Consider the following 54725-nt stretch of genomic DNA (forward strand, 5'->3'; position numbering starts at 1 on the left):
GCAACATCCTCACCAGAGAACTGCGCTCAAGGCTCCAGGTCGGACGCCTGCCTGAAGCGTCGCGCAGCGAGCTGCTGGACGCATAGCCTTGCGGCAGGCCCGCCCGTGGGTGGGGAGGCCTTCCAGGCCCTCAGCCCCTTCGCACCAGGAAAGGCCGCAGCCGGCTGGCAAGCGGCATGGCCAGGCCCACCCAGCGGATCAGGCGGCGCGGCCCGGCCACCAGGGCGACCCCCGCCAGGGCCGCCACCGCGGCCGGGTGCTCCTTGGCAAAGGCCGCGGCCCGCAGCGCAAACGGCTCGTCCGAGGAGGCCTGTTGCGCCGACTGGGCCAGCGCCACCGACTGGGCGCGCGCGATGCGGCGCGCGCGGATGCGCTCACGTTGCTTGGCAATGCGGTCGAGCACCCGTTGCTGCTCGGCCGTGGGTTCGGGAACAAAGGCTTGTTGGTTGTCGGCAGCCATCACAGGCGCTCCTTGATGTCGCGCCAGTCCTGGGCGAGTTCCTTGCGGGTCAGCGCAAAGCCGTTGCTGGCCCGCTTGGCCACGGACACCAGGCCAAACAGCGTGCCGCCCCAGCCGAGCAACCAGGCCCCCGCCACCAGCCAGCCCACCAGCACGCGGTGTTCGGTGTCCCAGAATTGCACCAGCACCGCCATGGACAGCATGATGAGGGCCACCACCGTGAGCCCGCCGACCAGGATGGTCAGCACCAGCAGCTGCTGCAGGCGCTGTTTCTGGTCCTGCCATTCCAGGCGGGCCAGGTCCATCCGGTCTTCGGCTGCAATCGCCCCTTCTATGACATTTGCGCGCCAGCGCGCCACCAGCGCATCCAGGCCCAGAAGAGCAAGCCAGTTCATCAGTGTCCTTGGGTTCTACGGGTCAAAGCAGGCCGTGCGGCCTGCGGGTCAACACACAGCCGTTTCAGCGGCGTGCAAGCACGAAGCCGACCAGGGCGCCCACGGCCAGCGCGGCACCAGCCACGCGCCAGGGTTCGTCATGGGCATAGCGGTCCGCGGCCAGCGCGGCATCCTTGGCTTGGCGGGCGGCATCCTGGGCAGCACGCACGGTCGCTTCGCGCGCGCTGTGCAAGCCATCGTCGAGCTTCTGGCGCAAGACCTTGATGTCGGGAATGGAATCGAGGTCCTTGCTGGCCAGCAGGCCGCGCAGGTCGGACACGAGTTTTTCCAGATCGGCCTGGGTCGTGGAGATGGAGTCGGAAACGCTCATAAAGCAAACCTTTCTGATTAGACATTGAAGAAATCACACCCCATGGGTTGCCTGTGGCTCCCCCTCATGCAGCGCTCACTGTCATCTTAGCGGACACATTGCCAAACGCCTTGTAGGACTTGGACTCAATGGCTTACGCATGACAGGGTGTTGACACGCATCATGAGAACAAGGCCGCCACATGCGCGCCGATGGCCAGCGCACTGGTCAGGCCTGGGGACTCGATACCGAACAGGTTCACCAGGCCCGGCACGCCATGCACCGCTGGCCCCTGGATCAGGAAATCGGCCGCCGGTTCATCCGGCGCCGTGATCTTGGGGCGCATGCCAGCATAGCCCGGCAGCAGCGCGCCGTCCGCCAGGCCGGGCCAGTACTTGCGCACCTCGGCGTAGAAGGCATCGCCGCGCGCCGGGTCCACCTGCAGGTCCGCAGGGTCGCCCACCCACTGCACGTCGGGGCCGAAGCGGGCCTGGCCACCCAGGTCCAGCGTGAGGTGCACACCCAGGCCCGCCGCCTCGGGGGCGGGATAGATGAGGCGGGTGAACGGCGCGCGCCCGGCCAGTGTGAAGTAGTTGCCCTTGGCGTAGTACGGCACGGGCACATGGCGTGGGTCCAGCCCTTCGAAGCGCCGTGCCAGGTCAGGCGCGGCAAGCCCTGCGGCATTGACCACCGTGCGCGCCAGCAGTTCGGTTCCATCGGCCGCCTGCAGGAGGATGCCCTCGGCCGTGCAGCGCGCCTGTGCCAGTGGAGAGTTGAGCGCCACCAGGCCCCCCGCATGCTCCAGGTCGCCCTGCAAGGCCAGCATCAGCCCATGGCTGTCGATGATGCCGGTGCTCGGCGAATGCAGCGCGGCCACGCACTGCAGCGCAGGCTCCAGCGCCTGGGCGGCTACAGCATCCAACCACACGAGATCGTGAACGCCGTTGGCTTTTGCGCGCGCCTCGATGCCCTGTAGTGAGGGTATCTGCTCCAGGGAGGTGGCCACGATCAGCTTGCCGCAGCGCCGGTGCGGCACGCCGCGCGCGGCGCAGTAGGCATAGAGCATCTCGCGCCCCTGCACGCACAGCCGGGCCTTGAGCGACCCGGCCGGGGCGGACAGCCCGGCGTGGAGGACCTCGCTGTGGCGCGAGCGGGTGCCGGTGCCGATGGCATCGGCGGCTTCCAACACCATCACCTCGCGCCCCTGCAGCGCCAGCGCGCGGGCCACGGCCAGCCCGACCACGCCGGCGCCCGCCACCACGCAATCGACGGCTTCGCTCACCGCGTTGCCGCCTGCTCGAATCCGTCGAGCACATTCACGGCGTTGTGGCCCAGCTCCGCCGCTGCGTAGCCGCCTTCCAGCACAAACACCGTGGGCAGGCCGAGCGCGGCCAGGCGTTCGCCCAGGCGCGTGAAGTCCGTCGTCTTGAGGGCGAACTTGGAGATCGGATCATCCTCGAAGGCATCGAGCCCGAGCGAGACCACCAGCGTATCGGCCTGGTACTGGGCAATGCGCGCACAGGCCTGCTCCAGTGCGGCGAACCACTGCTCGGCGCTGGTGCCTGCGGGCAGCGGCAGGTTCAGGTTGAAACCCGCGCCCTGCCCTTCGCCGGTTTCGTCGGCATGGCCCAGGTAGAACGGGTACTCGGTGCACGGGTCGCCGTGCATGCTGATGAAGAGCACGTCGTCGCGGCCGTAGAAGATGCTCTGGGTGCCATTGCCGTGGTGGTAGTCCACGTCCAGCAGGGCCACGCGCTGCGAGCCATGGTTGCGCAGCCACTGCGCGGCCACGGCGGCATTGTTGAGGAAGCAGTAGCCGCCCATGAAATCCGGGCCTGCATGGTGGCCGGGCGGGCGCGTGCAGCAGAACGCCGCGCGCGCGCCCTGGGCCACGCGGTTCGCTGCGCTGGCTGCTGCATCGGCGCCGGCCTTGGCGGCCTCCCAGGTGCCTTCGGCCATGGGCGTGCCGTTGTCCATGGAATACAGGCCCAGTTTGGCCACGAAGTTGTCCGGCTCCACGTCGCTGCGCAGGCTGCGCACCGGCCACACCGAGGGAAAGGGCTGGACCGAGGCATTGGCCGCATCCAGCGCCAGCCATTGCGGCCAGGCCGTCTGCAGAAAGGCCAGGTAGCGCGGCGCGTGGATCTGGGCCAGTACGGGGCTGCTGTCCACGTCGGGCACCAGCAGGCCGTGGCCGCGTTCGCGCAGGGCGTCTTCGACGTACTGGGCGCGCACCGGCTTCTCGAAGCAGGGCACGCGCTCGCCGCGGTAGAACTCGTGGACCGGCGCATGCCGGTGGTGCAGCGGGTTGTGGAAGGAAATCATGCAGGCAGAGTCAAAAAGAGGGAGGCCAGCCCCGGCAGGACAGGGGCGGCAGGGCTCACCACTTTAGCGCGTCCCGCACCGCTTTCGGTGCACCAGAACTCAGCACCACCGTGCTGCGATCTCCAAGGCTGGAACGCCCGGCGCCGTCTCGCACAGGGCGATTCAGACCGCCTTACGAGGTGGCTTCCTCTGGCGGGATAAGGCACGCCACCGCCTGCGATGATGGCCGGACGACATCCGCCCAAGCTGGCACAGCGCTTGCATCTCATCTTGTATCCAAGATTGAATTCTTCAAAATGGTGCAAGCAACAAGCTCCCTGGTGGCCGAACTTCCTTCTGCAGCGGCGGACCTGCCCGCGCTGGCGCCGCAGGCCTGGATCCTGCGCTGCGAGCCCCCCATCGCCGGCACGGCCGGCGGGCCTCTCAGCGGCCTGACTTTCGCGGTCAAGGACAACATCGACGTGGCGGGCCACCCCACCTCGGCCGCCTGCCCGGCCTTCGCCCATGCGCCTGCGGCCCATGCCGCGGTGGTGCAGCGCCTGCTCGATGCCGGCGCCACCCTGGTGGGCAAGACCAACCTGGACCAGTTTGCCTGCGGGCTCAATGGCACTCGCTCGCCGCACGGCGCCGTGCCCAATGCGCTGGACCCGGCCTATGTCTCGGGCGGCTCCAGCTCGGGCTCGGCCTATGTGGTGGCCACCGGGCAAGTCGACTTCGCGCTGGGCACCGACACCGCCGGTTCGGGCCGCGTGCCGGCCGGGCTGAACAACATCGTGGGCATCAAGCCGACCAAGGGCCTCATCAGCGCCCGCGGCGTGGTGCCGGCGGCGCAAAGCGCCGACTGCGTCTCGATCTTCGCGCGCACGGTGGACCTCGCAGCCCGCGTGCTGCAGGTGGCCCAGGGCTATGACGCCGAGGACCCCTATGGCCGCCAGCTCAGGCTGGCCAGCGAGCCGCTGCCAGCAAGCTTCCGCTTCGGTGTGCCCGACGTGCTGGAGTTCTTTGGCGACGCAGCGGCCGAGTCCGCATTCGCCGAGGCCGTGGCCCGGCTGAAGGCCCTGGGCGGCACGCCGGTCTCCATCCACTACGCACCCCTGGCCCAGGCCGCCGCCCTGCTCTACGAAAGTGCCCTGGTGGCCGAGCGCTACGCCGCCGTGCGCAGCTTCTTCGATGCGCATGCCGACCAGGTGGTGGAGCCGGTGCGCAGCATCCTGGCCAGCGGGCGCGGCTACAGCGCGGCCGACCTGTGCGATGCCCAGACCCGTCTGCGCGCGCTGGGCCAGCAGGTCGCACCCATGTGGCAAGGGGCCGAGGCCATCGATGTGCTGCTGGTGCCCACGGCGCCAACGCACTACACCATTGCGGCCATGCAGGCCGACCCGGTGGTGCTCAACCGCAACCTCGGGGCCTATACCAACTTCGTCAACCTGCTGGACTATGCCGCCATCGCGGTGCCCAGCAGCCTGCGTGCCGATGGCCTGCCCTTCGGCATCACCCTGATCGGCCCCTGCGGCAGCGACCTGCAACTGGCCGAGCTGGGCCAGCGCTACCACCATGCCACCGGCCTGCCCCAGGCCGCCGGCAGAACGCCCCTGCCCGCGCCCCAACCCATCGCCGGCCTGCTGGCGCCCGCCACGGTACAGGTCGCCGTGGTCGGCGCGCACCTGAGCGGCATGCCGCTCAATGGCCAGCTCGCCGAGCGCGGCGCCACGCTCGAGCGCGCCACCGAGACCGCACCCGACTACCAGCTCTACGCCTTGCCCGGCACCGTGCCGCCCAAGCCCGGCCTGCTGCGCGTGGCGCCGGGCCAGGGCACGCGCATCGCCGTCGAGGTCTGGCGCATGCCGGCCGCGCACTACGGCAGCTTTGTCGCGCTGATTCCCCAGCCGCTGGGCATAGGCACCCTGTCCCTGGCCGACGGCAGCAGCGTGCAGGGCTTCATCTGCGAGCCGCTGGCTCTGGCCGGGGCGCGCGACATCAGCCACTTTGGCGGCTGGCGGGCGTACATCGCGTCGCTCAAGGCCGGCAACTGATTCCATCCACTCCATCCCTTCCAACCCTGCTGCAGGAGCCTGCCATGACATCCCACAGTTCCACCCCTTCCACCGGCACCTCGCGCCGCCGCGTCCTGCAGGCCTCGGCCGCCACCCTGGGCGCACTGGCCGCGCCCGCGCTGGTGCGCGCCCAGGCTGCGCCCAAGATCCGCATCGGCTTCTGGCCCGTGGCGGCCGGCCTGCCCTTCTTCGCTGCGGTGGAAAAGGGCTATTTCAAGGAGGCCGGGCTGGACGTGGAGCCGCTCAAGTTCGCGGGCGCCCAGCAGGTGATGGAGGCCATGCTCTCGGGCCGGTCCGATGGCAGCTCCAACGGCACGGGCTCGGCCAACCTGGCCATCGGCGAGATCGCCCAGCCCGGTCTGTTCAAGATCTTCGCGACCAACCCGAGCAACGCCAAGTTCGTGCTCGATCAGTTCATCACCGGCAAGGACAGTGCCATCAAGACCATGGCCGACCTCAAGGGCAAGAAGATCGCCTCGGGCCCCGGCATCCAGAACATGACCCTGTGCAAGACCATGCTGGAGCGTGCCGGTGCCAGCGGCGTCACGGTGACCGAGCTGCCCATCGGCCAGCACATCGCCGCCATCGTGGCCGGGCAGGTCGATGCCTGCTACACGCTGGAGCCCACGGGCACCATCGGCCGCATGAACGGGACCACGCGCGTCATTGAATCGGGCGTGGTGGCCAAATACATCCTGGGCGACGCCATGGCCCCCTGGCACGGCGGCGCGGCCAGCCTGACCAGCGAATTCATCAAGAAGAACCCCGAAGCCGCCAAGAAATTCATCGCCGCCTATGCCCGGGGCATCGAGCTGGTGCGCACCAAGCCCGAAGAAGCGCGCCAGTTCATGAAGGGCTACACCGCCATCGAAGGCCCGCTCACGGCCGAGGTGCCGCTGGCCTCGTACATGCTCTACAACGAGTTCAAGCCCAGCGACCTGGCGCACTTCCAGAAGTTCTACGACCTGTTCACCGAGAAGGGCATCTTCGAGAAGAAGGTCGTGGTCGACAGCCTGATCTACAAGGCCTGAGGGCAAGGCGCACCATGGCCGACACGACCTCCACCACCGCCGGCGCCTGGTCGCCACCCGCGGGCAAGGCGGCCTCCGCCGTACCGAAGAAGCCCGCCTGGGACCGGTTCCTGCCCTTCGCCGGCCCCCTGGCCCTGTTCATCGTCTGGGACCTGGTGGTGCGCCTGGGCTTCATCAAGCCCATCCTGCTGCCACCGCCCGGCACTACCGTGCTCACCCTGGTCACCGGCCTGGCCGGCGGGCCGCTGCTGCTGGACTTTGCCGTGACCGTCTGGCGCACGGTGCAGGCCTTTTTGATCGCCGCCGTGGTCGGTGTGCCCCTGGGCGTGCTGCTGGGCAGCAACGAGCGCGCCTACCGCAGCGTGGAGTTCCTGATCGACTTCTTCCGCTCCACGCCCTCCTCGGCCCTGATCCCGCTGTTCCTCTTGATCTTCGGCGTGTCGGACGTGAACAAGGTCGCCATCGCCGCATTCGGCGCCTTTTTGATCGTCATCTTCAACAGCGCCTACGGCGTCATCAATGCCCGCAAGCAGCGCGTGATGGCGGCGCGCGTCATGGGCGCCTCGCGCTGGCAGATCTTCAAGGACGTGCTGGTCTGGGAAAGCCTGCAACCTACCTTCGTCGGCCTGCGCTCGGCCGTGTCGATGGCGCTGGTCATCGTCATCGTGGCCGAGATGTTCATCGGCTCCGACAACGGCCTGGGCCACCGCATCATCGACGCGCAGCAGGTGCTCAACGTCAAGAGCATGTACGCCGCCATCCTGGCTGCCGGCGCGCTGGGCTATGCCCTGAACATCCTGTTCCTCGTCGCCGAGCGCAAGATCGTGCACTGGAGCGGCCGATGAACGCCGTCGTCAACGGCGCCGTGTACGCCGACCTGCCCCGCCGCGCCTTCACCCCCGGCCCGGCCGGCACCCACATCACCATCCGCGGTCTGACCAAATACTTCGCGGGCTGGCCGCTGTACGAGGACTTCGACCTCGACATCCCCAAGCACAAGATCGTCTCGGTCTTCGGCCCCAATGGCTGCGGCAAGAGCACGCTGATCAACATGATCGCCGGCCTCGTGCCCATCGACAGCGGCGAGATCCTGTTCGACGGCAAGAGCCTCAAGGACACCAAGATCGGCTACGTCTTCCAGAACTACCGCGAGGCGATGTTCCCGTGGATGCGCACCATCGACAACATCGCCTACCCGCTCAAGCTCGAAGGCAGGAGCAAGGCCGAGGTGGACCGCCGCATGGCCGAGCTGGTGGCCTCGTTCGACGTGAAGTTCGACCTCAACCGCTACCCCTACGAGCTCTCGGGCGGGCAGCAGCAGACGGCCTCCATCATGCGCGCGCTGGCGCCCAACCCCGAGGTGCTGTTCCTCGACGAGCCCTTCTCGGCGCTGGACTTCGAGATGACGCTGTTCATCCGCGAGAAGCTGCAGGAGGTGTTCATGCAGACCGGCACGACCATGCTGCTGGTCTCGCACGACCTCGAAGAAGCCGTCTACCTGGCCGACGAGGTGCTGCTGCTGACCAAGCGCCCGACCAAGGTGGCCGAGATCCTGCACTACGTGGACGCGCGCCCGCGCACCCTGGCCACGCTGAGCGAACCCGGTTTCGTGGCGATGAAGAAGCTCAGCCTGGAGATCTTCCAGCGCGAGGTGCGCCGATGAACGCCGCCGAACTCGAACGCTACCTGGACGCGGCCTCGGCCGCCATCGGCCTGCCCATCGCGCCCGAGCACCGCGCGGCCGTGCTCGGCTACCTGGCCCTGGCCAGCGGCTTTGCCGACACCGTCAACGCCGTGCCCCTGGACGCCACGGACGAACCCGCCATGGCCTTCGTGCCCGTGTCACCGCAGGAGGGCAGCGCATGACAGGCCCGGGGTGGCAACGGGACGCCGCCGGCATGGCGCAGGCCGTGGCGGCGCGCGACGTGACGGCCACAGCGCTGGTAACGGCCTGCCTGGCGCGCATCGGGCAGACCGACGCCCGTGTGAACGCCTTCCCCGAAGTGCTGGGCACCCGTGCCCTGGCACGCGCCGCGCGCATCGATTCCGGCCTGGCCGATGGCACGCAGGCGGCCCTGCCGCTGCTCGGCGTGCCCTTTGCGGTGAAGAACCTGTTCGACGTGGCGGGCATCGCCACCCTGGCGGGCTCGAAGATCGAGCGCGACGCAGCACCCGCCAAGGCCGATGGCCTGCTGGTGCAGCGGCTGGAGGCTGCGGGCGCCATCCTGGTCGGTGCCCTCAACATGGACGAGTACGCTTACGGCTTCACCACCGAGAACAGCCACGCGGGCGCCTGCCACAACCCGCACGACCTGGCACGCATCGCGGGCGGCTCCTCGGGTGGTTCAGGCGCAGCGGTGGCGGCCGGCCAGGCGCCCATCACCCTTGGCTCGGACACCAATGGCTCGATCCGCGTGCCGTCCTCGCTGTGCGGGGTGTTCGGCCTCAAGCCCACCTTCGGGCGCCTGCCGCGCACGGGCAGCTTTCCCTTCATCTCCAGCCTGGACCACCTGGGCCCCATGGCGCGCAGCGTGCGCGACCTGGCACTGGCCTACGACGCCCTGCAGGGGCCCGAGGCACCCGGCGCGCACACGGATGCCGGCTGCGCGCAGCGGCCTGTGGAACCGGTTTTCCACACACTGGGACACGGCACGGCGGGCCTGCGCATCGGCGTGCTCGGCGGCTACTTTGCAAACAACGCCCTGCCCGAGGCGCGTGCCGGCGTGGCCCGGGTGGCGCAGGCGCTGGGCGCCGAGGCCGAACCGGTGGAACTGCCGCTGGTGGAGGCCGGCCGTGCGGCAGCCTTCCTCATCACCAATGCCGAGGCCGGTGCGCTGCACCTCGACAACCTGCGCACGCGGGCGGCCGACTTCGAACCGCTGTCGCGCGACCGCTTCCTGGCCGGTGCACTGATCCCAGCGGCCTGGGTGGCGCGGGCCCAGCGCGTGCGCGGCCGCTATGCCCGCGCTGCTGCCGCCGTGCTGGCGCGCTACGATCTGCTGCTGGCCCCTGCCACACCCTGCGCGGCCACACCCATCGGCACCGAGCGCTTGGACCTCAACGGCCGCGACCTGCCGCTGCGCCCCAACATGGGCCTGCTGACCCAGCCCATCTCGTGCATCGGCCTGCCCGTGTGCTCCGTGCCGGTATGGGGCGCGCATCCCACCCTGCCCATCGGCGTGCAGCTCATCGCCGCGCCCTGGCGCGAAGACCTGGTGCTGCGCGCCGCCGCCGCGCTGGAGGCCGCCGGCATCTGCCACGCCCCCATAGCCACTCTGTGAACGCCATGCACTACCCCATCAACCAGCCGGAGGTGCTTGCCGAAGTGCAGGCCGTGTTCGCCCGCTACGAAGACGCGCTGGTGAACAACAAGGTCGATGTGCTCGACGAGCTGTTCTGGGACAGCCCCCACACCCTGCGCTATGGCGCCACCGAAAACCTGTACGGCTACGCGCAGATCCAGGCGTTTCGCGCCGCGCGCCCGTCCCAGGGCCTGCAGCGGCGCCTGCTGCGCACCGAGATCACGACCTATGGGCGCGACTTCGCCACCGCCAACGTGGAGTTCCAGCGCGAGGGCAGCGCCCGCACCGGCCGCCAGAGCCAGACCTGGCTGCGCACGCCAGCCGGCTGGCGCGTGGTGGCCGCCCACGTCAGCCTGCTCGATTGACCCCTGCCCTTTTTTCCCCTGAAACCCACCTGCCGAAAGGACTGCCATGCAACACGAGAAACCCATGCCCCGCCTTGCCCACCCGAACCGCCGCGAATCCCTCCAATCCCTCGCGGCGCTCGGCGTTGCAGGCACCCTGGGCGGCTGGGCGCTGCAGGCGAACGCACAGGCCCCGCTCACCGTGGGCGTGATCTATGTGGGCCCGCGCGACGACTACGGCTACAACCAGGCCCATGCCCAGGCGGCGGCCGAGCTCAAGAAGATGCCCGGCGTGAAGGTGGTCGAAGAAGAGAACGTGCCTGAAACCGCCGCCGTGCAGAAGACCATGACCGGCATGATCGCGCAGGACGGCGCCAAGCTGCTGTTCCCCACCTCGTTCGGCTACTTCGACCCGCACCTGCTGGCCCTGGCCGCCAAGTACCCGGACGTGCGCTTTTCGCACTGCGGCGGCATGTGGACCGAGGGCAAGCACCCCAAGAACGCGGGCAGCTTCTTCGGCTACATCGACGAGTGCCAGTACCTCAACGGCGTGGTGGCCGGCCACATGAGCAAGAGCGGCAAGATCGCCTTCATCGCGGCCAAACCCATCCCGCAGGTGCTGCGCAACATCAACGCCTTCACGCTGGGTGCGCGCTCGGTCAAGCCGGGCATCACCTGCAGCGTGATCTTCACGGGCGAATGGTCCATGGCCGTCAAGGAGGCCGAGGCCACCAACAGCCTGGCCGACCAGGGCTGCGACGTGTTCACCATGCACGTGGACGGGCCCAAGGTCATCGTCGAGACCGCGGCCAAGCGCGGCAAGATGGTCTGCGGCTACCACGCCAGCCAGGCCAAGCTGGCGCCCCAGGCCTACCTGACGGGGGCCGAGTGGAACTGGCTCACGGCCTACACCACCATCATCGAGGCGGCGCGCACCGGCAAGCCGCACCCCAACTTCCTGCGCGGGGGCCTGAAGGAAGGCTTCGTGAAGATGTCGGCCTACGGCCCGGCCGTGAGCGATGCGGCGAAGAAGCAGGCCGACGAGACCAAGGCGAAGATGGTCGCGGGCGGCTTCGACATCTTCAAGGGCCCGCTCAAGACCAACAAGGGCAAGGAGGTCGTCGCCAGCGGCAAGTCGTTCAAGCAGACCGACCTGGAGCTGGAAAAGATGGACTACCTGGTCGAAGGCGTCCTGGGTTCTTTCTGAGCGAAGGACTGCCATGCACCCGGCAGCCAAGGAGATCCTCCTGCCTGTTGCCGCCATTGCCCTGTCTCTGCTGCTGTTCGGCTGATTCGTCGGCGTTGCCTGCGTGCACCCGCGCGTCGTGTGGGCGACGCTGTTCAAGGGCGCCTTCGGCGACTGGTTCTCGTGGCAGAACACCTTGCAGCGCGCCGCGCCGCTGATGCTCACCGCCCTGTGCGTGGCGCTGCCCGCGCGCGCTGGCCTCACGGTGATCGGGGGCGAAGGCGCGCTGGTGCTCGGCGGCCTGGCCGCCGCGGCCCTGCCCATGGCCGTGGCCCTGCCCACCAACGCGGCAGGCACGGTGCTGGCCTGTGCCGCTGGCGCGGTGGCCGGCGCGCTGTGGATCATGCTGGCGGGCTGGCTGCGCCAGTACCGCGGCATCAACGAGACCATCAGCAGCCTGCTGCTGTCGTACGTGGCGATCGGGCTGTTCAAGCACTTCGTGGAAGGTGCGCTGCGCGACCCGGCCAGCCTGAACAAGCCGGCCACGCCCAGCCTCGATCCCGGACTGCTGATCGGCGGTATCGCCGGGTCCGACGTGCACTGGGGCCTGGTGCTGGGTGTGCTGGCCTGCGTGGCGCTGGGCCTGTGGCTGCACTTCACGGCCTCGGGCTTCTCGGTGCGCGTGGTGGGCGGCAACCCGCGCGCGGCACAACTCGTGGGCCTTCCGGCCACGCGCCTGGTGCTGCTGGCCTGCGCACTGGGCGGTGCGGCGGCCGGCCTGGCCGGCGCGGTGGAAGTGGCGGCCGTGCACACCAATGCCAACGGGGCGCTGATCGCGGGCTATGGCTATGCAGGCATCCTCGTGGCGTTCATCGCACGGCACAACCCGGTGGCCATCATCCCGGTGGCCATCGTGTTCGGCGGCTTCGGCGCAGCGGGCAGCCTGCTGCAGCGGCGCCTGGGCCTGCCCGATGCCTCGGTGATGGTGCTGCAGGGCATTGCCTTCGTGCTGATCCTGGCCAGCGAGGCGCTGCGCGACGTGGATTGGCGGACCTGGTGGGCCCAGCGCCGCAAGCGGTCCGAGGAGACCGGAACCACCCCGGCACCGACTGCCCACGTGGAGGCGATATGAGCACAGACCAATGGATTGCCCTCGTCGCCGCCATCGTGGGCGGGGCCCTGCGCGTGGGCGTGCCCTTCCTGTTCGTGAGCCTGGGCGAATGCCTCACCGAAAAATCGGGCCGCATCAACCTGGGGCTGGAGGGCGTGCTGGTGCTCTCGGCCATGGCGGCCTTCGGCGGCGCCTACCTCACGGGCTCGCCCTGGCTGGGCGTGCTGGCCGGTGCTGCTGCTGGTGCCCTGCTGGCCACGCTGCACGGCGTGCTGTGCTCGCTGCCGCGCGTGAACGACGTGGCCACCGGCATCGCGCTGATGCTGCTGGGCACGGGCCTGGCCTTCTACCTTGGCAAGCCGCTGATCCAGCCGCAGGCCCCGCAGATCCCCGCCCTGCCGCTGGGTAGCTGGAGCGACTCACCGGTGGTGCAGTCGGCCCTGCAGGTCAATGCCCTGCTGCCACTGGGTATCGTGCTGGCCGTGGTCCTCTGGTGGGCCTTTGCGCGCACGCGCTGGGGCCTGCTGGTGCGGCTGGCGGGCGACTCGGCCAACGCCACGCGGGCCCTGGGCTATTCGGTGCCGGGCATCCGCATCGCGGCCACGGCGGCGGGCGGCTTCATCGCCGGGCTGGGCGGCGCCTCGCTGACCCTGTTCTACCCCGGCAGCTGGAACGAGGGCATCTCCAGCGGCCAGGGCCTGATCGCCGTGGCGCTGGTGATCTTCGCGCGCTGGAGCCCCCTGCGCTGCCTGGTGGCGGCCCTGCTGTTCGGCGGCGCCGGCGCCATCGGCCCGGCCCTGCAGTCGGTCGGTGTGGGCTGGGGCTACCACCTTTTCAACACCGTGCCCTATGTGCTGACCCTGCTCATCCTGGTGGTGACCTGCAAGCCCGGCAGTGTCGCGGCCGGCAGCCCCGGTGAGCTGTCTTCAACCAAATAAGCGCTAAGGAGCGACCCTCGTGACCAGCCCCACTACCCGCCATGTCCAGGCCAACCCCTATGCCTGGCCCTACAACGGCGACCTGCGCCCGGACAACACGGCGCTGCTCGTGATCGACATGCAGACCGACTTCTGCGGCATCGGCGGCTATGTGGACGTGATGGGCTACGACATCGCCCTCACGCGGGCGCCCATCGCGCCGCTGCAGCGCCTTCTGCCGGCGATGCGCGCGCAGGGATTTCGCATCATCCACACCCGCGAGGGGCACCGGCCCGACCTGGCCGACCTGCCGGCCAACAAGCGCTGGCGCTCGCGCCAGATCGGCAAGGACGGCCTGGGCATCGGCGATGCCGGGCCCTGCGGGCGCATCCTGGTGCGCGGCGAGCCGGGCTGGGAGCTGATCCCCGAACTCGCGCCGCTGCCCGGCGAGGTGGTGATCGACAAGCCCGGCAAGGGCTCGTTCTACGCCACCGACCTGGACATGGTGCTCCACCTGGCGGGCGTGCAGAACCTCGTCCTCGCCGGCATCACCACCTATGTCTGCTTGCACACCACAATGCGCGAGGCCAACGACCGGGGCTATGAATGCCTGCTGCTCTCGGACTGCACGGCCGCCACCGATCCGGCCAACCACCAGGCCGCATTGAACATGGTGACCATGCAGGGCGGCGTGTTTGGGGCGCATGCCACTTCGGCCGATCTGTTGATGGCCTTGGAATAGCCCTCAAGGAACCACGCCATGTCCGACCACCTGCCCGACCACCCCATTGGCGCCCTTCCCTCCGGCACCGGCGCGCTGGCGCTGGAGACCTGGAACCTGACCAAGCGCTTTGGCAGCTTCACTGCCATGGACCGCGTGAGCATGCGCGTGGAACCCGGCAGCGTGCATGCCCTGCTGGGCGAGAACGGCGCGGGCAAGAGCACGCTGGTGAAATGCGTGGCCGGCTTCCAGCGCGCCGAGGAAGGCGCCATCCTGATCGACGGGCGCGAGCAGGCCATCGCCAACCCCATCGTCGCACGCAGCCTGGGCATCGGCATGGTCTACCAGCACTTCACGCTGGCGCCGGGCATGACGGTGGCCGAGAATCTGCTGCTGGCCAGCGGCCAGACCCCGGCGGTGATCGACTGGCGCGCCAAGCGGGCCGAGCTGCAGGCCTTTCTGGCCACCACGCCCTTCCGGCTGGACCTGGATGCCCGACCTTCGGAACTGGCGGCCGGCGAAAAGCAGAAACTCGAACTGCTCAAGCAGCTGTACCTGCGCCCACGGCTGTTGATACTGGACGAGCCCACCTCGGTGCTGACCCCACAGGAGGCCGACGAGGTGCTGGGACATGTGCGCGCCTTTGCGCAGAGCGGGCAGTGCAGCGTCGTCATCATCACGCACAAGTTCCGCGAAGTCATGGCCTATGCCGACGCCGTGACCGTGCTGCGCCGCGGCCAGGCCGTGCACCATGGCCGCGTGGCCGATACCGGGCCACAGGCCCTGGCCCAGGCCATGATGGGGGAGACCGCCAACGCCCCGTCCATCACCGTCCGCCCGGCGCCGGCTGCCGACACCGGTGCCACGCCGGGCGAGGTCGCACTGCAGGTGCAGGGCCTGCAGGCCCCGGGCGACCGCGGTACGCTGGCCTTGCCGGGCCTGGACCTCGTGGTGCGCCGGGGCGAGGTGCTGGGTGTGGCCGGCGTATCGGGCAATGGCCAGCGCGAACTGGTCGAGGCCCTGGTGGGCCAGCGCCCGCGCCTGGCCGGCCGGGTGCAGGTGCTGGGCCGGGACTACACCGCCACGCGCACGCAGAACCGCGAACTCAAGGTACGCAGCCTGCCGGAGGAGCCGCTGCGCAACGCCTGCGTGGGCGACCTGTCGGTGGCCGAGAACATGGCCCTGCGCGACTTCGACCAGCCACCGCTGCGCCGCGGCGGCGTGCTGCGCTTTGCCGCCTGGCGCAGCCGCGCGCGCGAGTGGATCGCGGGCTATGGCGTCAAGACCCAGGGCGAGGGCGCGCCCATCCGCAGCCTGTCGGGTGGCAACGTGCAGCGCGCGGTGCTGGCGCGCGAACTGGCAGGCGACATCAATGTGCTGATCGCGGCCAACCCGGTGTTCGGGCTGGACTTCGCGGCCGTGGCCGAGATCCATGCCCGCATCCTCGGCGTACGCGAGCGCGGCGGGGCCGTGCTGCTGATCAGCGAAGACCTGGACGAACTGCTGGAGCTGGCCGACCGCATCGTGGTCATGAGCGAGGGCCGCATCGTCCATGAAACCCCGGCCTCCATTGCCGAGCGCCATGTGCTGGGCGCCTACATGGGCGGCGGGCACGAGCACACACCCCACCAGGAAGCGGCATGAGCCCGACGACCACCCTCCACGCCAACCCTTTCGACTACCGCTTCGCGCTGGCGCACACTGCGCTGGTCATCATCGACATGCAGCGCGATTTCATCGAGCCCGGTGGCTTTGGCGAGACCCTGGGCAACGATGTGTCGCTGCTCGAAGCCATCGTGCCCGCCTGCCAGGCCGTACAGGCCGCCTGGCGCGCCGCAGGCGGCCTGGTGGTGCACACGCGCGAATCGCACCGGCCCGACCTGTCGGACTGCCCGCCCGCCAAGCGGCTGCGCGGCAACCCGCAGCTGCGCATCGGCGACGAAGGGCCCATGGGCCGCATCCTGGTCGCGGGCGAGCCGGGCAACCAGATCATCCCGGCCCTGGCCCCGTTGGAGGGCGAGATCGTGGTCGACAAGCCCGGCAAGGGCATGTTCTACGCCACCGGCCTGCACGAAACCCTGCAGGCACGCGGCATCACCCACCTCGTCTTCATGGGCGTGACCACCGAAGTCTGCGTGCAGACCAGCATGCGCGAGGCCAACGACCGGGGCTACGATGGCCTGCTGCTGGAAGACTGCACCGAGAGCTACTTCCCGCATTTCAAGGCGGCCGCCATCGAGATGCTGCGCGCCCAGGGCGCCATCGTCGGGTGGACAGCCCCATCAGCGGCCTTGCTGTCGGCATTGGCTGACCTTCCCTCCGCTTCGTAGTTGCTAAAGTCGCCTTGTGCAGACACCCGCCCTCCCCCTGTCCAAGACCAAACCGGCCCGCAGCTCGCGCGCCGACGATGTGTACGCCCAGCTCAAGCGCGACGTGGGCGAGTTCAAGCTGGTGCCCGGCGACCGCTTCACCGAAAACGAGATCTGCGAGCGCCTGGGCGTCTCGCGCACCCCCGTGCGCCAGGCACTGGTACGCCTGCAGCAGGAGGGCTATGTGGAGGTGCTGTTTCGCAGCGGCTGGCGCGTGCTGCCCTTTGACTTCGACCAGTTCGAGCAGCTCTACGACCTGCGCATGGTGCTGGAGACCACGGCCGTGCACCGCCTGTGCGACGAGGGGGCCGGCGCGCTCAAGTCCATGCCGGTGGACCACCGGCTGCTCGACGAACTCAACCGCATCTGGCTGGTGCCGGTGGCCGAGCGCAGCACCGACACCCTGCAGGTGGCCGCGTGGGACGAGGCCTTCCACTGCGCGCTGGTGCGCGCGGCCGGCAATGCCGAGATGACGCGCGTGCACCGCGACGTGACCGAGCGCATCCGCATCATCCGCCGGCTCGACTTCACGCAGCAGGCGCGCATCGAGGCGACCTACGACGAGCACGCCACCATCCTCAAGGCCATCCGCGCCCACCGCGGCGACCAGGCCGCCATGCTGCTGCGCGCCCACATCCAGACCAGCCAGGCCGAGGTGCGCAAGATCACGCTGCACCAGGTGCACATGGCGCGCCTGGGGCCCAATGCCGGGTAAGTGACACAATCTGCGGGTTGCGGGGCTATGGCAGCAGTCGCAGCCCCGCCCACCTACCGAACGAGGAGATGCCATGCGCTTGAAGTTCTCTGCCGCCGCCCTCTTCCTGGCCACCGCCCTGTCGGCCCAGGCCCAGAACGTGAAGGTGACGCCGCTGGGCGGCATCGAGGGCGAACTGTGCCCTCAGGACCGGGCCCTGGTCTTCGAAGACCCCAATGGCACGCGCATCCTGTACGACCCTGGCCGCACGGTGGCGGGGGCCGGCGACCCGCGGCTGGGCAAGATCGACATCATCCTCGTGAGCCACATGCATGGCGACCATGTGGGCAATGCGCACAACAAGGCACCGAATTCCGGAACCTGTGCCAGCCCCGACATGTCCGTCTCGGCCCTGCCCAACTCCAGCGTGGTGAACATCGCGCTGGCCAAGAAATCGAAGATCGTGACCGGCAGCGAGATGCCGCCCTTCTTCGCGGCCAAGCTCAAGGCCAATGGCGGCGACCCGGCCAGTTCCATGCTGGCGCGCTTCGGCGGCAGCGTCACCGTCAGTGGGGTGCGCATCGCAACGGTGACGGCCGTACACAGCAACGGCGTGGACCCGGACTACATCGGCGGCCAACTGGGCGACGCGATGAAGGCGGCCGGCATCGCCGGCGACGTGGGCCTGGCCACGGGCTATGTGCTGACCTTCAGCAACGGCCTCGTGGCCTACCTGTCGGGGGATACGGGCATCACCGCCGACCAGGAGCGCGTGGTGCGCGACTACTACAAGGCCAGGCTGGCGGTGATGAACATCGGCGACGGCTTCAGCACCGGCCCTGCCGAAGCCGCGTACGTGATCAACGACCTGGTCAAGCCCGCCACCGTGATCGCATCCCACGTCAACGAGGTCGGCACGGTGGACGGCGTGGTGCGCCCGGGCAGCAAGACCGAGGCCTTCATCAAGGCCTCGCGCGTGCCGGTGGTGGTGCCGCTGTCAGGGCGAACCATGGAGTTCACGGCGGCCGGCACCTGCTCAGCCGGTTGCGGCAAGGCCCACAATTGAGCGCGTCGCAATGAAAAAACCCTTGCAGGCCATAAGCCTGCAAGGGTTTCGAATTGGTGGGAGATGCAAGTTTCGAACTTGCGACCCCTGCAGTGTGAATGCAGTGCTCTACCCCTGAGCTAATCTCCCGCAGCGCCATCCTTCGTGCGAAGGACTTTGCCGTGGTTTGCTTGTCTGCGAGCGAGATGGTGGGAGATGCAAGTTTCGAACTTGCGACCCCTGCAGTGTGAATGCAGTGCTCTACCCCTGAGCTAATCTCCCGTTGTCGCTGCGACAAGCCTTAGATTATAGAACAGTTTTTCAGGCCGTTTGGAATTTTCGCCAGATTGTTTTGCCATTGCTCGCCTTGTCGATCTGCGTGAGCACCTCGGCGTGCGAGGCCACTTCCTGTTCGCTGGCAGGCAAGACAGGCAACACCAGGCTGCGCAGATCGATGGCAGCCACGCTGATGCCGCCAGCGCTGTCGTCGGTCTCGTCGATGACCAGCAATGCATCCTGCCCGCGCGTCATGTTGATGTAGACGTCGGCCAGCAGCTCGGCATCGAGCAAGGCGCCGTGCAGCGTACGGCCCGAGTTGTCCACTTCCAGCCGGTCGCACAGCGCATCGAGCGAGTTGCGCTTGCCGGGGAACATCTCCTTGGCCATGGCCAGGGTGTCGGTCACGCTGGCGACATAGGTCTTGAGTGGCGGGCGGCCCGTGAGTTCGAGCTCCTTGTTCAGGAAGCCCACGTCGAAGGCCGCGTTGTGGATGATGATCTCGGCGCCCTGCAGGTACGCGAGGATGTCCGGGGCCAGTTCGGCGAACTTGGGCTTGTCGCGCAGGAACTCGTTGCTGATGCCGTGCACCTTGAGCGCATCCTCGTGGCTGTCGCGCCCCGGGTTGAAGTAGAAGTGCAGGTTGTTGCCCGTGAGCTTGCGGTTGAGCAGCTCCACGCAACCGAGTTCGATGATGCGGTCGCCGCCCTCGGCCGAGAGGCCGGTGGTTTCGGTGTCGAGAACGATCTGCCGGGTCATTTCAATGGTTTTCCTTGGCGTGGTTGACCGTGTACTTGGGGATTTCCACGGTCACATCGGTTTGCGCCAGGATGGCCTGGCACGACAGGCGCGATTGTGGCTCCAGGCCCCAGGCGAGGTCCAGCAGGTCTTCCTCTTCTTCCTCGGCATCGTTGAGCGAGGACAGGCCCTGGCGCACGATGACGTGGCAGGTGGTGCAGGCGCAGCTCATGTCGCAGGCATGCTCGATGTCGATGTGGTTGTCCAGCATGGCCTCGCAGATCGAGGTGCCGGCGGACGCGGTGATCTCGGCGCCGGCGGGGCAGTATTCCGGGTGGGGCAGGATTCTGATGACGGGCATGGTGGGCGTCTTGTTCTTGTGGGGTGTGTGAAGGGCTCAGAAGGACTGCACGTTGCGGCCTGCCAGCGCCTGCTGGATGCCGCGGTTCATGCGCTGCGCCGCAAAGGCCTCGGTGCCCTTGGCCAGGGCCTCGGTGGCGGCCTCGATCACGGCGGCGTCGTCGGACTCGCGCTGCTGGCGCAGGGCCTGCATCAGGGCGTCAATGTCGGCGCGCTCGGTGGCCGACAGCACGTCGCCATCGGCGTCGAGCGCGCTCTGTGTGGCCAGCAGCATGCGGTCGGCATCCACGCGGGCCTCGACCACGGCGCGGGCGCGCATGTCCTGCGCGGCGGTGGCAAAGCCGTCCTGCAGCATGCGGGCGATCTCGTCGTCCGACAGGCCATAGGAGGGCTTCACGTCGATGCGCGCCTCCACACCGCTGCCCTGCTCCTTGGCGCTCACGCTCAAGAGGCCGTCGGCATCGACGGTGAAGGTCACGCGGATGCGCGCGGCGCCGGCCGCCATGGGTGGAATGCCGCGCAGCTCGAAGCGCGCCAGGCTGCGGCAGTCCTGCACCAGGTCACGCTCGCCCTGCAGCACGTGGATGGCCAGGGCCGTCTGGCCGTCCTTGTAGGTGGTGAAATCCTGCGCCTTGGCGGTGGGAATGGTCTCGTTGCGCGCCACGATGCGCTCCACCAGGCCGCCCATGGTCTCGATGCCCAGTGACAGAGGGATCACATCGAGCAGCAGAAGATCGCCCGCGGTGTTGTTGCCGGCCAGCTGGTTGGCCTGGATGGAGGCCCCCAGGGCCACCACCTCGTCGGGATTGAGGTTGGTCAGCGGCGTGGTGCCGAAGAAATCGGCCACGGCCTTCTGCACCTGCGGCATGCGGGTGGAGCCGCCGACCATGACCACGCCCTGCACTTCGTCGCGCGTGAGCTGCGCATCGCGCAGCGCGCGGCGCACGGCCCCCATGGAGCGCGTGGTCAGGTGGGCCGTGGCGGCCTCGAAATCGGCACGCGACACGGCGTGCTGAACGCCCTCGCCCGCCAGCTGCGCGCTGAAGGTGGCGCTGTCCGCGGCGCTCAGCGCCTCCTTGCAGGCACGGGCCGCCATGCGGGCCGCGACCTTGTCGCCCGGGGTCTCGGCGCTGCGGCCCAGTTGCTGCAGCACCCAGTCGGCCAGCGCGGCGTCGTAGTCATCCCCACCCAGGGCCGAGTCACCACCGGTGGCGATGACCTCGAACACGCCCTGCGTGAGCCGCAGGATGGAGATGTCGAAGGTGCCGCCGCCCAGGTCGTACACGGCATAGACGCCTTCGCTGGCGTTGTCGAGGCCGTAGGCGATCGCGGCAGCCGTGGGCTCGTTGATCAGGCGCAGCAGGTGGATGCCAGCCAATTGGGCCGCATCCTTGGTGGCCTGGCGCTGAGCGTCGTCGAAGTACGCGGGCACGGTGATCACGGCGCCGTACAGGTCGTCGTTGAAGGTGTCCTCCGCACGGTAGCGCAGCGTGGCCAGGATCTCGGCACTCACCTCCACGGGCGACTTGACGCCGCCCACGGTCGCCAGGCTCACCATGCCCTGGGCGCCATCGGCGGGCGCCACGAAGTCGTAGGGCAGCTTGCCGGCATCGGCCACGTCCTTGAGGCCACGCCCCATGAAGCGCTTGGCCGATGAGATGGTGTTGCGCGGGTCGTGCGCTTGCGCGGCCACGGCGTCGTGCCCGATCTGGCGGCCGCCTTTGTCCAGGTAACGCACCACCGAAGGCAGCAGCACCCGGCCCTGGTCATCGGGCAGGCATTCGGCCACACCGTTGCGCACGGCGGCCACCAGGGAATGCGTGGTCCCGAGGTCGATGCCCACGGCAATGCGCCGCTGGTGCGGGTCGGGGGACTGGCCGGGTTCGGAGATCTGCAAAAGCGCCATGGCGTGTTGAATTCTTGTCGTCGTGTTCTTGGTGTCCCTGGGCCCGCCTCGCGGCCCGGGGGAAAGGGGCTGGCTCTATTGTCCCAGTTGATCCCGGCGGCGCTCGATATCCTCGCCAAATCGCGCAATGAACATGAGGGCTCTGACCTCTCGGGCCGCCCCCGGGGCATCGCCCGCCTCATCGAGCAACTGGCCGCAGCGGGCCAATGCAGTGCGGCGGGCCTGCTGCACCTCGTCGTCCAGCGCATCCAGCGCCGCTTCGCCCTCGGCATCGTCCAGCGCTTCGCGCCACTCCATCTGCTGCATCAGAAAGGCCGCCGGCATGGCCGTGTTGTCCTCGGCGCGGATGGGCGCACCGCGCAGCTCGCACAGGTAGGCGGCACGGCGCAGCGGGTCTTTCAGGCGCTGGTAGGCCTCGTTGATGCGCACCGACCACTGCATGGCCACGCGCTGGGCTGCTGCCCCCTGGGCGGCGAACCTATCGGGGTGGGCTTCGCGCTGCAGCTCCTTCCAGCGCGCGTCGATGGCGCTGCGCTCCTGCGCAAAGCGCTGCGCCAGGCCGAACAGTTCGAAATCGTCGGATTGCAGGTTCATGGAGGGGAATGGGTCAAGAAAAAACCGCCAGCACGGGTGCGTGCGATGGCGGTTTGGCTAGGCAATCGGCGCAGGCGCGAAAGCCTGCAAACTCTATGCCTCTTAGACGCGAAAGCTCTCGCCGCAACCGCAGCGGTCACGCTCGTTGGGGTTGTTGAACTTGAAGCCCTCGTTCAGGCCCTCGCGCACGAAGTCCAACTCTGTGCCGTCGATGTAGGCCAGGCTCTTGGGATCGATCAGCACCTTCACGCCGTGGTTCTCGAACACCACGTCCTCAGGCTCGGTATCGTCCACGTACTCGAGCTTGTAGGCCAGGCCCGAGCAGCCCGTGGTCTTGACGCCCAGGCGCACGCCCAGCCCCTTGCCGCGGCGGCTCAGGTAGCGGGTCACGTGCCGCGCAGCGGCTTCGGTCAGCGTGATGGCCATGGTCGTCGATCAGGCAGCCGCGGTGGCTGCGTGCTTGGTCTTGTAGTCGAGCACGGCGGCCTTGATGGCGTCTTCCGCGAGGATGGAGCAGTGGATCTTGACGGGCGGCAGGGCCAGCTCTTCGGCGATCACGCTGTTCTTGAGGGCTGCCGCTTCGTCCAGCGTCTTGCCCTTGACCCATTCGGTCACGAGCGAGGACGAGGCGATGGCCGAGCCGCAGCCATAGGTCTTGAAGCGCGCGTCTTCGATCACGCCGGTCTCGGGGTTCACCTTGATCTGCAGCTTCATCACGTCGCCGCAGGCGGGCGCGCCCACCATGCCGGTGCCCACCGACTCGTCACCCTTGTCGAACGAGCCCACATTGCGGGGGTTCTCGTAATGGTCAACCACTTTGTCTGAATAAGCCATGATGTCTACCTCTTCAATTCTTCAATGCAATTCGGTCGGTCGGTGCGTCAGTGGGCGGCCCACTGGATGGTGCTGATGTCCACGCCATCCTGGTACATCTCCCACAGCGGGCTCAGCTCGCGCAGGCGGGCGACGTTTTCGCGGATGGTTGCGATCGCGTAGTCGATCTCTTCCTCGGTCGTGAAACGGCCGATGGTCATGCGCAGGCTGCTGTGGGCCAGCTCGTCGCTGCGGCCCAGGGCGCGCAGCACGTAGCTCGGCTCCAGGCTGGCGGAGGTGCAGGCGGAACCCGACGACACGGCCAGGCCCTTGATGCCCATGATGAGCGACTCGCCTTCGACGTAGTTGAAGCTCATGTTCAGGTTCTGCGGCACGCGGCGTTCCATGCTGCCGTTGATGAACACCTGCTCGATGTCCTTCAGGCCGTTGAGCAGGCGCTGCTGCAGCGCATGGGCCTTGGCATTGGACTCGGCCATTTCTTCCTTGGCGATGCGGAAGGCCTCGCCCATGCCCACGATCTGGTGCGTGGGCAAGGTGCCCGAACGCATGCCGCGCTCATGGCCGCCACCGTGCATCTGCGCTTCCAGGCGCACGCGGGGCTTGCGGCGCACATACAGAGCGCCCACGCCCTTGGGGCCGTAGGTCTTGTGCGCGGTCATGCTCATCAGGTCGATGGGCAGGGTGTTCATGTCGATCTCGACGCGGCCGGTGGCCTGCGCCGCATCCACGTGCAGCAGCACACCCTTCTCACGGCACAGCGCGCCGATGGCCGGGATGTCCTGGATAACGCCAATCTCGTTGTTCACGAACAGGATGCTCACCAGGATGGTGTCGGGGCGGATGGCGGCTTTCAGGGCCTCCAGGTCCACCAGACCGTCTTCCTTGACGTCCAGGTAGGTGGCTTCGAAACCCTGGCGCGCCAGCTCGCGCATGGTTTCCAGCACGGCCTTGTGCTCGGTCTTGAGCGTGATCAGGTGCTTGCCCTTGCCCTTGTAGAACTGGGCCGCGCCCTTCAACGCCAGGTTGATCGATTCGGTGGCGCCGCTGGTCCAGACGATCTCACGCGGGTCGGCATGGATCAGGTCTGCCACCTGCACGCGGGCCTTTTCCACCGCCTCTTCCGCCTCCCAGCCCCAGGCGTGGCTGCGCGATGCCGGGTTGCCGAAATGCTCGCGCAACCAGGGGATCATGGCGTCCACGACGCGGGGATCCACCGGGGTGGTAGCGCCGTAGTCGAGGTAGATGGGAAAGTGTGGAGTCATGGCGTGGCTGGCTCAGGAAGTTGCTGGCTGGACGGGCTTGCAAACAACGAACGAAGAACAGTTGGACAGTTGGTTACAGAATCAGGAGACGTTCAGGGCGGTGCCGACCCCAGGGCCGGCAAGGTGCATCTGGCGGTCAGGACTTGGCGAAAACGTTGCCGAGCGCGAACACCGAATTGGGTGCGTTCACACGGATCGGCTTGACCACGGGGGTCGTCGAGATGGCACGGCGCACGACCGGCTTGTCCTCGATCTGCACGCCCTTGGCCAGTTGTTCTTCCACCAGCTTTTGCAGCGTGACGGAATCGAGGAACTCGACCATGCGCTGGTTCAGCGATGCCCACAGCTCGTGCGTCATGCAACGGCCGGCTTCGCCCAGGCAGTTTTCCTTGCCACCGCATTGGGTGGCATCAATGGGTTCGTCCACGGAAACGATGATGTCGGCCACGGTGATGTCGCCGGCCTTGCGGGCCAACGTATAGCCGCCGCCGGGGCCACGGGTGGATTCCACCAACTCGTGGCGGCGCAGCTTGCCGAACAGCTGTTCCAGGTAGGACAGCGAAATCTGCTGGCGCTGGCTGATCGCAGCCAACGTGACGGGTCCGTTGTTCTGGCGCAGGGCCAGGTCAATCATGGCGGTGACCGCAAAACGGCCTTTGGTAGTGAGACGCATCGCAAGCTCCTTGTGCTAAGGCTTGTTCGTTGTAGAAACTGCCGACTGCAGGCTGTTGGCCAGCAACGACACCGTCTCCGCCCCTTACTCCACACGGTTACCCGGTGCGGAGCCCTTCATCTTGTGGGCTTTTGTTCTTGAGTAGTTTGTAGGAGTATAGCACAAATCCCTATTGAATCAGTCGGGATAAGAAACCAGCGGGTCACTATTTCCCCATACGCGTTTTTACGGACAGCCCTTCGCCCTGCAGTACGCCCTGTCCATCAGGTCGGGGCGCACCACGCTCTCTACAAGGCCACGGAATCGTTGCCATGCGCACCGAAGGCCTGGTCCTTCAGCCGCGTGAGCTGGTCGCGTACACGCGCCGCCTGCTCGAACTCTAGGTTGCGCGCATGGTCGAGCATGAGCTTCTCGAGCCGCTTGATCTCGCGCGCCACATCCTTCTCGGACATGTCCTCCACCTTGGCGCGCTGCAGGGTTTCCTGCTCCAGCCGCTCGGCGTCCTTGCCCGCTTTTTCGCTGTACACACCGTCAATCAGGTCTCTTACCCTCTTGACAATGCTGCGCGGCGTGATCCCGTGTGCCTCGTTGTGTGCGATCTGTTTGGCGCGCCGGCGTTCCGTCTCGTCCATGGCTTTTTTCATGGAGTCGGTGATGCGGTCGGCGTACAGGATGGCGTGGCCGTTCATGTTGCGCGCCGCCCGGCCGATGGTCTGGATCAGGCTGCGCTCGGCACGCAGAAAACCTTCCTTGTCCGCGTCGAGGATGGCCACCAGTGACACCTCGGGGATATCGAGCCCCTCGCGCAACAGGTTGATGCCCACCAGCACGTCGAAGGTGCCCAGGCGCAGGTCGCGGATGATATCCCCGCGCTCCACCGTATCCACGTCGCTGTGCAGGTAGCGCACCTTGACGCCGTTGTCCGTGAGGTAGTCGGTCAGCTGCTCGGCCATGCGCTTGGTCAGCGTGGTGATGAGCACGCGCTCGTGCTTCTCGGCGCGGATGCGGATCTCCTGCAGCACATCGTCCACCTGGTGGGTGGCCGGGCGCACCTCCACCACCGGGTCGACCAGGCCCGTGGGGCGCACCACCTGGTCCACCACCTGGCCGGCGTGCTGCTTTTCGTAGTCGGCCGGCGTGGCCGAGACGAAGACCACCTGGCGCATGCGCTGCTCGAATTCCTCGAACTTGAGCGGCCGGTTGTCCAGCGCCGAGGGCAGGCGAAACCCATACTCCACCAGCGTGGTCTTGCGCGAGCGGTCGCCGCTGTACATGGCATTGAGCTGGCCAATCATCTGGTGGCTCTCGTCCAGGAACATCAGCGCGTTCTTGGGCATGTAGTCGGTCAGCGTGCTCGGCGGGTCGCCCGGCGCGGCGCCCGACAGGTGGCGCGTGTAGTTCTCGATGCCCTTGCAGTGCCCTACTTCGCTGAGCATCTCCAGGTCGAAGCGGGTGCGCTGCTCAAGCCGCTGGGCCTCCACCAGCTTGCCGTCGTCCAGCAGTTGCTTGAGGCGCTCGGCCAGCTCGATCTTGATGGTCTCCACGGCAGCCAGCACCTTGTCGCGCGGCGTCACGTAATGGCTGCTGGGGTAGACGGTGAAGCGCGGGATCTTCTGCTTGACCCGGCCCGTGAGCGGGTCGAACAGCTGCAGGCTCTCGATCTCGTCGTCGAACAACTCGATGCGGATGGCCAGCTCCGAGTGCTCGGCCGGGACCACGTCGATGGTGTCGCCGCGCACGCGGAACTTGCCGCGCGAGAAATCGGCCTCGTTGCGCTGGTACTGCATGCGGATGAGCTGGGCGATCACGTCGCGCTGGCCCAGCTTGTCGCCGGTGCGCAAGGTCATCACCATGCGGTGGTAGCTTTCGGGCTCGCCGATGCCGTAGATGGCCGAGACCGTGGCCACGATGACCACGTCGGTGCGCTCCATCAGGCTCTTGGTGCACGACAGGCGCATCTGCTCGATGTGCTCGTTGATGGCGCTGTCCTTCTCGATGAACAGGTCGCGCTGGGGCACATAGGCCTCGGGCTGGTAGTAGTCGTAGTAGCTCACGAAATACTCCACGGCGTTCTTCGGGAAGAACTCGCGGAACTCGCTGTACAACTGCGCAGCCAGCGTCTTGTTGGGCGCGAAAACGATGGCCGGGCGGCCCATGCGGGCGATCACGTTGGCCATGGTGAAGGTCTTGCCCGAGCCCGTCACACCGAGCAGGGTCTGGAAGGCCTCGCCGTCATTCAGGCCTTCGACCAGCTTGTCGATGGCCTCGGGCTGGTCGCCTGCTGGCGGGTAGGGCTGGAACAGCTCGAACGGCGAATCGGGAAAGCGCACGAACTCGCCTTCTTGCGCGTCCGACATGACTTCTGAAATATCCGGCATGGGGTGTGTCAACGGTTGCGGGGGGCCGCCCGTTAAAATCGGTGGAACCCGGCACAGTACACCACGCCTGGATTCTTCGCTACTGACAACCTTTCAAGGATTTTCATGTCTCTGTTCACCGCCGTCGAAATGGCACCCCGCGACCCCATCCTGGGCCTCAACGAGCAATTTGCTGCCGACACCAACCCCAACAAGGTCAACCTGGGCGTGGGCGTGTATTTCGACGACAACGGCAAGCTGCCCCTGCTGCAGTGCGTGCAGGCCGCCGAAAAGACCATGATGTCGGCCCCCACCGCCCGCGGCTATCTGCCCATCGACGGCATCGTGGCCTATGACAACGCCGTCAAGGCCCTGGTCTTCGGCGCGGACAGCGAGCCCGTGGCCTCCGGCCGCGTGGCCACCGTGCAGGCCATCGGCGGCACCGGCGGCCTGAAGATCGGCGCCGACTTCCTGAAGAAGGTCAGCCCCAACGCCAAGGTGCTGATCTCCGACCCGAGCTGGGAAAACCACCGCGCGCTGTTCACCAACGCCGGCTTCGAGGTCGACACCTATGCCTATTACGACGCCGAAAAGCGCGGCGTGAACTTCGAAGGCTTCCTGGCCAGCCTGAATGCGGCCGCCGCCGGCACCATCGTCGTGCTGCACGCCTGCTGCCACAACCCCACCGGCTACGACATCACCGCCGCGCAATGGGACCAGGTGATCGCCGCCGTCAAGGCCAGGGGCCTGACCCCCTTCCTGGACATGGCCTACCAGGGCTTCGGCCACGGTATCGCCGAAGACGGTGCGGTGATCGGCAAGTTCGTGGCCGCCGGCCTCACGTTCTTCGTCTCCACCTCGTTCAGCAAGAGCTTCAGCCTGTACGGCGAACGCGTGGGCGGCCTGTCGGTGCTGTGCAAGGACAAGGAAGAAGCCGGCCGCGTGCTGAGCCAGCTCAAGATCGTGATCCGCACGAACTACTCCAACCCACCCATCCATGGCGGCGCCGTGGTGGCTGCCGTGCTGGGCAACCCCGAGCTGCGCGCCCTGTGGGAGAAGGAACTGGCCGAAATGCGCGTGCGCATCAAGGCCATGCGCCAGAAGCTGGTGGACGGCCTGAAGGCCGCTGGCGTGAAGCAGGACATGTCCTTCATCACCACCCAGATCGGCATGTTCAGCTACTCGGGCCTGACCAAGGACCAGATGGTGCGCCTGCGCAACGAGTTCGGCGTGTACGGCACCGACACCGGCCGCATGTGCGTTGCCGCCCTGAACAGCAAGAACATCGACTACGTCTGCCAATCCATCGCAAAGGTTGTCTGATTGGGACGCTGAAGCGGCGCTGCAGCGCCGCTTTGTGAGCGAAGCGCTCCAGAACCCGCACAACGCGGCCCTTCTGGAGCGTTTGCCGCTTCTGGGCCTGACCGATGCCTGGCTGGTCGCGGGCTGCCTGTTCCAGACCGTCTGGAACCTGCACGCAGGCCATGCGCCCGAGGCGCACATCAAGGACTACGACCTGTTCTACTTTGACGCGGACGACCTGTCCGCCGAAGGCGAAGCAGCCGTGCAGGCACGCGCGGAGGCGCTGTTCGCCGACCTGCCCATCACCGTGGAAGCCAAGAACCAGGCGCGCGTGCACCTGTGGTACGAGGAATGGTTCGGCTACCCCTACGCCGCCCTCACCTCGGCGCGCGACGGGATTGGTCGCTTTCTGGTGCCGTGCACCTGCGTGGGCCTGCAGCCCGCTCCGTCAGGCCCGGCACTGCACGCGCCGTATGGGCTCGATGAGCTGTATGCCGGCATACTGCGGCCCAACCCTGCCTGCCCGCACCTGCCGCTGTTCGATGCCAAGGCCGCGAGCTACCAGCAGCGCTGGCCGTGGCTGCAGATACAGCGCTAACCCCACAACACCGAGCGCATCGAAATAGATGCCGACTGGAAGCCCATGTTGAAGAAACGCGGCATCTCGGTGGACTGCACCGCCCCCGCCGCATACAGCAGCGGCAGGTAGTGCTCGTGCGTGGGGTGGGCCTGCTTTGCCACGGGGCCGAGCTGCAGGAAGCTGGCCAGTGCATCGAGCTGGCCCTGCTTGATCTGGTCCTGCACCACCCCATCGAACTCGTTGGCCCAGTCGTAGGCCTCGTTGGCGGCCGTGCCCCGGCGTGTGGCGCGCAGGTTGTGCACCACATTGCCGCTGCCCACGATGAGCACGCCACGCTCGCGCAGGGCCGCCAGCTGCTTGCCCAGGGCATAGTGCTCGGCCGGGGCGCGGCTGTAGTCCATGCTCAGCTGCAGCACGGGGATCTGCGCCTTGGGGAACATGGGCTTGAGCACCGACCAGGTGCCGTGGTCCAGGCCCCACTCGCCCTCGTCCACGCCCAGCGCGGCCCCGGTGGCCGGTGATTTCAACTCCTTGGCCAGCGTGCGCGCCACGGCGGGGGCGCCGGGCGCGGGGTACTGCTGGTCGAACAGCGCCTGCGGAAAGCCGCCAAAATCGTGGATGGTCTTGGGGTGGGCCATGCCCGTGAGCTGCCAGCCATCGCGCGTGAGCCAATGGGCCGAGATGCACAGGATGAGCTGGGGCTGCACCGCGCGCGCCATCAGCTCCGTGCCCAGCGCCTGCCAGGCGCGGCGCCAGGCGTTGTCCTCGATGGCGTTCATGGGACTGCCATGGCCGAGGAACAGCACCGGCATGCGCGGCGAAGGCTTGAGCGCTTGCAACGCGGGCAAGGTGGCGGCACTGCTCAGCGAAGTCACGGTCATCACTCCCGGAAAAGCGGCCAGACCCGCGAGGGCGGCCAAAGAGGTTCTGCGTTGCATGGATGGGAGACAGTAACAAATTTTGTATAACGCAGGGAGTGAGCGACCGGCCGGGCCAAAGTTCCGGCCAGCGATCCACCTCGCGCCACCTGTTCCATTTCCATAAAGAGACATGAGCACCACCCTGCCCCAGCCACTGCGCAACACCCGCGTCCTGAGCCTTGCCCTGAACCTGCCCGGCCCCGCCGCCCTGATGCGCTGCGCGCGCATGGGCGCCGAGTGCACCAAGCTGGAACCCCCGCCGGTGCCCGGCTATCCGAGCGCCGACCCCATGGGCATCTACAGCCCGGCCGCCTATGCCACGCTGCACCAGGGGGTGCGCGTGGTGCACGCCCACCTCAAGACGGCCGAGGGCCAGGCCACGCTGCACGGGGAACTGGCGCGCACCGATGTGCTCATCACCTCGTTCCGCCCCTCGGCGCTGGCCAAGCTGGGCCTGGCCTGGGAGGCCCTGCAGGCCAAGTACCCGCGCCTGTCGCTGGTGCGCATCGTCGGCGCGGCCGCCGCGCGGGCCGAGGAGCCAGGCCATGACCTCACCTACCTGGCCGATGCCGGCCTGGTCACCGGCACCGAGATGCCGCCCACGCTGTATGCCGACATGGGTGGATCGCTGATGGCCAGCGAGGCTGTGCTGCAGGCCCTGCTGGAGCGCGCCCACACCGGCAGCGGCGTGTGCATCGAGGTCGCACTGGCCGATGCCGCCGCCTGGCTGGCCCAGCCGCGCGACTGGGGCCTGACCACGCCCGACGGCGACGTGGGCGGCAACCACGCCGGCTACCGCATCTACCCCTGCGCCGATGGCCGCGTGGCCGTGGCCGCGCTGGAGCCTCACTTTGCCGCCAGCCTGTGCGCTGCGGCCGGCCTGCCCGCCACGGGCGATGCCCAGGTGCTGCGCGCCGCGGCTACCCATGAGGCCGTGGCCGCCTTCCTGCGCACGCAGACCCGTGCGCAGCTCGATGCGCTGGCGCAAGCGCAGGACATTCCCCTGCACACCCTGGCCTGACGGGTACCCCGATGCAAAAGCAGGGAACGGTGGTGCGCTGGAATGCCGAGCGCGCCTTTGGCTTCATCCGCAGCCAGGACACCGATGCGGACGTGTTTTTCCATGTGCGCGACTACCGGGGCGGCAGCCCGCCGCGCGAAGGCCAGGCGGTGGTGTACGAGGAAATCCATGTGGGCGGGAAAGGGCCGCGGGCCATGGCAGTGCAGCCAGTGGGCGTACTGGCGACAGCGCAAGCGTCCGCTCGATCGGCACAGGGTCCATCAGCGTCCAAACCCCGCCAACGGCAGGCATCGCGCGCCGACCGGGCGCATGGCACGCCGGCATTCCAGGGCCTGGCCTTTCTGATGATGGGGATTTGGGCGGGACTGCTGGCTTTTGGCGCCTGGAACGGACGATTACCCTTTTGGCTGCTGGGCGGCGCAGCAGCACTCAACCTGCTGACCTTTGCCGTCTATTACATCGACAAGCAGGCTGCAAAAAGCGGCCAATGGCGCACCAGCGAAAGCACTCTGCATGGGCTGGCCCTCGCCGGCGGCTGGCCCGGCGCCTGGTTCGCCCAGCAGATGCTGCGCCACAAATCGAGCAAGACCGAATTCCGGGTGGCGTACTGGGCCACCGTGATGGCGAACTGCGCGGGCCTGGCTGCCTGGGTTGTGCGCTGGATCGGCTGAGCAAACCGCGCCCCACGGCGGGATGACAGGTAAATTGTCGCTGGGACTACACACGCCCACGCGGCCAGCGGCTTCAATGGTCAGATATCCACCCCTCCAAAGGAGACGGCCATGAAGCCAATGATTCTTGACTCCACCATGACCAATATGGGCGGCGTTTTCTACCCCACGGGGCATGTGTTCGCCCTGTTCCCCGACGAGGACTGCGTGCGCCAGGCGGCGGCGGCACTCGAAGCCGCGGGCCACAAGGGCGAACTGGCCTATGCCAGCCCCGAGGCCATCATGGCCGACATCGTGCGCACGCTGGGCACGGCCGATGCCCCGCTGCCCTCGGTGGGCGCCGAAGGCGACATGGTGCGCCGTATCGCCGATCTGGCCGGCACCGGCCACCATGGTCTGCTGATCCAGATGGACAGCAAGGACGAGCCCGACACCGTGGTCGACGCCATCACACCGCAGGGTGCGGCCACGGCCTTCTACTACCGCACCTTCATCATCGAAGACCTGGTGACACCGCCCGTGGCGGACGACAAGACCCAGTCCGTGGTGGTCGGCACGCACGCCGCGACGGACTGAACCCCGCCCCCCCGCGCGGACCGGCAAGGCCGGCGCCTCCACCCGCGACGAACCCGCGTTCCGCAAGGCACGCGGGTTTTTTCGCATCCGCTGCCGCCAATGATTTGCTGCCAAACCGCCAGGTTGTCGATATAGTGGTTTTGCAAGGCAGGCCAGCTCACCCGCTCACCCACCGGCGCCCTCGCCCTGGGGAGCCAATGCCGCCCACCGCACGGGAGGGAATCGTATGGGGTTTTTCAGCCACGGTGCCTCACCCAGGGCGCCTTGGGCCACCGGGCCCTGAAGCGCAAGCGGCAGCCGTGCATGGCCGATGTGCGCGAACCACCCCGCCAGGGACCGCTGCGCTCCACGCTGCGGATCACCTGGCCTTTCCTGCTCATGGTGGTTGTGCTGGCGGCCTGCGCATCAGGCAGCCTGCACGTGCTGTCGGCCGTGCGGGCCTTCGTGGCCGGTGAAAGCCTGTGGACCAAGGGGCAGAAGGACGCCATCTACTTCCTGGACCGCTACGCCGCCACGGGCTCCCCGGACGCCTATGCCCAGTTCAGGAAGGCCATCGACGTTCCGCTGGGCGACAAGGCGGCGCGGCTGGCCCTGCTGGAGACGAGCCCGCCCAACCTGAACGCGGCGCGCGAGGGCTTTGCGCGCGGCGAGAACCACCCCGAGGACATCGACAGCCTGATCTGGCTGCTGCGCTGGTTCAACCGCTACGAGATCATGCAGCAGCCGCTGGTGCACTGGCTGGTCGGAGACCGCCACATCGACAGCCTGCTGCAGTTGTCGCAGGAGATCCAGCATGGCCACACCAGCGGCCTGGTGGACGCCGCCACGCGCCGCGACTGGCAGGCCCGCATCCGCGCCATCAACGCGGGCGCGACGCCGGCGGCCCGCGCCTTCAGCGCATCGCTCGGGCACAGCTCCCGGCGCATCGTGCAATGGCTGCTCTGGGCCAATGCGGGCATGGCGGCTGCGCTGATACTGCTGAGCACCTGGCACACCCGCAGCCTGCTGGCGCAGCGCCAGCGCGCTGAGCAGGCGCTCGACGCCGAGCGCGAGCAGGCGCACGTCACGCTGGCAGCGATTGGCGATGCCGTGGTGACCACCGACCTGCAGGGCGAGGTGCGCTACCTCAACCCTGCGGCAGCGGCCCTGGTGGGCATTCCGGCACAGCAGGCCATCGGGCGCCCGCTGGCCCAGGTGCTGCAACTGAATGACGGCACCGGCGCCCTGGGGGCCGACCGACTGGTGGAGCGGGTGCTGCGCGGCGCGCCCATCCACCGCGACGGCTTCACCCCCACCGTGGTGCGGCCCGACCAGAGCCTGGTACCCATCAAGCTCGTGGGCTCGGCCATCCGCCACCAGGGCCAGCCCACCGGTGTGGTGCTGGTGCTGCACGACGTGACGCGCGAGCGGCACTATGTGGAGCAACTGTCGTGGCAGGCCAGCCACGACGCGCTCACCGGGCTGGTGAACCGGCGCGAGTTCGAACGCCGGCTGGAGGCCCTGATCAGCCAGCCGCGTGCCATGGGGCGCGAAGGCACCCTGCTCTACGTGGACCTGGACCAGTTCAAGCTCATCAACGACACCTGCGGCCACCAGGCCGGCGACGAGATGCTGCGCGAGGTCTGCCGCATGCTGCAGAGCCACCTGCGCGAGGGCGATACGCTGGCACGGCTGGGGGGTGACGAGTTCGGCATCCTGCTCAAGGACTGCCCGCCCGGCCCCTCGGCGCGCATTGCCGAGCAGTTGCGCCAGGCCGGACACGATTTGCGCGTGCTGTGGGAAGGGCGGCAGTTGACCACCGGCCTGAGCATCGGCATGGTGCAGCTGATCCCGGCCCTGAACACCATCCAGGAGGCCATGCGCGTGGCCGACATGGCCTGCTACCGCGCCAAGGAGGGCGGCCGCAACCGGGTCTTCGTCTACCAGGCACAGGACATCGAGATGAGCCGCCGCGAAGGCGACATGGACTGGGTGCGGCGCCTGCGCCTGGCGCTGGAGCATGGCCGCTTCCGGCTGCACGCACAGACCATCACTGCGCTGCAGGGCGCCGGGGCCGGCCTGCACCTGGAGGTGCTGCTGCGCCTGGCCGAGGACCCGGGGGAACTGATCCCTCCAAGCAGCTTCATTCCGGCCGCGGAGCACTACGGCATGATGCCGGCCATCGACCGCTGGGTGGTGCGGCACACGCTCGACGCCCTGGCGCAGCACCTCGCCACCAGCGGCGCGGCGCCCGTGCACACCTGCGCCATCAACCTGTCGGGAACCAGCCTGGGCGACGAGACCCTGCTCGGGTTCATCCACACCGCCATCGGGCAGTCGGGGGTGGACCCGCGCATCCTGTGCTTCGAGATCACCGAGACCAGCGCCATCTCGCACCTGCCCAGCGCAGTGCGGTTGATGAAGGACCTGCAGCAGCTGGGCTGCCGCTTTGCGCTCGACGATTTCGGCGTGGGCATGTCTTCCTTCACCTACCTCAAGCACCTGCCGGTGGACTACCTCAAGATCGACGGCAGCTTCGTGCGCGACCTGCTGGACGACCCGACCAACCGGGCCATGGTGGAGATGATCAACCACATCGGCCATGTCATGGGCAAGCAGACGATCGCGGAGTTTGCCGAGTCCATGGAGATCGTCGATGCGCTGCGCGGCATCGGCGTCGACCATGCGCAGGGCTATGCCCTTTCGCGGCCCGTTGCGCTGGCCGACTGCCTGCGCAGCGGCTGAACCAGGGCCCCGCTGGCCAAGGCCAGGCCGGGTACGACCAGCAGCACGGCGCCCAGCGAGGCCCCCGAGACAGGTTCACCCAGCAGCCAGGCCCCACCCGCCGCCGTGAGCAGCGGCACCAGGGCCGCCGACAGGGCGGCGCGCGCCGCCCCCAGCCGTGCAATCGCCACGCTGTAGACCACCAGGCCCAGCAGACCGGCCATCACCCCCTGCCCCAGGGCCTGCCAGGCCACATCGGTCCATGGCGCCGACAATAGGCGCGGTGCACCCACCAGCGCCAGCACGGGCAGCAACAACAGGGCCGACCCCAGGTTCACCACGGCGGCGCCCTGCCATGGCGTGAGGCCGCTGGCGCGGAACGCCAGCGTGTAGACCGACCACAGCAGCGCCGCCAGCAGGAACAGCAGATCGCCACGCCAGGCCCCGTCCGCCGTGCGCCAGCCGGCGGCACCAAAGACCGCCATGCCCGCCACGATGAGCGCCAGGCCCAGCAGCCGCGAGGGCGCCAGCCGCTCTCCCCCTACCAGCCAGGCCCCGAGCGCGGTGAACACCGGCAGGCTGCCCGCAACGAAGATGCCCATGTGCGCAGCGGGAGCCCAGCGCGCACCGGCCAGCACCACCAGGCCGAACGGCAGTCCGCCGCACAGCACCAGCAGCGCACAACGCAGGCGCGACAGGCCGGCCGGCCATCCGCTGTGCCGCAGCCACAACGGCGCCAGCACCAGGGCCGGTATCGCATAGCGCAGCACGGCCAGCTCGACCGGCCCCAGGGTGGTGATGACCCCATGGCGCGAGGCGATCTGCCAGCCGCTGCCGATGAGCGCGGCGGCCAGGGCGGCCAGCCAGCCGACCCAGGGCGATGGAATGGAAGAACACAGGCGGCGAAAGGAGGATGCGAGAGCAGGCATGCCCGCAGTCTCGGCGCGGCACCCCCGGTCCGGCTATCAGAATCCTGCCCAGGTCAGCCGCGCAGCGCCTGTCGCGCCTGCGCCGGCGTCACGCCGATGGCGCTGCGGAACGCGGTACCCAGATGGCTCTGGCTGCTGTAACCCAGGTCATGCGCCAGGGCGGCCAGGTCGCCCTCCCCTTCGTCCAGGCGCTGCAGCGCCACGGCCAGGCGCAATTGCTCGCGGTAGGCGTGCAGGCCCAGGCCAGTGTGGGTACGGAACAGGCGCGCAAGGTGGAAGTAGGAGCAGCACGCCGCATCCGCCACGTCGTGCAACGACCAGCCCATGCCATCGGCAGCCGCGGTGCGCGTGGCCATGAAGCGCCGTGCACGCGCCACCGCGGCATGGGCCATGGCGCTGTTGCCGCTCGGCACACCCTGCCCAAGCACGGGCCCGGCCGCCTGCTCGCGCCCCTGTGCGAGCGCACGCCAGTGCAAGCGCAGCTGCCAGAGGGCCCGGGGCGGCAGGCTCCAGGCAAGGGCATGGCCGGCGCCAGTCGGCGCGCTGCCCGGCTGCATGCTGACCACCATGTGGCTGCGCTCTGCCGCCTGCCAGTCATGGATGCGGTACGGCAGCCCGGTGGGCAGCGCCACCACGGTCAGCCCGTCGAGCAGCACCTGCCGCCCCTCCAGGTGGAACTCGGACACCCCGCTCACCGGGAAAACCCAGCGCCGCGTGGCCACCTGGTAGACGGGGCTACCGGCATGGAGCAGGCCCGCAGGCTTGAGCACCCGCTCCACCCGCCACGCAGCGGTGTCGGCGTAGAGGATGCGGTCCTGCGGCATTGCGGGCCGGGCTGGGTGCCCGTCTTCAGCGGCCCTTGCGGCCGGCCGAGGGCTTGGCCGAGCCGGTCACGCGCGGTGGCAGGCCGGTGTGCTGCGTGAGCATGCGGCCCTTTTGCGGCTGCGTGGACTTGAGCGCCACACCCTGGGAGGACTTGGATGCCGCAGCCGCAGTGGCCGCCTTGGCACTGCCGGGCGTGGAGTTCTTGCGCCGCGCGCTCTGGTAGCCGCCGTCCGTCAGCGGCTGGAAGGTCGGGATCAGGTGGTGCTTGCCGTTGCCGATAAGGTCGGCCCGGCCCATGGCCTTGAGCGCGTCGCGCAGCAGCGGCCAGTTGTTAGGGTCGTGGTAGCGCAGAAAGGCCTTGTGCAGGCGGCGGCGCTTTTCGCCGCGCACGATGTCCACACCCTCGCTGTCGCGCGTGATCTTGCGCAGCGGGTTCTTGTTGCTGTGGTACATGGCCGTGGCCGTGGCCATGGGACTCGGGTAGAAGGTCTGCACCTGGTCGGCGCGGAAACCGTTCTTCTTGAGCCAGATGGCAAGGTTCATCATGTCCTCGTCGCTGGTGCCCGGGTGCGCGGCGATGAAGTACGGGATCAGGAACTGCTTCTTGCCCGCCTCTTCGCTGAACTTCTCGAACATCTGCTTGAACTTGTCATAGCTGCCGATGCCCGGCTTCATCATCTTCGTGAGCGGGCCCTGCTCGGTGTGCTCGGGCGCGATCTTGAGGTAGCCGCCCACGTGGTGCTGCACCAGTTCCTTCACGTACTCGGGGCTCTTCACGGCCAGGTCGTAGCGCAGGCCCGAGCCGATCAGGATCTTCTTGATGCCCTTGAGCGCGCGGCCACGGCGGTAGATCTTGATCAGCGGATCGTGGTTGGTGCCCAGGTTGGAGCAGATGCCGGGGTACACGCAACTCGGCTTGCGGCAGGCGGCCTCGATCTCGGGGCTCTTGCAGCCCAGGCGGTACATGTTGGCCGTGGGGCCGCCCAGGTCCGAGATGGTGCCGGTGAAGCCGGCGACCTTGTCGCGGATGTCCTCGATCTCCTGGATGATCGAATCCTCGGAGCGGCTCTGGATGATGCGCCCCTCGTGCTCGGTGATCGAGCAGAAGGTGCAGCCGCCGAAGCAGCCGCGCATGATGTTGACCGAAAAGCGGATCATCTCCCATGCGGGAATCTTGGTCGCGCCCTCATGGCTGCCGTTTTCATCGGCATAGCTCGGGTGCGGGCCGCGGGCGTAAGGCAGGTCGAACACGTGGTCCATCTCGGCCGTGGTCAGCGGGATGGGCGGCGGGTTGATCCACACGTCGCGGGCGGTCACGCCCTCGCCGTGGGCCTGCACCAGGGCACGCGCATTGCCGGGGTTGGTCTCCAGGTGCAGCACGCGGTTGGCGTGGGCGTACAGCACCGGGTCGCTCTTGACCTGCTCGTAGCTGGGCAGGCGGATCACGCTGCGATCACGCGGCGGCACCTTGAGCTTGGCCTTGAGCGCCGGGTTGGCCACGAAAAGCATGGGCCGGATCGCGGGGTTGGGCTCGGCCGCAGCGGCTGCGCCGGCCTCGGCATCCAGGGTCCCATCTTCCTTGCTGCAGGTGCTGCCCTGGGCGGCGGCCTGCTCGCTGGTCGTCATGTAGGGGTTGATGTGCGCCTCTACCCGGCCCGGCTCGTCCACGCTGGTGGAATCGATCTCGAACCAGCCCTTGCCGCTGTCGTCGTCGGACCGGCGCACGAAGGCCGTGCCACGCACGTCGGTGATCTGCTCCACGGGCTCGCGCGCAGCCAGGCGGTGCGCCACCTCGACCAGGGCACGCTCGGCATTGCCGTACAGCAGCAGGTCGCACTTGGCATCGACCACCACCGAGCGGCGCACCTTGTCGCTCCAGTAGTCGTAATGGGCGATGCGGCGCAGACTGCCTTCGATGCCACCCAGGATGATGGGCACGTCCTTGTAGGCTTCGCGGCAGCGCTGGCTGTAGACGATGGCCGCACGGTCGGGTCGCTTGCCGCCGATGTCGCCCGGGGTGTAGGCATCGTCGCTGCGGATCTTGCGGTCCGCCGTGTAGCGGTTGATCATGGAATCCATGTTGCCCGCCGTCACGCCCCAGAACAGGTTGGGCTTGCCCAGCGCCTTGAAGGGCTCGGCGCTCTGCCAGTCAGGCTGGGCGATGATGCCCACGCGAAAGCCCTGGGCCTCCAGCGTGCGGCCGATCACGGCCATGCCGAAGCTCGGGTGGTCCACATAGGCATCACCCGTCACCAGAATGACGTCGCAGCTGTCCCAGCCCAGCTGATCCATCTCGGCACGGCTCATCGGCAGGAACTTGGCCGTGCCGAAGCGCTTCGCCCAATACGGGCGGTAGCTGGTCAGCGGCTTGGCTGCGCGCGCGAAAAAGGAGACGTCGACGGGGGCGTTCATGTGGGGGGTGCAAGACCTCGGATGGGCGAGGCCGTTATGGATAACCCGCGATTTTACGTTGGCGGGCCTGTTTTGTCGCTGTGGCCGGTTTGTCCTAGCTTTTGTCCGGTTGTGCCCAAAGGCGCATATACTTGCCAAAGTCAATCAATTGCATGCCTTTGGCAATCAATCATGAACCAAGCAGCCCCCGCAGACGCAGTCAAGGCCGTGCGCCGTTTCAACCGCTTCTTCACGCGCCGCATCGGAGTGCTCGACCCCTACCTGGGCAGCGAGCTGTCGCTGACCGACGTGCGCGTCCTCTATGAACTGGCGCACCGCCAGGACCTGGTGGCCAGCGAGCTGGCGCGCGAGCTGGGGCTGGATGGTGGCTACCTGAGCCGCATCCTGCGCCGCTTCGAGAATGCCGGGTGGATCAGCCGCGCGCCCAGCGCCAAGGATGCGCGCCAGAGCGTGCTGACGCTGACACCCACAGGCCACGATGCCTTTGCCCCACTGCAACAGCGCTCACGCGAGGAGGCGGCCGCCCTGCTCGCTCCCCTGCCCGCTGCCCGGCAGGCAGAGCTGGTGCAGGCCATGGAGCGCATCGAGGCCCTGCTGGAACCTGCCGCTCCCGGCGGCGCCCCACGCGTGGCCGTGCTGCGCGACCCACAGCCTGGCGACATCGGCTGGGTGGTGCAGCAGCACGGCGAGATCTACGCGCGCGAATATGGCTGGGACATGCGCTTCGAGGCCCTGGTGGCCGACATCGCCGCGCAGTTCGTGCGCAAGTTCCAACCCGAGTGGGAGAAATGCTGGATCGCCGAGCTCGATGGCGAGCGCGTGGGCGCCATCTTCCTAGTGCGCAAGTCGGCCACCACGGCCAAGCTGCGCATGCTGATCCTCTCGCCCAAGGCGCGCGGCATGGGCCTGGGTGCGCGGCTGACGGACGAGTGCATCGCCTTTGCGCGTGCCAAAGGTTACAAAAAAATGGTGCTCTGGACCAACAGCTGTCTCATTACCGCACGTTCAATCTATGCCAAGCGGGGATTTGTGTTGGACAAATCGGAGCCGTACGAAGACTTCGGACAACAATTGGTGGGAGAAACCTGGTCCCTCAAGCTGTGACCCCGCCCCTCACACCCACCATCCGCCCGCTGGTGGCGCATGACGACCTGGCGCGCCTGACCGCGCTGATCCACTCCGCCTATGCCCCGCACGCGGCCAAAGGCCTGCGCTATTGGGCCACCCACCAGACGGTGGAGGACACGGCAAAACGCCTGGCATCGGGCCAGGCGCTGGTGGTGGAGATCGATGGGGACTATGCCGCGACAGCGACCTTGCGCGCCCCGCAGGCGGAATCCAAGGTGGCGCTGTACCGTAACAGCTCGGTATGGTCCATCACGCAGTTCTGCGTGGCGTCCCGGTTCAAGGGCATGGGGCTGGGGAAACTGCTGCATGGGGAACTGCTGGCCCGGGCGCGCCGTGCCGGGGCCGCCACCCTGGCACTGGACACGGCCGAACCGGCCCATGCGTTGATTGCAATGTACGAAAGCTGGGGCTACCAGGTGGTCGGCGAATGCGACTGGAGGCCGCTCACCAACTACACCAGCGTGCTCATGGCGCGTGCGGTCGACCCGCAGCCTCAGGCGCCCTTGGCCCGATAATTTATTACCACTCGCCCACTTCGCGTACGCGCTGGGCCAAGTCGAACTCTTCCTCGTCCTCGAAATCCTCGGCCACCTGCGCAAGGCGCGCGCTGGCGGCACCGCCCGACGCCTGCATGGCCACAACGGACATGGGCGAAGGCACCGACGGTGCAGAAAAGCGGCCGAACAGGTGGCTGGCCAGCGTGCTGGGAAGGGATGCAGTCAGTGGCAGGGCGAACATGGCGGTTCCTTGGGTGCGTTGATTCGTTGTTGTTGACCGAGAATAGTTATCGGCTATGGGTTCAAGTGTAGGAACGGACCGCATCCGCGCTTGTGACAGAACGCACACTTACACGGCCAGGGCCGATCGGCGGGCGCGCGGCTGTGACAGGCGTCACATAACTGCCGCCTACCGGGGCCGACAGTGGTGCGTTTGCGCAACATCTTTGCCCTTGTTCAACGCTGATAAGCTCTGCGCCCCATGCCACAGACCCTCGCCACCCCCGCCCACAGCGAGCTCCTCATCAAGAAAAGCCGCTTCATCGGCTGCGTGCAGCCCATGGCCGACCGCGCCAGCGCCCAGGCCGCAGTGGACGCGCTGTGGAAGCAGCACCCGGGTGCCGCCCATGTCTGCTGGGCGCTGTTGGCGGGCGGCCAGTCGGCTGCGGTGGACGATGGCGAGCCCAGCGGCACGGCCGGCCGCCCCATGCTGGACGTGCTGCGCCACCAGGACCTGGAAGGCGTGCTGGCCACGGTGGTGCGCTACTTCGGCGGCGTGAAGCTGGGCGCGGGCGGGCTGGTGCGGGCCTATACCGACGCCATCGCCCAGGCCTTGCTAAGCGCACCCAAGGTGACGCTGCAGCGCATGGCCACGCTGCAGTGCATGGTGCCCTACGCGTTGGAGGGCCTGCTGCGCCGCGAGGTGGAAGCAGCCGGTGCTGACCTGCTGGATGTGCAGCACGGCACGCTGGTCACCCTGCAGGTGCGACTGCCCCAGGCGCAGGCCGAGGGATTCGTGCAACGCATCAACGACCAGGGCCAGGGGCGCGTGGGGTGGCTGGACTCCGACTGAGCCAGAACAATGGACAAGCGCCTACAAGGCTTCGGCCCCGCGCCCTGCACACTGGCGTTTCCTTGCCACTTCGGGAGACGCGATCCATGGGCCAACCGCCGTTAGACACCATCATCATCGGCGCTGGCACGGCCGGCCTGGCCGCCTTGCGCGAGGTGCGCAAGCGCACGGAGCGCTACCTGATCGTCAACGACGGCCCCTGGGGCACCACCTGTGCCCGCGTGGGCTGCATGCCGTCCAAGGCGCTGATCGAGGCGGCCAATGCTTTCCACCGGCGGCTGGCTTTCGATGAGTTCGGGATCCGGGGCGGCAGCGATCTCCGGGCCGACATTCCTGCGGTGCTCAAGCGCGTGCGTGCATTGCGCGATGACTTCGTGGCCGGTGCCCTGAAGGCCACCGACGACCTGGGCGGCGCCAGCCTCTCGGGCCGGGCCGTGCTGCTGGATGCGAACACCGTGGACGTGGGCGGCGTGCGCTACCAGGCCGACAGCATCATCCTGGCCACGGGCTCGCGTCCCGTGGTGCCCGAGGAATGGCTGGCCTTTGGCGACCGCATCCTGACCACCGACACCCTGTTCGAGCAGGAAACCCTGGGCCCGCGCGTGGCCGTGATCGGCATGGGCGCCATCGGTGTCGAGCTGTCGCAGGCCCTGGCGCGCCTGGGCCTGGAAGTGGCAGCCTTCACCACCGGCCACGCCTTCGGCGGGCTGAGCGACCCCACCCTGAATGCCGAACTGGGCGCCCTGCTCAAGAACGAGATGGTGCTGCACACCCATGCCAAGGCCGAGTTGCGCGAGGTACCCGGCGGAATCGAGGTCAGCAGCGGCGCCAACCGCGTGGTGGTGGACCAGGTGATCGCCGCCATGGGCCGCACACCCAACATCGAGCACCTGGGCCTGGAAACCCTGGGCGAGCCCCTGGACAAGCGTGGCATGCCCAAGGTGGACCCGCAGACCCAGCAGATCGGCAAGCTGCGCGTGTTCCTGGCGGGCGATGCCAATGGCCATGCGCCGTTGCTGCACGAAGGTGCGGACGAGGGCCACATCGCGGGCATGAATGCGCTGGCCGCAGAGCCCACGCGCTTCGTGCGCCGCACGCGCCTGTCCATCGTGTTCTCGGACCCCAATATCGCGGTGGTGGGCACGCCTTTCGACCAGCTCGATCCGGCCCACACCGTGGTCGGTGCGGTGGACTTCGAGCGGCATGGCCGCGCCCGCGCCGCCCTGCGCAACCACGGCCGCCTGTGCGTCTATGCGGACAAGGGCAATGCGCGCCTGCTGGGTGCCGAGATGTGTGCGCCGGATGGCGAGCACCTGGCCCACCTGCTGGCCCTGGCCATCCAGCAAAAGCTCACGGTGCACCAGATGCTGGGCATGCCGATCTACCACCCGGTGCTGGAGGAAGGCCTGCGCAGCGCCCTGCGCAACGCGGCGCGGCACCTGCCGGACATCAGCGAATCGGACCTTGCGGCCTGTGCACCCATCGGTGTGCCTGCGCTGGAATGACGGCCGCCAGGGTGTAACAGTACGCAAGCACTCTTCATTTCGGGAGCAGAATGCCGATAAGAGAGCTAATACCGGAGAACCCCCATGGATGTCGCACTCAGCAACAGCATCGTCAACACCGCCACGGCCCTGGCCAGCCGTGAGACTTCCGATGCCCTGAATGTCCGGGTACTCAAGAAGGCACTGGACATCCAGGCCAGCTCCGCCGCCACACTGCTGCAGGCCCTGCCCCAACCACCCCTGGCCACCTCGGGCACGTTGGGCACCCAGATCAATACCTTTGCCTGACCACAGCCCCGGCAGAAATCCTCGATTTTCTCCAAGGTAAGCCCCTCCAAAGCCGCCCCTAGAGGCGGCATTTTTTTGCGCTATTGCAAGGCCTTGCAGACAGCGCCCGCTCGTCTGCGGCCGCCACAGAGGCCTTTTGCGCACGACGGTCAACAACACCGTTACAAGATGTAGTTAGACTGTTGAATGAAGACAGGTGCCGCACTCGCACATGACGAGCAGTGCGGCAGGCAGGACGTTCCATACCAATCGAAAGGCGAAAAAATGGCTGAGGCAGTGAAGATGCTCAACAACTCCACCGGAATCTCCAAGACGGGATTCCATGGTTTTTCATGGACCACCTTTCTCTTCGGCCCGTTTCCCGCCTTGTTTCGCGCGGACTACCTTACGTTCATCGGATATTTCGCCGTGGCCGCCATCTTCGCGGCCTTGACGGCAGGCATCAGCTGGCTCCCGATGTGCATCATCTGGGCCTTCATCTACAACGGTTTCTACACCAAGAAGCTGCTGGAAAAGGGCTACACCTTCAATGACACACCTGAACGTGTGAACGCTGCCGTTGCAGCGCTGAAGCTGGATGCATCCAGGTTCCAGCCTGACGTGCCCGCCGAGCCGCCCAGCCAGGCCACCGACCGGTTCATGGGCGAGATGTCCGTGGACAACGACGCCTACAAGCTGTTCTTGGTCAAGAAGTACAACATCGAGAAGAACACCACGCTCGATAAATTCGTTGCCAACGAAAAGCTCTTTGGCACCGTGGATGAAGCCATTGCCTACGTCGATGGCATCGAAAAGGGCATCGCGGCCGAACACAGCCAGCGCGCGACACAACAGCAGAATGAAGCCCGGCAGCAGGAGGAAGCGGCGCGCCAGTCTGCCCTGCTGAGCGAAACGGTCGTCGAAGAAGGCACGCTTGCCGGCACCAAATGGACCTACCGCCTGCACCAGGACGGCTCCGTCGTCGTCCGGGACGAGCACGGAGGGGAAAACCGCTACAAGTCCATTGCGGCCGCCAAAGCTGTCATCACCTGGTGGGAATGATTCACTGCGGCCTTCCCGGGCGCCACGCCCGTCATTGCGGCCCCTGTGTGTCCGCCGCCGCAAACCGCTCACGGTAGCCCTTGGGCGAAACGTTCAGGTGGCGCATGAACATGCGCCGCATCACCTCTTCGGAATTGAATCCGCACTGCACGGCGATGGCCTTGTTGCTGTGCCGGTGTGCCTCGATCAGGCGGCAGGCCTTCTCCAGGCGGATGCGCTCCACGGCATGGGCGGGCGTGGTGCCCGTGTGGCTGGCGTAAAAGCGCGCAAAGGTACGCAGGGTCATGCCCATCTGGTCGGCCATGCGCGCCACGCTCAGGTCCAAACGCAGGTGCTCGGCAATCCAGGCATGCAGGCGGGTGATGCGCTCGTCGTCTGCGGTCTGCTCCAGCAGCGCGCTGCTGAACTGCGACTGCCCGCCGGGGCGCTTGTAGAACACCACCAGCTTCTTGGCCACGGCCATCGCGATGTCGCGGCCCAGGTCGGTCTCGACCATGCCCAGGGCCATATCGATGCCGGCCGTGACCCCGGCCGAGGTCCACACCCGCCCCTGGCGGAAGTAGATGGCATCGGGCTGTACATCGATGGCCGGGAACCGCGCCGACAGGTGCTCGCACGCCGCCCAGTGCGTGACCGCACCGGCGCCGTCGAGCAGGCCGGTGTGCGCCAGCACGAAGGCGCCCGTGCACACCGATGCCAGCCGCTCGATGCGCGGTGAGGCACGGCGCAGCCATTGCGCCAGGGTGGCCGCCACCGGGGTGTCCTGCGCCTCCCGGCCTGCGGCGGCGGGCCTGAACACCCCCGGGCCACCCGGCACCACCACCGTCTGTACCTTGCGCGCCAGGCGCTGCGGCAGCGCGCGTGCCACCAGGTCCACCCCGCTCGAGCTGCGCACGGCACCGCCCGACAGGCCGTAGACCCCGGTCTCGTAGACAGGCGTGCGGCCGGCCAGCCGCAGTTCGTCATTGGCCGTGGCGAAGACCTGCAGCGGCCCGCTCACGTCCAGCAGCTGGAATTGGTCGAAAACCAGGAACCAGACCTGGTGGGCGGTGGGTGGCATGGGCGGACCGAGGTTGGCAGAAATCGTGGTGCTTCTGTCCTGACGGACAGACAGACGAATCCTACAGTGGAGCCATCGAAACATCCACCGCAACGAAAGGCCCTCCCCATGAACATCGGCATGCTGGTATTTCCGGACATCACCGCCATCGACTACGTCGCCCCCGCTGACCTGCTGGTGCGCATACCGGGCGCGCAGCTGCACCTGGTGTGGAAGCACACCGACACCCTCCACACGGAGCTGGGCTGGGAGTTCCGCCCCACGGCATCGTTCGACAGCTGCGGCCAGCTCGACATGCTGGTCGTGCCCGGCGGCCCGGGCATCGAGGCCTTGCTGAGCGACGAAGAAACCCTGGCCTTCCTGGCCCGGCAAGCCCAGGGCGCCCAATGGATCGTGGGCATCTGCACCGGCCCGCTGGTGCTGGGCGCGGCCGGCCTGCTGCAGGGCTACCGCGCCACCTGCCACTGGGGCTCGCACGAACTGCTGTCCCTGGTGGGGGCCACGCCGGTGGACGAGCGCGTGGTGGTGGACCGCAACCGCATCACGGGCGCGGGCATGACCTCGGGCATCGACTGTGCGCTGCAGGCGATTGCGCTGGCCAGCAGCGCCGAGGTGGCCCAGGGCGTCCAGCTGTTTGCCGAGTACGACCCCCAGCCGCCCTTTGACACCGGCGCGCCGCACAAGGCACCCGCGCCCCTGGTGCAGGCGGCCCGGGCACGCCTGCAGCCCATCGTGGACCGGCGCCGCGCTCTGCTCAGCGCGCGCCAGACCGCCTGAATCCGATCCAGCCCCTTGCCAGAGAGAAAGCGCCATGCCCCACCTCCACACCCCCGCCCTGACCCGCCGCCACTGCCTGCAGGCTGCGTTGCTGCTGGCGTTTCCGCTCGCGGCCGCCGCGCAGGCCTACAACGGCCCCATCCGCATCCTCGTGGGTTACCCGCCGGGCGGCCCGGCCGACACGGCCGCCCGCATCGTGGCCGAAAAGCTCGCCACCCAGTTGGGCCAGCCTGTGCTGGTGGACAACAAGCCGGGCGCCGGTGGCCAGATCGCGGCCCAGGCACTCAAGGCGGCCCCGGCCGATGGCTCGGTGCTCTTTCTGAGCAACACCCACACCGTGGCCATGGTGCCGCTGACCATGAAGGCGCCCGGCTTTGTGCCCGCCACCGATTTCCGGCCCGTCGGCGCCGTGGCCAACTTCGAACTGGCGCTGGCCGTGCATCCCAAGACCGGGGCCACCACCCTGGCGGAACTGGGTGCGTGGTTCACCGCGCGCCGCGGCGACGCGAGCATCGGCGTGCCGGCGCCAGCGTCCGCACCGGAATTCATTGCCGCCGAGGTGGCCCGCCACCTCAAGGCCGACATCGTGCCCGTGGCCTATCGCGGCGCCACCCCCATGGTGACCGACCTGCTGGCAGGGCAGATTTCGGCGGGGGTGTCGGGCATCTCGGACTTCCTGCAGCACCAGAAGGCAGGCAGGCTGCGCATCCTGGCGGTCAGCCGCGCCACCCCCCTGCTGCCGGGCGTGCCCTCGTTCGCGCAGGCGGGCCTTGCGAGCCTGGATGCGACCAGCGACTTCCTGGGGCTGTACGCCCCTGCCGGCTTGAGCGATGCGGCGGTGGCCCGCTACAACACAGCGGTGAACCAAGCAGTGGCCATGCCCGAAGTGGTGGCCAAACTTCAGGCCAGTGCCATGACGCCGGCCACCGGCACGCCCGCAGAGCAGGCCCAACGGCTGGGTCAGGTGTCGAAGGCGCTGGCAGCGCTGGTCGCGCAAAGCGGCTTCGTGCCCCAGTAGCAGCCCAGGCGGCATGCGACGGGGACACGGCGGGTGATACAAAGAGAGCTACGCCATCACCTGCCCGCAAGACCCGCATGTCCACCGCCCTGCATTCTGCCGATCTTATTTGCGCCCCCCACGAACGTGGCGCCCTGCAAGTGCCCTACCTCAAGCGCTGCTGGTCCAGCTGGATGGCTGCGCGCCAGGGACAGCCCGGCATCGGCCCGCGGGAAGCCCACCGCACCCAGCTTGTTCTGGCCGCCCTGGGCGTGGGGCTGGAGCAGAGCCTGCAGTACGTGCTGCGCGAAGCGCCGGACTTCGCCAGCTTCGAGGATTGGATCGTGCGCACGGCGGGAGCCCCCGACGCCGCCACGGTGGCGCGCATCCAGGCCCTGGTCGATGGCGGCGCGCAACCTGCCGCGCAGCTGGATTTGCATGCCCGCATCGATGCCATGGCACCCGTGCTGGACGCGGCCGATTTGGCCCACTGGGACGAGCATGGCTATGTGGTCCTGCGGCAGGCCGTGCCTGCCAGCGACAGCGCGGCCGCAGCGCAGGTGGTGTGGGATGCCATGGGTGCCAGGCCGGAGGATGCGGACTCCTGGTACCCGAACGCCCCGCGCAATGTCATGGTGCAGCTGTTCCAGCACCCGGCCTTCGAGAAGAACCGGCGGTCCCTGCGCATCCACAAGGCTTTTGCCCAGCTGTGGGGCACCGCCGACCTGTGGCGCAGCACGGACCGCTGCGGCTTCAATCCGCCCGAGCGCCCGGGCCACGCCTACAGCGCCCAGGGCCTGCACTGGGACGTGAGCCTGGTGCAGCCGATTCCGTTCTGCACGCAGGGCATCCTCTACCTCACCGACACCTTGCCGGAGCAAGGCGGCCTGACGGTCGTACCCGGCTTCCACCGCCGTATCGGGCCCTGGCTGGCCAGCCTGCCGCCAGGCGCCGACCCGCGGCGCCAGGATTTCCAGGCCCTGGGCGCCCGCCCCATCGGTGCGGCTGCGGGCGACCTGGTGATCTGGCACCAGGCCCTGCCCCACGGCCCGAGTCCGAACCGTGCCACGCAGCCGCGGCTGGTACAGTACATCAACATGTTCCCGGCCGAGGTGCCGGCCCATGAAGACTGGGTGTGACCATCTGGCCGCTCAGCCGGCTACAGCATGTGCGGCGCGAACATCGAGCGGCGGCTGACGGCCTTGCCCGACACGGTGAACCGACCCTCACCCTGGCAATGCCAGGTGCGCAGCCGCCGGGGCCATGGGGCATCCAGGCGTGCACGGAAAGCTCGATACGCGGGTAATCGGTAGACTTGGAAGCCATGGTGGAGAGATCCGAGGGAGAAGCAAATCAATGAGCAAGGGGCGAATGTTTTCGTGGGCCATCGTGGTGATGCTCGCGCTGGTGCCCGTCAATTCGTTGCGGCTCTGGCTGCAGGGCGAGCCCCCGTCGGGCGCCACGCCGCTCGGGTCCGTGATCGGCGGCGCCGTCGCCTGGGGCATCGCGGGCGCCCTGGGTTTCTTTCTGGTGGTGAGCGCGCGTGGCATCCGCAAGCGCCAGGCCAGCGAGCAGCAGGCACTTGCGCGGCTGCAGGAACAACCCCTGGCCCCCATGGTCCCGCGGCAGGCCTTGGTGCGGCCCGGAGAAGTGGCCTATGCGGCGGTCCAGGCACACCTCAGGGAGGTCCATACCGTGGGTTATGAGACCGAGACCGCGGGCACCAGCCGTCCATCGCTGTTTGGCCTCGTCACCCACCACCGCAGCAACGCCACCAGCATCGCAGTGAATGAAGCCCTCATCGTCGCGACCGGTGAGCTGGTGGTGACCGACGAGCGCGTGATCTTCGCCGGCGACCACAAATCCTTTGCCCTGGCACTCGACACCCTGGTGAACATCAGCGGCTACACCAACGGTTTCACGCTGAGCGATGGCCGGGCAACCCACACAGTCCTCATAGAAGACCCCTACCAGCACGCCGTGTTCCAGTTCACGCTCCAGAAAGCGCTGCACGCGATCGGCATGCGCTGACCATGGCGGCGCAGCGCTACCTGGGCGCTGCCGCAGCCACGCGCCAGATGGCATTGCCCACGTCATCGGCCACCAATAACCCGCCACGCCCATCCATGGCCACACCCACCGGCCGGCCGTAGGCATCGCCCTCAGGGCTGAGAAAGCCCGTGAGCACATCGATGGGCATGCCGGAGGGCTGGCCATCGGCGAACGGCACGAACACCACCTTGTAGCCGCTGAGCGGCTTCCTGTTCCAGGAGCCATGCTCACCAACGAAGGCGCCGCTGGCCAGTTGGGGCGCCAGCGCCGGCGCCTGTGCAAAGGCCAGGCCCAGGGGGGCCACGTGCGAGCCCAGCGCATAGTCGGGTGCCAGGGCCTTGGCCACCAGGTCCGGCCGGGGCGGCTGCACCCGCTGGTCCACATGCTGGCCGTAGTAGCTGTAGGGCCAGCCGTAGAAGGCGCCATCCTTCACCGACGTCAGGTAGTCAGGCACCAGGTCGCTGCCGATCTCGTCGCGCTCATTGACCACCGTCCACAGCGCGCCCGTACCAGGCGCCCAGCCCAGGCCATTGGGGTTGCGCAGGCCGCTGGCAAAGATGCGGTGGCTGCCGCTGGCGCGGTCCACCTCCCAGATGGCGGCACGGCCCTCTTCGGCCGCCATGCCGTTCTCGCCCACATTGCTGTTGGAGCCCACGGTCACGTAGAGCTTGCTGCCGTCGGGGCTGGCGATGAGGTTCTTGGTCCAGTGGTGGTTGATGGGGCCGCCGGGCAGGTCCAGCACCTTGGTGCCCGGCGTGGTGATGCTGGTCTGCCCGGGCTCGTAGGCAAAGCGCAGCACCGCATCGGCGTTGGCCACGTAGAGGTCCTTGCCGACCAAGGCCATGCCGAAGGGGGAGTTCAGGTTCTGCAGGAACACGCTCTTCGTCTCGGCCTTGCCGTCGCCGTCGGCATCGCGCAACAAGGTGATGCGGTTGGCCGAGGGGCGCTTGCCGGAACCGGCCTTGCCCATCACCGTCTTCATGACCCAGCCGCGGATGGCGCCGAACACTCCGCCCGATGGCGCACCCTCGCCCTTGGGTGGCGCCTGGCTCTCGGCCACCAGCACGTCGCCGCCCGGCAGCACCATCACCCAGCGCGGGTGGTCGAGCCCGGTGGCCAGCGGCGTGACCGACAGGCCCGGCACGGCGGCAGTGGGCATGGCGCCCTCGGGCCAGCCCTTGGCAGGCGCGATCTTGAGCGTGGGGATCAGCGATGGGTTGGGCACCGGCAAGGTGGGCGACTTGCCCATGCCCTGCTCGGGCGAAAGGATGGCGGTGTCGCCGCAGGCGGCCAGGCTGGCCGCCAGCACGGGGCCGGCCAGAAGCACCTGCCAACGCAGCGATGTCGAAGGAAAGGAAAGTGGCATGGCATGGGCCTTTGGTCAGAGGGATGGATGGCACGGCGGCAAGGCCGCACGGACCTGCACCGGGCAGTGTGGAGGCGTGGGCCTGCGTGCCCTGTCAGCCAATCGCGCAAAATGCGCGGCCCGCGTTACATTTGCGCTACCCCCCAGGCCCTGCACAGGCACGGCAAGCACACCACCATGAGACTCAAGACCGTCGTCCTGTTGGCGATCATCCTGTTCATCGGCTTTTTCGCGGTCGAAAAGCTGCGCGTGGGCCGCGTGGACAAGAAGCTGCAAGGCCAATCGGCCACGCAGCAGGCCTTTGCCGAGGTGCCGCAGCAGACCGCTACCAGCGCGCCCGCTTTCGCACTGCAGGGCTACCAGGTCAGGCCGCTGGCGCAATTCGCCATCCGCGCCCGGGTGCTCGGGCGCGAGGAATACTCCTTCGGCCGCGAGGCCGACCTGTCCCCCGTGGACCTGGCCCTGGGCTGGCGGCGCATGGCCGAGCCGGCTGTGTACGAGCCGCTCAACATCACCCAGGGCGGGCGCTGGTACCGCTATTCCTGGTCCAACCAGCCGCCGATTCCGCTGCAGGAGATCATCGAATCCTCGGCCAACATGCACCTGATCCCGGCCAACCCGGCCGTCGAGAGGGCGCTCAGGAAGGCGCGCAAGGGCAGCTTCGTGCGCATCACCGGCCAGTTGGTGGAGGTCACGCACCCCGGCGGCTGGCGCTGGACCAGCTCGCTCACCCGCTCGGATTCGGGCGCCAACTCCTGCGAGCTGATCTATGTGGAGACGGCGCAGGTGGAGTAGCCCCTTCGGTGCGTTGAAAAGACGGAAATCCACCGACAAGGTGTCCAGATGTGACGCCTGTCGTTTCCGTGGAATTTTTCACGGTTTTTTGGTGTCGTCGTCAGATCTTTTCGGACTATCCGATAGGGGAAGTTCGGCTTCAGTGAGCTGCCAGTGCCATTCGCAACTCGTAGTTGCTGGGTGACTGGTATCCCAGTGTGGAGTGCAGCCTGACGGGGTTGTAAAAGCCCAGGATGTAGTCCGCGATGTGAGCCTTGTCCTCGGCATAGTTTGCATAATCGCGCTGCCAGACCCGCTCTACCTTCAGATTCAGCAAGAACCGCTCCAACAGATCCAGCACAGCACGGCGAGATAGAGCCAGCCACTGCGCGTGCGCACATAGATGATGTCGCTCACCCATGCCTGGTTGGGTCTGGCCGGCTTGAACTGGCGCGCCAGTATGTTGTCTGCGACGGCAAAGCCATGGCGGCTGTCGGTGGTGTGCGGGAACTTGCGCCGCCAGCGCTCTCGCAGACCGTTGGTGCGCATCAACTGGCGTGCTATGTGGCGCCCAACAGCCCACCCTTGCAACTTCAGCTGCGCACCAGCCAGAGCGGCTGATGCCAATAACCCTGCACCATTGGCTTACCGAGGCCTTCTGCGCCTGTGCTTGTGCACTCACCAGGTCCTGAATCATTTCATTTCCCGGGCGAAGAAGGCCGACGCTTTTTTAGCAGCTCATTGTCCGACTGCAGTTGCCTGACTTGAGATTTCAATTGCCTATGCGCTGCTGCTCGGCCGTCAGTGGCTTACCAATGCCTGGACGCCCGGCCGCCTCTTCGTCGTACTGCGCAAGCCGGCGGCGCGCCGCGCTGTCCACCAGGTCCAGATCCTTGCAGACCCGGCCTACGCTCAGGTCCTGCTCTCGGATCATCTTGACCACTTGCAGCTTGAAAGCCGCGTCAAAGACTCGGCGCTCTCTTTTGTCTTTCATGTTTCGTCATCTCCTTTGGGGTCTATGGGCCCCTATCGAGGTGTCCTATTTCTTTGGACCATGACACTACCAAGTCGCCAGCGGATTTGCGGGGTATTGGGTTACGGTAAACGCACAGTGCTCAAGCCTGCCAAACTCCGCCACAACGGAGGCAAACATGTTGATACAACTGATCTACGCGAGCCGATGCTCGCGCGTTCTGGGGCCTGCAGATGTCAAGGACATCCTGAGTGCATCGCAGCGCAACAACACCCGCGCAGGCATCACGGGTGCGCTGTGCCTGAACAACGGCATATTTCTGCAACTGCTCGAAGGCGACCGTACTGCGGTGAATGCGCTGTACCACCGACTGCTCAAGGATGACCGCCACCGCGACACGGCGATCCTGGACATGAACGAAATCCCGCACCGCCGCTTCACGGGCTGGTCCATGGGGCTGATTGCATCACTTGAAACCAATCGGCAGTTGTTCCTCAAATACTCCGGCACGGCGGATTTCGACCCGTACACCATGGGCACGGCAAGCTTGCGCAGCTTCTTCGAAGAGATCCTGCAGAACGTGCGCTGGCTCGAGTAGCCGTCTTGACGCACAGAGGGACCAAATACTCGCCGAGGAGCTTGTCCCCCTCATTGGCTGAGCCACTGCGGCTGAGTAGTCAACTTCTGCGCCCCGCGGCGGTTTATGGGTGGGCTATGCGCTAGGGAAGATCTGCGCCTTTGGAACGAGCCCTGACTTTAAGCCATCGCTTCCAACGCAACGACCCTGATCCCCAGCCTTCCAGGAACCACCCTCCAACCACGGGGATTGCTATTGGGCAAATAGATTTTACTAATCAGTTATTTTATGACCTGATGGTATATTCGTTATTAAATGTAAACACCTATGCGACGGCGGACGCGTTGTCGACAAGCCGGTTTTTCCATCGTCGTCACCGTCCCCCTCTAAGGCACTCTTCAATGCATACGTGGAAAATCAGTCACCGTCTCATGGCCGGCTTTGGCCTGGTGATCTTGGCCTTGCTGGGCATGTCGATCTACAGCGTGATCATCGCGCGAGGCATCGATAGCGCATTGACGGCCAACGCTACACAGAACGCGGCGATCCAGCGGGTGGCCATCAACTTTCGGGGCTCGGCCCATGACCGCTCCATCGCCGTGCGCGACGTGGTGCTCGCTCCCAGCGAGGAAGCGCGGAAAAAGGAGATTGAGTCCATCGCGAGGCTGGCCGATTTTTATGCAAAGTCGGCCGCCCAGCTGGATGCGGTACTCAAAGCTGCCAGCCTGGTTCCTCCTGAGGTTGAACCTATGGTGCAGGCACTAAAGGACATAGAGGCACGCACTGTGGCCACCACTGTCAAAGTCGTGGCATTAATGCAGTCTGGTGACCGCGCCGGCGCAGAGGCCTTGCTTTGGACTGAAGCAAAGCCGCAATACGAACAATGGCTGGCAGCCGCCAACAAGCTGATCGACTACGAGGAAGCCCGCATCATCAAGAACAGCAACACCGCCAACCAGGATGCCAGCCAGTTCACAGGCGTGATGCTGTCCATCACCTTCCTGGCCGTGCTGATCAGCGTGGCGGTCACCGTGACGGTTTCGCGAAGCATCGGCCGCGAGCTGGGGGCCGAGCCCAGCGAGGTGCGGTCCGTCGTGCAGGCCATTGAGCAAGGCAACCTCACGGTGCCCGTGCAGGTCAGGCCTGGCGACACCAGCAGCGTGATGGTGGCGGTGCGGGACATGCAGCAGCGGTTTCATGAACTGGTGTCGGCAGTGCGCGACAACATCCAGGAACTGCGCGTCACCAGCGACAATATCGGCAGCGGAAATCGAAATCTGGGCAACCGCACTGAGCAGGCTGCCAGCAGCCTCGAAGAAACGGCTGCCAGCATGGAAGAACTCACAGCCACCGTGCGCCAGAGCGCCGACTCGGCC

Annotated in this window: 54 protein-coding genes, 2 tRNA genes and 2 pseudogenes; 34 read left to right on the forward strand and 24 right to left on the reverse strand. The window is 67.4% G+C overall.

All coding sequences use genetic code 11. From position 1 onward, the window contains the following. Positions 1 to 130 precede the first annotated feature (130 nt). The 5 genes from ACK59X_RS09685 to ACK59X_RS09705 form a co-directional block, all read right to left on the reverse strand. Positions 131 to 460: a hypothetical protein gene (locus ACK59X_RS09685; RefSeq protein ID WP_409956867.1), complete on the reverse strand. Its 330-nt coding sequence runs from the start codon at positions 458 to 460 to the stop codon at positions 131 to 133. Continuing rightward, positions 460 to 855, reverse strand: coding sequence for a phage holin family protein (locus tag ACK59X_RS09690; RefSeq protein WP_409956869.1), 396 nt, complete (start codon positions 853 to 855; stop codon positions 460 to 462). The genes ACK59X_RS09685 and ACK59X_RS09690 overlap by 1 nt, the downstream gene beginning before the upstream one ends. 64 nt (positions 856 to 919) lie before the next feature. Beyond that, positions 920 to 1225 (reverse strand): DUF883 family protein, encoded by a 306-nt coding sequence (locus tag ACK59X_RS09695; RefSeq protein WP_409956870.1) that lies wholly within the window; start codon positions 1223 to 1225, stop codon positions 920 to 922. Positions 1226 to 1385: 160 nt separating this feature from the next. After that, the gene (locus tag ACK59X_RS09700) at positions 1386 to 2486 is read right to left on the reverse strand and encodes an NAD(P)/FAD-dependent oxidoreductase (protein WP_409956872.1); all 1101 of its coding nucleotides are present in this window, start codon (positions 2484 to 2486) and stop codon (positions 1386 to 1388) included. After that, positions 2483 to 3529 (reverse strand): histone deacetylase family protein, encoded by a 1047-nt coding sequence (locus tag ACK59X_RS09705; RefSeq protein WP_409956874.1) that lies wholly within the window; start codon positions 3527 to 3529, stop codon positions 2483 to 2485. The genes ACK59X_RS09700 and ACK59X_RS09705 overlap by 4 nt, the downstream gene beginning before the upstream one ends. Before the next feature lie 296 nt (positions 3530 to 3825). Here ACK59X_RS09705 and atzF point away from each other — a divergent pair, with 296 nt between their 5' ends. The 15 genes and pseudogenes from atzF (at position 3826) to ACK59X_RS09780 (ending at position 18324) form a co-directional block, all read left to right on the forward strand. Then, the gene (gene atzF, locus ACK59X_RS09710) at positions 3826 to 5562 is read left to right on the forward strand and encodes an allophanate hydrolase (protein ID WP_409956875.1); all 1737 of its coding nucleotides are present in this window, start codon (positions 3826 to 3828) and stop codon (positions 5560 to 5562) included. A 44-nt stretch (positions 5563 to 5606) separates the two neighbouring features. Then, the gene (locus tag ACK59X_RS09715; RefSeq protein WP_409956877.1) at positions 5607 to 6614 is read left to right on the forward strand and encodes an ABC transporter substrate-binding protein; all 1008 of its coding nucleotides are present in this window, start codon (positions 5607 to 5609) and stop codon (positions 6612 to 6614) included. Positions 6615 to 6628: 14 nt separating this feature from the next. Continuing rightward, a complete protein-coding gene (locus ACK59X_RS09720) occupies positions 6629 to 7459 on the forward strand; it encodes an ABC transporter permease (RefSeq protein WP_409956879.1) in 831 nt (276 codons plus the stop codon). Then, positions 7456 to 8277: an ABC transporter ATP-binding protein gene (locus tag ACK59X_RS09725; RefSeq protein ID WP_409956881.1), complete on the forward strand. Its 822-nt coding sequence runs from the start codon at positions 7456 to 7458 to the stop codon at positions 8275 to 8277. Before ACK59X_RS09720 ends, ACK59X_RS09725 begins: the two co-directional genes overlap by 4 nt. Continuing rightward, complete coding sequence (locus ACK59X_RS09730; protein ID WP_409956883.1) at positions 8274 to 8480, forward strand: DUF4089 domain-containing protein; 207 nt, start codon at positions 8274 to 8276, stop codon at positions 8478 to 8480. Before ACK59X_RS09725 ends, ACK59X_RS09730 begins: the two co-directional genes overlap by 4 nt. Then, positions 8477 to 9895 carry an AtzE family amidohydrolase gene (locus tag ACK59X_RS09735; RefSeq protein ID WP_409956885.1) on the forward strand — a complete coding sequence of 473 codons (1419 nt, stop codon included), beginning with the start codon at positions 8477 to 8479 and terminating at the stop codon, positions 9893 to 9895. The genes ACK59X_RS09730 and ACK59X_RS09735 overlap by 4 nt, the downstream gene beginning before the upstream one ends. Before the next feature lie 5 nt (positions 9896 to 9900). Continuing rightward, positions 9901 to 10281, forward strand: a complete 381-nt coding sequence (gene hpxZ, locus ACK59X_RS09740) for an oxalurate catabolism protein HpxZ (RefSeq protein WP_409956887.1) — start codon at positions 9901 to 9903, stop codon at positions 10279 to 10281. Between the two features lie 64 nt (positions 10282 to 10345). Continuing rightward, complete coding sequence (locus tag ACK59X_RS09745; RefSeq protein ID WP_409956889.1) at positions 10346 to 11467, forward strand: BMP family ABC transporter substrate-binding protein; 1122 nt, start codon at positions 10346 to 10348, stop codon at positions 11465 to 11467. 13 nt (positions 11468 to 11480) lie between these two features. Continuing rightward, positions 11481 to 12578 (forward strand): annotated as a pseudogene (locus ACK59X_RS09750) (ABC transporter permease). Next, positions 12575 to 13495: an ABC transporter permease gene (locus ACK59X_RS09755; RefSeq protein WP_409956891.1), complete on the forward strand. Its 921-nt coding sequence runs from the start codon at positions 12575 to 12577 to the stop codon at positions 13493 to 13495. The pseudogene ACK59X_RS09750 and the gene ACK59X_RS09755 overlap by 4 nt, the downstream one beginning before the upstream one ends. Before the next feature lie 19 nt (positions 13496 to 13514). Next, entirely contained in the window at positions 13515 to 14216 is a 702-nt protein-coding gene (locus tag ACK59X_RS09760) for a cysteine hydrolase family protein (RefSeq protein WP_409956893.1), read from the forward strand. A gap of 18 nt (positions 14217 to 14234) precedes the next feature. Continuing rightward, entirely contained in the window at positions 14235 to 15839 is a 1605-nt protein-coding gene (locus ACK59X_RS09765) for an ABC transporter ATP-binding protein (protein ID WP_409956895.1), read from the forward strand. Then, the gene (locus ACK59X_RS09770) at positions 15836 to 16525 is read left to right on the forward strand and encodes a cysteine hydrolase family protein (RefSeq protein ID WP_409956896.1); all 690 of its coding nucleotides are present in this window, start codon (positions 15836 to 15838) and stop codon (positions 16523 to 16525) included. The genes ACK59X_RS09765 and ACK59X_RS09770 overlap by 4 nt, the downstream gene beginning before the upstream one ends. A gap of 16 nt (positions 16526 to 16541) precedes the next feature. Continuing rightward, complete coding sequence (locus ACK59X_RS09775) at positions 16542 to 17279, forward strand: GntR family transcriptional regulator (protein ID WP_409956898.1); 738 nt, start codon at positions 16542 to 16544, stop codon at positions 17277 to 17279. A 73-nt stretch (positions 17280 to 17352) separates the two neighbouring features. Next, positions 17353 to 18324: an MBL fold metallo-hydrolase gene (locus ACK59X_RS09780; protein WP_409956900.1), complete on the forward strand. Its 972-nt coding sequence runs from the start codon at positions 17353 to 17355 to the stop codon at positions 18322 to 18324. A gap of 54 nt (positions 18325 to 18378) precedes the next feature. Here the strand turns inward: ACK59X_RS09780 and ACK59X_RS09785 are convergent. From ACK59X_RS09785 to uvrB, 11 genes are all read right to left on the reverse strand, one after another. Next, a tRNA-Val gene (locus ACK59X_RS09785) sits at positions 18379 to 18453 on the reverse strand. Positions 18454 to 18510: 57 nt separating this feature from the next. Next, a tRNA-Val gene (locus ACK59X_RS09790) sits at positions 18511 to 18585 on the reverse strand. A gap of 39 nt (positions 18586 to 18624) precedes the next feature. Continuing rightward, positions 18625 to 19338, reverse strand: a complete 714-nt coding sequence (gene dnaQ, locus ACK59X_RS09795) for a DNA polymerase III subunit epsilon (RefSeq protein WP_409956902.1) — start codon at positions 19336 to 19338, stop codon at positions 18625 to 18627. Between the two features lies 1 nt (position 19339). After that, positions 19340 to 19678 carry an ISC system 2Fe-2S type ferredoxin gene (fdx, locus tag ACK59X_RS09800; RefSeq protein ID WP_409956903.1) on the reverse strand — a complete coding sequence of 113 codons (339 nt, stop codon included), beginning with the start codon at positions 19676 to 19678 and terminating at the stop codon, positions 19340 to 19342. Positions 19679 to 19714: 36 nt separating this feature from the next. Beyond that, entirely contained in the window at positions 19715 to 21583 is a 1869-nt protein-coding gene (hscA, locus tag ACK59X_RS09805; protein ID WP_409956905.1) for a Fe-S protein assembly chaperone HscA, read from the reverse strand. Between the two features lie 75 nt (positions 21584 to 21658). Further along, positions 21659 to 22177: a Fe-S protein assembly co-chaperone HscB gene (gene hscB, locus ACK59X_RS09810; protein WP_409956906.1), complete on the reverse strand. Its 519-nt coding sequence runs from the start codon at positions 22175 to 22177 to the stop codon at positions 21659 to 21661. A 102-nt stretch (positions 22178 to 22279) separates the two neighbouring features. Next, positions 22280 to 22603 (reverse strand): iron-sulfur cluster assembly protein IscA, encoded by a 324-nt coding sequence (gene iscA, locus ACK59X_RS09815; protein WP_184855850.1) that lies wholly within the window; start codon positions 22601 to 22603, stop codon positions 22280 to 22282. Between the two features lie 9 nt (positions 22604 to 22612). Next, entirely contained in the window at positions 22613 to 23011 is a 399-nt protein-coding gene (iscU, locus tag ACK59X_RS09820; protein ID WP_409956908.1) for a Fe-S cluster assembly scaffold IscU, read from the reverse strand. A gap of 47 nt (positions 23012 to 23058) precedes the next feature. Beyond that, complete coding sequence (locus ACK59X_RS09825; RefSeq protein WP_409956910.1) at positions 23059 to 24273, reverse strand: IscS subfamily cysteine desulfurase; 1215 nt, start codon at positions 24271 to 24273, stop codon at positions 23059 to 23061. 136 nt (positions 24274 to 24409) lie between these two features. Further along, positions 24410 to 24946, reverse strand: coding sequence for a Fe-S cluster assembly transcriptional regulator IscR (iscR, locus tag ACK59X_RS09830; RefSeq protein ID WP_007851285.1), 537 nt, complete (start codon positions 24944 to 24946; stop codon positions 24410 to 24412). A gap of 287 nt (positions 24947 to 25233) precedes the next feature. Then, positions 25234 to 27324 (reverse strand): excinuclease ABC subunit UvrB, encoded by a 2091-nt coding sequence (gene uvrB / locus ACK59X_RS09835; protein ID WP_409956912.1) that lies wholly within the window; start codon positions 27322 to 27324, stop codon positions 25234 to 25236. Between the two features lie 105 nt (positions 27325 to 27429). Between uvrB and ACK59X_RS09840 the strand changes: the two genes are divergently transcribed. Together ACK59X_RS09840 and ACK59X_RS09845 are read left to right on the forward strand one after the other, a co-directional pair. Next, positions 27430 to 28626: an amino acid aminotransferase gene (locus ACK59X_RS09840; protein WP_409956914.1), complete on the forward strand. Its 1197-nt coding sequence runs from the start codon at positions 27430 to 27432 to the stop codon at positions 28624 to 28626. Between the two features lie 34 nt (positions 28627 to 28660). Next, on the forward strand, positions 28661 to 29203 hold the full coding sequence (locus ACK59X_RS09845; RefSeq protein ID WP_409956916.1) for a nucleotidyltransferase family protein: 543 nt from the start codon (positions 28661 to 28663) through the stop codon (positions 29201 to 29203). Here the strand turns inward: ACK59X_RS09845 and ygiD are convergent. Next, positions 29200 to 30105, reverse strand: a complete 906-nt coding sequence (gene ygiD, locus ACK59X_RS09850) for a 4,5-DOPA dioxygenase extradiol (protein WP_409956960.1) — start codon at positions 30103 to 30105, stop codon at positions 29200 to 29202. The genes ACK59X_RS09845 and ygiD overlap by 4 nt on opposite strands. 130 nt (positions 30106 to 30235) lie before the next feature. On the opposite strand from ygiD, the gene ACK59X_RS09855 reads away from it, so the two are divergent. From ACK59X_RS09855 to ACK59X_RS09870, 4 genes are all read left to right on the forward strand, one after another. Continuing rightward, on the forward strand, positions 30236 to 31126 hold the full coding sequence (locus ACK59X_RS09855; protein WP_409956917.1) for a CoA transferase: 891 nt from the start codon (positions 30236 to 30238) through the stop codon (positions 31124 to 31126). Between the two features lie 11 nt (positions 31127 to 31137). Next, positions 31138 to 31797: a DUF1294 domain-containing protein gene (locus ACK59X_RS09860; protein ID WP_409956919.1), complete on the forward strand. Its 660-nt coding sequence runs from the start codon at positions 31138 to 31140 to the stop codon at positions 31795 to 31797. A gap of 111 nt (positions 31798 to 31908) precedes the next feature. Then, the gene (locus ACK59X_RS09865; protein ID WP_409956921.1) at positions 31909 to 32373 is read left to right on the forward strand and encodes a hypothetical protein; all 465 of its coding nucleotides are present in this window, start codon (positions 31909 to 31911) and stop codon (positions 32371 to 32373) included. A 303-nt stretch (positions 32374 to 32676) separates the two neighbouring features. Further along, positions 32677 to 35097, forward strand: coding sequence for an EAL domain-containing protein (locus tag ACK59X_RS09870; protein ID WP_409956923.1), 2421 nt, complete (start codon positions 32677 to 32679; stop codon positions 35095 to 35097). Here the strand turns inward: ACK59X_RS09870 and ACK59X_RS09875 are convergent. From ACK59X_RS09875 to ACK59X_RS09885, 3 genes are read right to left on the reverse strand one after another with little or no spacing between them, the layout of a single operon-like run. Continuing rightward, a complete protein-coding gene (locus ACK59X_RS09875; RefSeq protein ID WP_409956925.1) occupies positions 35046 to 36005 on the reverse strand; it encodes a DMT family transporter in 960 nt (319 codons plus the stop codon). The two genes, ACK59X_RS09870 and ACK59X_RS09875, sit on opposite strands and share 52 nt — an antisense overlap. A 53-nt stretch (positions 36006 to 36058) precedes the next feature. After that, positions 36059 to 36829 carry a helix-turn-helix transcriptional regulator gene (locus ACK59X_RS09880; protein ID WP_409956927.1) on the reverse strand — a complete coding sequence of 257 codons (771 nt, stop codon included), beginning with the start codon at positions 36827 to 36829 and terminating at the stop codon, positions 36059 to 36061. A 25-nt stretch (positions 36830 to 36854) separates the two neighbouring features. Continuing rightward, positions 36855 to 39242, reverse strand: a complete 2388-nt coding sequence (locus tag ACK59X_RS09885; protein ID WP_409956928.1) for a YgiQ family radical SAM protein — start codon at positions 39240 to 39242, stop codon at positions 36855 to 36857. A 171-nt stretch (positions 39243 to 39413) separates the two neighbouring features. Here ACK59X_RS09885 and ACK59X_RS09890 point away from each other — a divergent pair, with 171 nt between their 5' ends. Then, on the forward strand, positions 39414 to 40346 hold the full coding sequence (locus ACK59X_RS09890; RefSeq protein ID WP_409956930.1) for a GNAT family N-acetyltransferase: 933 nt from the start codon (positions 39414 to 39416) through the stop codon (positions 40344 to 40346). Beyond that, on the forward strand, positions 40343 to 40885 hold the full coding sequence (locus ACK59X_RS09895) for a GNAT family N-acetyltransferase (RefSeq protein ID WP_409956932.1): 543 nt from the start codon (positions 40343 to 40345) through the stop codon (positions 40883 to 40885). The genes ACK59X_RS09890 and ACK59X_RS09895 overlap by 4 nt, the downstream gene beginning before the upstream one ends. A gap of 4 nt (positions 40886 to 40889) precedes the next feature. Here the strand turns inward: ACK59X_RS09895 and ACK59X_RS09900 are convergent, their stop codons facing one another. Then, positions 40890 to 41108: a hypothetical protein gene (locus ACK59X_RS09900; RefSeq protein ID WP_409956934.1), complete on the reverse strand. Its 219-nt coding sequence runs from the start codon at positions 41106 to 41108 to the stop codon at positions 40890 to 40892. 240 nt (positions 41109 to 41348) lie between these two features. On the opposite strand from ACK59X_RS09900, the gene ACK59X_RS09905 reads away from it, so the two are divergent. From ACK59X_RS09905 to ACK59X_RS09920, 4 genes are all read left to right on the forward strand, one after another. Continuing rightward, a complete protein-coding gene (locus tag ACK59X_RS09905; RefSeq protein ID WP_409956936.1) occupies positions 41349 to 41939 on the forward strand; it encodes an IMPACT family protein in 591 nt (196 codons plus the stop codon). 86 nt (positions 41940 to 42025) lie between these two features. Continuing rightward, entirely contained in the window at positions 42026 to 43444 is a 1419-nt protein-coding gene (locus ACK59X_RS09910; protein ID WP_409956938.1) for a dihydrolipoyl dehydrogenase, read from the forward strand. A gap of 84 nt (positions 43445 to 43528) precedes the next feature. Next, positions 43529 to 43732 carry a YjfB family protein gene (locus tag ACK59X_RS09915; protein WP_409956940.1) on the forward strand — a complete coding sequence of 68 codons (204 nt, stop codon included), beginning with the start codon at positions 43529 to 43531 and terminating at the stop codon, positions 43730 to 43732. 186 nt (positions 43733 to 43918) lie between these two features. Beyond that, the gene (locus tag ACK59X_RS09920; protein WP_409956942.1) at positions 43919 to 44773 is read left to right on the forward strand and encodes a DUF2628 domain-containing protein; all 855 of its coding nucleotides are present in this window, start codon (positions 43919 to 43921) and stop codon (positions 44771 to 44773) included. 31 nt (positions 44774 to 44804) lie between these two features. On the opposite strand, the gene ACK59X_RS09925 is transcribed toward ACK59X_RS09920, so the two are convergent. After that, on the reverse strand, positions 44805 to 45833 hold the full coding sequence (locus ACK59X_RS09925) for a GlxA family transcriptional regulator (RefSeq protein ID WP_409956943.1): 1029 nt from the start codon (positions 45831 to 45833) through the stop codon (positions 44805 to 44807). A gap of 108 nt (positions 45834 to 45941) precedes the next feature. Here ACK59X_RS09925 and ACK59X_RS09930 point away from each other — a divergent pair, with 108 nt between their 5' ends. The 4 genes from ACK59X_RS09930 to ACK59X_RS09945 all read left to right on the forward strand — a co-directional run bounded on the left by ACK59X_RS09930 (position 45942) and on the right by ACK59X_RS09945 (position 49638). After that, positions 45942 to 46610: a DJ-1/PfpI family protein gene (locus ACK59X_RS09930; RefSeq protein WP_409956945.1), complete on the forward strand. Its 669-nt coding sequence runs from the start codon at positions 45942 to 45944 to the stop codon at positions 46608 to 46610. Between the two features lie 34 nt (positions 46611 to 46644). Further along, entirely contained in the window at positions 46645 to 47628 is a 984-nt protein-coding gene (locus ACK59X_RS09935; protein ID WP_409956947.1) for a tripartite tricarboxylate transporter substrate-binding protein, read from the forward strand. 77 nt (positions 47629 to 47705) lie between these two features. Then, the gene (locus ACK59X_RS09940) at positions 47706 to 48746 is read left to right on the forward strand and encodes a phytanoyl-CoA dioxygenase family protein (RefSeq protein ID WP_409956949.1); all 1041 of its coding nucleotides are present in this window, start codon (positions 47706 to 47708) and stop codon (positions 48744 to 48746) included. Between the two features lie 217 nt (positions 48747 to 48963). Beyond that, positions 48964 to 49638, forward strand: coding sequence for a hypothetical protein (locus ACK59X_RS09945; RefSeq protein WP_409956951.1), 675 nt, complete (start codon positions 48964 to 48966; stop codon positions 49636 to 49638). A 16-nt stretch (positions 49639 to 49654) separates the two neighbouring features. Here ACK59X_RS09945 and ACK59X_RS09950 read toward each other — a convergent pair whose 3' ends face one another. Continuing rightward, positions 49655 to 51025: a PQQ-dependent sugar dehydrogenase gene (locus ACK59X_RS09950; protein ID WP_409956953.1), complete on the reverse strand. Its 1371-nt coding sequence runs from the start codon at positions 51023 to 51025 to the stop codon at positions 49655 to 49657. Positions 51026 to 51202: 177 nt separating this feature from the next. On the opposite strand from ACK59X_RS09950, the gene ACK59X_RS09955 reads away from it, so the two are divergent. After that, positions 51203 to 51820 carry a hypothetical protein gene (locus ACK59X_RS09955; protein WP_409956955.1) on the forward strand — a complete coding sequence of 206 codons (618 nt, stop codon included), beginning with the start codon at positions 51203 to 51205 and terminating at the stop codon, positions 51818 to 51820. A 139-nt stretch (positions 51821 to 51959) separates the two neighbouring features. On the opposite strand, the pseudogene ACK59X_RS09960 reads toward ACK59X_RS09955, so the two are convergent. Then, positions 51960 to 52793, reverse strand: a pseudogene (locus tag ACK59X_RS09960) (transposase). Positions 52794 to 52950: 157 nt separating this feature from the next. Here ACK59X_RS09960 and ACK59X_RS09965 point away from each other — a divergent pair. After that, positions 52951 to 53370, forward strand: coding sequence for a BLUF domain-containing protein (locus ACK59X_RS09965; RefSeq protein WP_409956957.1), 420 nt, complete (start codon positions 52951 to 52953; stop codon positions 53368 to 53370). Between the two features lie 380 nt (positions 53371 to 53750). Further along, on the forward strand, positions 53751 to 54725 hold a 975-nt coding region (locus ACK59X_RS09970; protein ID WP_409956958.1), incomplete at its 3' end, for an MCP four helix bundle domain-containing protein.

This window comes from Acidovorax sp., assembly GCF_046339755.1.
In the GTDB taxonomy this organism is placed as follows: domain Bacteria; phylum Pseudomonadota; class Gammaproteobacteria; order Burkholderiales; family Burkholderiaceae_C; genus Acidovorax.

Coding starts and splice junctions, on each gene's coding strand:
- ACK59X_RS09685 (WP_409956867.1), bottom strand. CDS start 460: ATGGCTGCCGACAACCAACAAGCCTTTGTTCCCGAACCCACGGCCGAG.
- ACK59X_RS09690 (WP_409956869.1), bottom strand. CDS start 855: ATGAACTGGCTTGCTCTTCTGGGCCTGGATGCGCTGGTGGCGCGCTGG.
- ACK59X_RS09695 (WP_409956870.1), bottom strand. CDS start 1,225: ATGAGCGTTTCCGACTCCATCTCCACGACCCAGGCCGATCTGGAAAAA.
- ACK59X_RS09705 (WP_409956874.1), bottom strand. CDS start 3,529: ATGATTTCCTTCCACAACCCGCTGCACCACCGGCATGCGCCGGTCCAC.
- atzF (WP_409956875.1), top strand. CDS start 3,826: ATGGTGCAAGCAACAAGCTCCCTGGTGGCCGAACTTCCTTCTGCAGCG.
- ACK59X_RS09715 (WP_409956877.1), top strand. CDS start 5,607: ATGACATCCCACAGTTCCACCCCTTCCACCGGCACCTCGCGCCGCCGC.
- ACK59X_RS09720 (WP_409956879.1), top strand. CDS start 6,629: ATGGCCGACACGACCTCCACCACCGCCGGCGCCTGGTCGCCACCCGCG.
- ACK59X_RS09725 (WP_409956881.1), top strand. CDS start 7,456: ATGAACGCCGTCGTCAACGGCGCCGTGTACGCCGACCTGCCCCGCCGC.
- ACK59X_RS09730 (WP_409956883.1), top strand. CDS start 8,274: ATGAACGCCGCCGAACTCGAACGCTACCTGGACGCGGCCTCGGCCGCC.
- ACK59X_RS09735 (WP_409956885.1), top strand. CDS start 8,477: ATGACAGGCCCGGGGTGGCAACGGGACGCCGCCGGCATGGCGCAGGCC.
- hpxZ (WP_409956887.1), top strand. CDS start 9,901: ATGCACTACCCCATCAACCAGCCGGAGGTGCTTGCCGAAGTGCAGGCC.
- ACK59X_RS09745 (WP_409956889.1), top strand. CDS start 10,346: ATGCCCCGCCTTGCCCACCCGAACCGCCGCGAATCCCTCCAATCCCTC.
- ACK59X_RS09755 (WP_409956891.1), top strand. CDS start 12,575: ATGAGCACAGACCAATGGATTGCCCTCGTCGCCGCCATCGTGGGCGGG.
- ACK59X_RS09765 (WP_409956895.1), top strand. CDS start 14,235: ATGTCCGACCACCTGCCCGACCACCCCATTGGCGCCCTTCCCTCCGGC.
- ACK59X_RS09770 (WP_409956896.1), top strand. CDS start 15,836: ATGAGCCCGACGACCACCCTCCACGCCAACCCTTTCGACTACCGCTTC.
- ACK59X_RS09780 (WP_409956900.1), top strand. CDS start 17,353: ATGCGCTTGAAGTTCTCTGCCGCCGCCCTCTTCCTGGCCACCGCCCTG.
- dnaQ (WP_409956902.1), bottom strand. CDS start 19,338: ATGACCCGGCAGATCGTTCTCGACACCGAAACCACCGGCCTCTCGGCC.
- fdx (WP_409956903.1), bottom strand. CDS start 19,678: ATGCCCGTCATCAGAATCCTGCCCCACCCGGAATACTGCCCCGCCGGC.
- hscA (WP_409956905.1), bottom strand. CDS start 21,583: ATGGCGCTTTTGCAGATCTCCGAACCCGGCCAGTCCCCCGACCCGCAC.
- hscB (WP_409956906.1), bottom strand. CDS start 22,177: ATGAACCTGCAATCCGACGATTTCGAACTGTTCGGCCTGGCGCAGCGC.
- iscA (WP_184855850.1), bottom strand. CDS start 22,603: ATGGCCATCACGCTGACCGAAGCCGCTGCGCGGCACGTGACCCGCTAC.
- iscU (WP_409956908.1), bottom strand. CDS start 23,011: ATGGCTTATTCAGACAAAGTGGTTGACCATTACGAGAACCCCCGCAAT.
- ACK59X_RS09825 (WP_409956910.1), bottom strand. CDS start 24,273: ATGACTCCACACTTTCCCATCTACCTCGACTACGGCGCTACCACCCCG.
- iscR (WP_007851285.1), bottom strand. CDS start 24,946: ATGCGTCTCACTACCAAAGGCCGTTTTGCGGTCACCGCCATGATTGAC.
- uvrB (WP_409956912.1), bottom strand. CDS start 27,324: ATGCCGGATATTTCAGAAGTCATGTCGGACGCGCAAGAAGGCGAGTTC.
- ACK59X_RS09840 (WP_409956914.1), top strand. CDS start 27,430: ATGTCTCTGTTCACCGCCGTCGAAATGGCACCCCGCGACCCCATCCTG.
- ACK59X_RS09855 (WP_409956917.1), top strand. CDS start 30,236: ATGAGCACCACCCTGCCCCAGCCACTGCGCAACACCCGCGTCCTGAGC.
- ACK59X_RS09860 (WP_409956919.1), top strand. CDS start 31,138: ATGCAAAAGCAGGGAACGGTGGTGCGCTGGAATGCCGAGCGCGCCTTT.
- ACK59X_RS09865 (WP_409956921.1), top strand. CDS start 31,909: ATGAAGCCAATGATTCTTGACTCCACCATGACCAATATGGGCGGCGTT.
- ACK59X_RS09870 (WP_409956923.1), top strand. CDS start 32,677: ATGGCCGATGTGCGCGAACCACCCCGCCAGGGACCGCTGCGCTCCACG.
- ACK59X_RS09875 (WP_409956925.1), bottom strand. CDS start 36,005: ATGCCTGCTCTCGCATCCTCCTTTCGCCGCCTGTGTTCTTCCATTCCA.
- ACK59X_RS09880 (WP_409956927.1), bottom strand. CDS start 36,829: ATGCCGCAGGACCGCATCCTCTACGCCGACACCGCTGCGTGGCGGGTG.
- ACK59X_RS09885 (WP_409956928.1), bottom strand. CDS start 39,242: ATGAACGCCCCCGTCGACGTCTCCTTTTTCGCGCGCGCAGCCAAGCCG.
- ACK59X_RS09890 (WP_409956930.1), top strand. CDS start 39,414: ATGAACCAAGCAGCCCCCGCAGACGCAGTCAAGGCCGTGCGCCGTTTC.
- ACK59X_RS09900 (WP_409956934.1), bottom strand. CDS start 41,108: ATGTTCGCCCTGCCACTGACTGCATCCCTTCCCAGCACGCTGGCCAGC.
- ACK59X_RS09905 (WP_409956936.1), top strand. CDS start 41,349: ATGCCACAGACCCTCGCCACCCCCGCCCACAGCGAGCTCCTCATCAAG.
- ACK59X_RS09910 (WP_409956938.1), top strand. CDS start 42,026: ATGGGCCAACCGCCGTTAGACACCATCATCATCGGCGCTGGCACGGCC.
- ACK59X_RS09915 (WP_409956940.1), top strand. CDS start 43,529: ATGGATGTCGCACTCAGCAACAGCATCGTCAACACCGCCACGGCCCTG.
- ACK59X_RS09920 (WP_409956942.1), top strand. CDS start 43,919: ATGAAGACAGGTGCCGCACTCGCACATGACGAGCAGTGCGGCAGGCAG.
- ACK59X_RS09925 (WP_409956943.1), bottom strand. CDS start 45,833: ATGCCACCCACCGCCCACCAGGTCTGGTTCCTGGTTTTCGACCAATTC.
- ACK59X_RS09930 (WP_409956945.1), top strand. CDS start 45,942: ATGAACATCGGCATGCTGGTATTTCCGGACATCACCGCCATCGACTAC.
- ACK59X_RS09935 (WP_409956947.1), top strand. CDS start 46,645: ATGCCCCACCTCCACACCCCCGCCCTGACCCGCCGCCACTGCCTGCAG.
- ACK59X_RS09940 (WP_409956949.1), top strand. CDS start 47,706: ATGTCCACCGCCCTGCATTCTGCCGATCTTATTTGCGCCCCCCACGAA.
- ACK59X_RS09945 (WP_409956951.1), top strand. CDS start 48,964: ATGAGCAAGGGGCGAATGTTTTCGTGGGCCATCGTGGTGATGCTCGCG.
- ACK59X_RS09950 (WP_409956953.1), bottom strand. CDS start 51,025: ATGCCACTTTCCTTTCCTTCGACATCGCTGCGTTGGCAGGTGCTTCTG.
- ACK59X_RS09955 (WP_409956955.1), top strand. CDS start 51,203: ATGAGACTCAAGACCGTCGTCCTGTTGGCGATCATCCTGTTCATCGGC.
- ACK59X_RS09965 (WP_409956957.1), top strand. CDS start 52,951: ATGTTGATACAACTGATCTACGCGAGCCGATGCTCGCGCGTTCTGGGG.